The sequence below is a fragment of the Corynebacterium guaraldiae genome, from assembly GCF_053480195.1.
In genome coordinates this window covers 111,312-158,740 of sequence record NZ_JBRBAU010000007.1, presented here as the reverse complement: position 1 = coordinate 158,740, position 47,429 = coordinate 111,312, and the positions used below count along the sequence as shown (strand labels likewise).

Sequence of the window (47,429 nt, the reverse complement as noted above, 5' to 3'; positions counted from 1 at the left end):
GAACACTAAGCGGCTTCACGAAGCATTGGACTACGCCACCCCACAAGAAGTAGAAACCGAGTACTATCTCACCCAGCCCATCAACACAGGGCCGTAAAAGAAGCGGAACTAAACCCAGGACGCTTCAAACCGACTAGAAACCAGGTTGGCGCGACCAAGGGTAAGCAACACACGGCTTGCTGCAGTAAAGAACCCGTTAAGCCCAGTAAGGACTCCAGCGCTGACAGCAACGACCATGAGCACTAGGCCTGTCGGCCCCATTACGTCACTGATTGCTGCCACCGGCGGAACACCGACAGAATAGATGGGTTCAAGCTCCGGGCGCTCTGCGACGTAGTAGATCAACTTCGACGCGACGATGACCACCACCGTCACGATAATGAGCGCAACGGAACCCACGACATCAATTTCTTCTGGGACGGCCACCCTGAGTGCTCATTGTGGAGAACAAGCAAACCTTCCTGGCACTGCCTGCGCTTGCCGACGCCTCGCCAACCACCACCGCCATCCTTGTCTCTGGCACCGCCGCCCACCAACTTCACTCACTGGGCTGGCTGCAGCAAGCCAACATCACCCACTGGGGCAATTTTGATGCTGCCAGCCCTGCCATCCTCGCTGTCGAAAAGCAGCGCGCATTACGCTTCACTTCAACCAAGGTTGGCTAGGCATTGAACGAGAGCGGATTCTGTTTGTATACGCAAACGCGGAAATTAGAGAGCCAGAGATCTTCGACCCCCTACCCACAAAAAGACCCTCACCTGCCAGTAGCCACGATGAGGGTCGAGCAGCAAATTTTGCGTATGACTTAAGGCTACTCCGTTTACGGATTATTCCTAACCAACACAATGATAGTCAATTCATCAATCGGCAACCACGAAAAATCAAAATGAGATGGAGGTACCAAAAGAATCGTGGTGCGGTCGGCTTCTACTAGACTATGGCAAAAGTGTCCTCGGATCCTTCAGAAGTTTTCTGTGCACGGATCTGGTAACTTAAGCCCATATAGCGAACTTCACCCCCGTTGAGCAGAGGTCCTCTTCATGAGAAAACGTGCAAAGCAAACTGAGGAAATAACCAGCGATCTGACCTCGAGGCTAGCTACCGAGCTAGTAAAGGCATATTCTGATCTACTCTTTGAGATTGATCGCGATGAGAAGCTCTTAAAGGGCATCCAGCGTCGTGACGAGGAAATTCGGAGGTTAAAATCGCAAATCCGGAAGCTTGAAAGCACTAAGTCTCTACGCCTTCAACGCCGCTACTGGAACCTTCGGAAAAAGATTTTAGGAAACAACTAACCATGCAGGAATCAGCTATCAACAAGCAATTAAAACGGCTGCGCAGCCTCAAGAAACAAGTTAAGGCGGCCAAATTAAAAGCGGAGACATTCCTTAGTACTCATCCGACGGGAAGAAAAGCTGGATACCAAGCTCACTCAGGCGGGTTCGTTGAACCAATCAAGAACCGTGCGGAGTATATGAAACAGTACGCCCAATATCGTACAAACACTGAAGCTTGCATAGAAGAATTGCTTGCTGAAGCCGCTTCTCTGCCCGTAGCAACTGCTCAAAAGTGGGACAAACCGCGCGACGTCAAGATTGCAATTATCGCCGACGCCTTTCTCTTTGACTCCATAGAGGTTGCTGCCGATTTTGTACCTTTAACTCCCGAGAATTTTGAGGCTGTAGTACCCACAGTTGATATCCTTCTCGTAGTATCAGCTTGGCGCGGTCTCAACGACGAATGGTATGGCGCTGCGCAGAAAAACTCACCTAACCGTCGCCTAATCGAAGATGCGGTTATCCCTCTTGCAAAAGCCAACGAAATACCCGTTGTTTTCTATTCCAAGGAAGACCCGCCTAACTATAAGGCCTTTCTTAGCCTGGCAAAGCTTGCAGACTTTGTATTCACTTCAGCTGAGGAAATGATCCCCCAGTACAGGGAAGACATCGGACCAGACACTCCGATCAAGGCGCTCCGCTTTGGTGTTAACTACAAAAAGCACAATCCTTTAGGCTGTCAACGACACAAGGGGCGAGAGGTTGTATTCGCGGGCTCTTGGATGTCGCATAAGTACCCCGAGCGCGCAGGAGCTGCAGAAAAGATTTTCGATGGCGTCAATCAGTCAGACTCGGATCTTTTCATTATCGATCGGAATCTAGATCTTGATCCGAACAAGTTTAAAAACGTGGAGAGGTATCTTTACCCGTCCAAGTATCTCAAGAATCTTCATGGGCCACTTTCTCACGATCAGGTTTTACGACTACAGAAGCTGCTTCCGCTGGCGATAAACCTCAATTCAGTGGTTACAAGCCAAACAATGTTTGCAAACCGCGCCGTTGAACTCCAAGCAATGGGGACACTAGTGCTCTCCAATTACAGCGCTGGCCTAAATTCACGCTACCCACAAATAACCATGCTCGATTCTGAAGTAGATACCGAGCTATTCCTCGACACTCTGACCGACGAATACTTGAGCTACTGCCAGGTTGAAGGTATTCGCGAAGTGTTCCTCAACGACACCGCCTTCGAGCGAGTCGACGAAATACTCGAGGCGGTCGGAATAGAAGCAACCAAACCCGATCACATTGTCTATATCGTCAGTGATAGCAAACGACGCTTTGAGGAGTTTCGCGATTCACAAGCAACCGAATCAGAGCTGAAGTGGATAACACCGAATGACCTAGATCGGGTAGAAGGCTCCAAGAACGGCGATGTCCTGATTTTCATTGATCGGATCCCGTTCAATGGACCAGATCTCGTAGACGATGCAATAGCAGCCTTCCGCTACTCGGATGCAGATATTCTGAAGTTTGCAGCCTTCGACGACTACCAGATCGCGTATGAACCAACTTCAAATGACTTGAGCAAGGACAGCGGACACGTCTACTGGCTCACTGAAGGGCAAACGTTTCCCACCCTAGCCGTTGAGAAGGCGATGCTCATCAAAACAAGTGTGGCGACGCGACCCGTAAATATTGTCGGACGCAAGGAACCTGAGATATCGATCATCGTCCCCACATACAACAACGGACGACATCTCATCCACAAATGCTTCCAATCGCTCGTCAGAAGCAACATCTTCCCGAAGAGCGAAATCATTATTGTAGATGACGGCTCCACAGATCTTAAGACTCAGAAAACCGTAGATCTTATCGAACAGCTGTATCCAAACGTAAAGGTTTACCGTTACCCTGTCGGCGGCTCAGGAAGTGCATCTCGTCCGCGAAACAAAGGGCTTGAGTTAACTTCAACGCCTTACGTAACGTACCTAGATCCCGACAACGAGCAGCTAAATGATGCCTTCGACCAATTGCTAGATCTCGCCAAAAAGAACAATCGTAATTTTGCAATTGGAAACATGATCCGATTCAAGGGCCGGCGATCTACGGTTAATAACTCCCGCTTCCTAAAAAACGCCATGGCAAAGAGTCCAAGCCTGAACGGTGAGAATGCCGAGCTTTTGAAGCAACTAAACTATAAGCCCATGAGTATCCAGGCACTCGTTGCCGATACTCACTGGTTGAAGAGCTTAGGACTAATTCAGCCAGTGGGGGCTGTTGGGCAGGACTCATACTTCTTCCAGCAGATGCTCTTCTACGCTGATAGTGTTTCCGTCACAACTCTCCCCGTACACGTTTATTATGCTGAGGTTTCCAATTCGACGGTTAACTCAATTTCTCCAAAGTTCTATCGGAAGTATATCCCGTTGGAAGAATCAAGATCTTCATGGTTAGACTCAATCGGGCTTAAAGAGCACTATATAGAAACTCGCTTCCGAGACTTCTTGAAGCTTTGGTATATTGAGAAACTTAAGTATGTTTCAGCCGAAGATCGTCAGGAATGTGTGACAATTATCGAAGAGATCACTTCTCTATACGGTATTGATATCCAGAATGATCAGGAGATAAAGGGCCTACTAGATGACGCGCGGAGGGGAAAGTATGTCTACTAGCGCGTTGCCTCCAATTCTGTACCCCGGAGCGCGACTACCGAAACCTACAGATGGCGAAAGCATCCGCTTCAGTTTTCTATTTGGAGGATGCAAAATATCGGCGATCTATTATCATCGGCGCGAATATTGTGACCGGCTATTTGTGGGATTTAATGGCGCAGTAAAACGAGAAGCAGAAAAAGATCCAAGGGAAGTATTTCAGCGCAGGACATGGGCTGAATCCATCGAGGCATCCTGTCTGTTCATTTCAGATCCCACCCTCCATCAAGACAACGAAATCCAGATTGGTTGGGGTCAAGGATCTGCGTTCTCAAAACCTTTCACGACAATGGCACAATGCGTCGATTTCATACGCGAGAATTTAGAAATCGAATCCAACAGGCGCATACTGTTTTTCGGCAGTTCAGCGGGCGGCTTTCAAGCTGTACAAATGCACTCCCGTTTTCCAGGCTCAAGGTTTTTAGTGAATAATGCGCAATTCGATTGGTCAAAGTATCACAAAAAGTTTGTTGATACGATTATGCGGAATTCCCATCCCGGTATATCCCTCAATAAACTGCGCGAGCAAGATCCCTCTTCGATTAATGCATTGAATCAATTCCTAGAGTTAGACATACCTTTTTGTGGAGATTATTGGGTCAATACAGCAAGCAAAATCGATTACGCTGCACAACTCCCAGTCGTCAACGATTTTATTGCAAACCGAGCGAGACTTCAGAATTCCGAAAACCTAGATTTCGCCACTCATTACTATTTTGATACACGCAGCGGCCATACGCCCATGCCCAAAGACAAGACTCTGACCATCATCAACAACGCGCTGTCACGGATTTCCGGAGAAGACTAATGCCAAATGTGCCTATACCAGAGTTTCTAACTAAGCTTTCATCACTGAGTGCCAACGCTAGGAACGCACACGCAGACAAGACAGATCTATCCCGGAGAATCGCAGCGCTTGTTTACAGTGTTCCCCACGAGCCCTTGATGCTAGGTTCCCTGGTAAGTCTATGCCTATGGGATCAATCACCTAAACGCTGCCGCTTTACCTGTGACGCTTTTGCAAACTCAAGCTATCCCTGGGCGGGTAAAATCTACGCACAAAAGGGCATTACCGATCCCTCTGCCGCCTGGCAAATTAAGCGCCGAAATCAGCTCAGTAAGCTAAGCTTCGAAAGCCCCGCAGCAGTAACCGCCCCAATTCATCTCATTCTCCGAAAAGACGAGCTTCAAATCGCAAACCGAGTAATTACGTATGACGATCGAGCGGTTCTTGAAGTCCTGGAAGCTGCAACCAATCTCGTTAGCGGGTCAGATTTCACCTTCGAACAACATATTTTGTCCGTCGAGGCTACGGAACAGCTAAAACCACACCATGCTGAATTCCTAGCTAAGCTAGCTCAGCTATCTCGTTTTCTTCCCTTCACGATTATTTTCATCACGGATTCTGCTAAAACTTTTGAGCAAATCTTCGATGAACCCGATAAAGACTATGGCGAGATTTATTGGTTCATCAAAGATAGCAGCAACCTCTACTCGTTTCTCGGAACCGCAAATGCCGAATTCCCGAGCTTCATCCCTACACGATACTTATCCAACTTATCGTCCCAGGAGGTTATCACTGTTCCCGGAAGTATCCGATTTCACCGACTAGTAAAATCTTTCGGCTCTGCTGTCAATGTCGATGAAATGAAAGAGCAGTTTAATAAAGGCTTCTCAGAGACACTGAAAGACTCTTTGTGGTCGACCAGGGTCGATGCAATAGGCAACCACTTCTCCCAATAGGGACATTCAGCATAAAGGAGTAATATGTTTGAAAAATCCGCCGTAATGCCCCTCATCGGGGATTCGTCCTCCAAGCTCAACAAAGATGTTAAGCGGATTGCGACTAAAGCCCTCGACAATACTATCGAGCCTTTCCCTGGTTATCCCGATATTCAATTTGGACCATCCTTCGATTGGGAACATCTTGAACCGCAACTCGAGACTACCTATCAGCTCTACCTTCAGAACCTTAGAGTTGTAGGAACACTCCTAGCAGTATATGAAAACAGCGACGACCGTGCCCTCCTAGATAAGGCCTCTGAAATCGTCACTAGCTGGCTCGACTACGTTGAGGCTGGCGGCGAAACAGAAATGACTTGGTACGATCATGCTGTAGGCGCGCGCGTGCGAGTTCTAATGCAATATCTGTACCTTATGCAATCCGAAGGGCTCCCCTTCGAGAGCGCGCGTATCGAGCGTATTTTGAAGAAACACGCCGATGTATTGCTTGATGATAGTCACCATCGAATGAACAATCACGGCATTATGATGGACATGGCGTTAATGTCTTTAGGCATTGGTTTGGACGAACCTGCATACCTCTACCACGCCCTTGGCCGAGTCGAAAGCATCTTCTGGCAAACTTTTAGTGAAACCGGTATGCATCAAGAAAACTCTCCCGAGTATCACGGGATGGTTTATCGGATGTATCGTGAGATCGAGTCATATCTAAACGATAATGGATTCTCATTGGGCCAAGATATTCTAAGAAAGCTGGAAGTAGCAGCCGGTCACTTTAGCCGCATCGTTATGCCAAATGGCGAATTGCCAGGAATTGGCGATAGTTCGGCTCGCACAGTTTCCGCCAAACCAAATTGGGAATCTTTTCACGACTCAATGAGTGGCTTTACGGCCCTCAAGAGCGAATCGTCTCAAAGCTACATCGGTTTTGTATGCGGCTATTCTGCCACCGCACACAAACATTCTGACGATTTAAGCGTCGTCTTAAACTATCGAGGTAAGAACTTCTTTGTAGACGCAGGGAAGTACAACTATGGAAAGAACAAGTATCGGCGCTATGTAGTTTCTTACAGAGCGCATAACTCTTTCACGCCTAATACGCGCTACAACCGCCCACCCGACAACCGATACACCAAAGTGATTGCCACCGACAAGTATCTAGAGGCTAAAAACTATTCTCTAGCCTCAGGCTACAATCACGGGTTTCCCGGTGCGAAGCTACGCCGCACCGTAATCTCTGTCCCAAAGTTCAATATCATTCTATTAAACGATGTCGGCCACTCAACTGATAAGACGGGACAAGCTTGGACCGAGCGATTCATGCTCCCTCCTACTGCAAATGCAATCATTCGAGACGATAGTTCAGTACGAATTGAGAACCAGGGCGAAGTCATCTACCTCTCAATGACGGATCCAGAGGATACTGAAATTGAGGTCATTAAGGGAGATCGATCTGAGGATCCCGTAGAGGCAATAATCTCACCAGCAAGCAACAAAGCCATTGAAACATCGCAATTGGTATTTCGAGGTAAGGAAAGCCTCGATACGAACCGCCTCTTTGTCATTTCCCTCGGTACGCCTTTTACGGGTAGCATCTTCCAGTCGGAAGATAGTATCATCGTGTCTTCAAGTGGGTTCTTAACCGATCAATCTATTGTGATCCCCCGTTTTAGTTCGGCCGAAAGATAAACAGTTTTGTAGGTAGCCTTTGCAACGGCATCAATAACCGCATTCAGTGGGTCTCGACGATTCCTGCGATGATGACCAATGGAGGTTTCCCGTAAAGGACAGGCGATGAAAGACCATTTCATGGATTCAACCAAGATAATGGTAGACGACTCTGGGCTTCAGCCCGTCAACTCTGCTCCTAATATGAGAGAATACCTCGCTCGATTGCACAAGCGTCGCTACTTCATAAACGCCGATGCAAGGAGTCGAGCACTTAGCAATGGTCGCGGAATGTTTTTAGGCCGAGCTTGGCTCGTTCTTCAACCATTGCTAGAGATCCTCGTCTATGCACTTATCTTTGGAGTAATTCTTAAGGTATCCCGCGGCATTGAAAACTATGTGGGGTATTTGATTATTGGCGTTGTATTCTTTCGCTTCGTTTCGCGTGGTATCAATTCCGGATCTGGTTTGATTCAATCAAACCATTCATTAATATCCTCCTTCAATTTCCCACGAGCTGCAGTCGCCTGTTCAGCCATTAAGCGGCAACTATATGACAATATTATCCCTGCAATCGTTGCACTTGTAACCGCGTTTTCCCTACAGGATTCTTTAAAGATTTCTTGGACCCTTGTACTAATAATCCCGGTTTTCCTCTTCTTGCATGTCTTCTTACTTGGGATAATATTTATAATCGCAAGATTGACAGCATTCGTTCCCGATATTAAGTCGCTAGTTTCGCTCCTGAATCGAGCTCTATTCTTTACCTCGGGAATTTTCTATTCCCTAGAGAGATTTGAAGGGCATCCAGTGCTTCTGGAAGTAATGAAGTTTAATCCTGTATACCAATACCTCACTGCAGCGAGAGACGTTTCTATTTACGCCCGAGTTCCAGAGCTATACACAACGCTTAATATTGTTATTTCTACGGGGTTAGTCTTGTTGGTGGGGTTTGTATTCTTCTGGCGAGCCGAGGAAAGGTACACGGGTGTCAAGTAACACTACTGTCGCTATCAGGGACCTATCGAAGACTTATCGCATATCGAAGAATGGCTCCGGTAAAAGTCTATTCAGGCGGAATACCCAAGAAGTGCGGGCCCTGCACCCCATGTCATTGGTCGCAGAGGCTGGAGAGTCTATTGGCGTGCTAGGCAAAAACGGGTCAGGAAAATCCACCCTACTCAGACTTATCGCCGGCTCTGAGACTCCTACAACGGGTGAAGTTTTGGTTTCGGAAACCCCTACCCTATTAGGTGTTTCCGCCGCTCTGCAACGCCAGCTTTCTGGACGACAAAACATCCAATTAGGACTATATGCGATGGGACTCACCCCCAAGGAGGTCCAGCAACTTGAGCCTGGAATTATTGAATGGGCGGAACTTAAGGATGCCATCGACAGGCCCTTAAACACCTATTCTTCTGGTATGACAGCGAGACTAAAGTTTTCAATAGCAACCGCAGTCTCAGCCAAAATCCTATTAGTCGATGAAGCCCTATCCACTGGAGATTCTTCTTTCACCGATAAAGCCCAAAAGCGGATGCAGGAGTTTATCCAAAGCGCTGGTACCGTGTTCCTCGTTTCACACGGAGCGAAAGTGATTCAGGAGCACTGTTCGAGAGCCATTTGGATTCATGAAGGCCAGCTAATCGCTGACGGTTCCCCCAGCACTATCGTTAAGCTCTATCGCTCATGGAGTAGAAGTGTATCTAGCGGAAATAAAGAGCGAGCTCTAGAAGTCCTTCAATACACCGCGTCAAAGTTCTCACCAGTTGAAATCGTATTCGACAGTGAGATCATCAAACACCTCGACGGCGGAAGACATCGGCTTAGGTAAGCAAGCTTCTATAAAGCTCTTCAAGCCTAACGCAGTTCGACGGCCAAGTTCTCTCTTCGACCCACTCTTGCGGAGCTGTGAATTTGTCCGGCGCCGCCAAAACCCTATTGATCGATTCAGCCAAAGCGAGAGGGTTTTCTGGTTCACAGTAGCAAGCAAATCCCCCAGTAACTTCCCGTAATGCAGGTAAGTCTGACGCAACAACTGGTATCCCAAGCGCCATGGCGTTCATTGGCTTGATCGGAGTTACGTTTCGACAGACATCGCGGTCTTTTCTTGGAACCACGAACACATCAAGGCGTTTATACCACTCCAAGATTTCGTTCTCAGGCTTCCGCCCAGCAAAATGAAACCTCTTTTCCAAACCGCTTTCGTCGACTTTATGTTTCAACGACTCTTCTGAATCGCCAGATCCCACTATTAGAAAATGTATTGAATCGTCGACGTACTTCGCAGCCTCGACTAGGGTGTCTAACCCCTCATAGTCAACGATGCTGGTTACCGTACCCACCACAATTGGACGACGTTCTGATTGATTGAACAAGCTAACAGCTCTCGGTCGCTCTCTGCTGTCTGCGGAAACATCTACACTCGAGCAATTCGGCAAATTAAATATCTTCGAATCGTCGATCCCCAACTTGACTATTCGTCGTTTGGAAACGTCGCTCAAACAAATAACCGCAGATGCAGCTCTCATCGCCTGGACTTCTAGGTCTAGAAGGGCGCGATAGTGTCTGCTCTCTCGTGCTTTAGACTGTAGCGATTCAGGCACCTTAGATAGCCACGTGTTATAGGGCTCTCCCCTAACTTCGTATAACCAAGGTACTCCTATTTCCGCGGCCACATGAGAAGCAACCACAGCATTCCTGTACCCAGAAGTCGTATGAATAACGTGGACCGAGTTCTTGAGGCATTGCTTTTTTAGAAGCTCGATCTCTTTTTCAAATCTCGCCGTATGACCAAAGGGAAGAAACCTCGGCATAAGCTTTTGATAGCTCACGCCATTCACTTCTTCTGCCTCATGAACAGTGAGCTTTCCTACAACAGCTGGATAGCCTAGACGGGTGAAGGCAAAGACTTCGCCCCCCATACGCGCTAGGTTCGATAATATCTGCTGCGTCCGAACCGTGTACCCCGATCTAGTAAAGGGCAATGAGTTATTTAGAAGAAACGCTATCTTAAGCTTTTCTCCACTTACTCCATCGATAGATACTAAAGGTGAGCTTGTAATTCCAAGTTCAGTTGCAGCTTCAACCATCGGATCTGCCGATTTATTCGTTTCAGCTACGCTAACTCTTTCAGCCAGACGGACTAGTTTTGCGGGTAGTACTCGATTCAAAAGTCCAGTCTTGAGGCGTAAAACCACGTTTCTAAAGAACAATTTTGGATCTCTGATCAAGAAACTAGCGGATCCGCTTAGAAGGCAAGCAACGCTACGAAAGAAATACAAATAACTACCCAAGTTTTGAAATTGCTCGAAAGAATTCAGAGAAGACTCTCGGGGTTCGTATTGAACGTTCATTCTCAACCCATCGTTTGCCAGTATCGTCCACAGTCAACCGCCAGCGTTCTTGAGCAAGTTCAGTCCAAAGACACGCCAATGCTAGCGGGTCTTCTGGTGGAACAACGTCTCCTGACTTCAATTCAGTGATTAGATCGGCAGCTTCCCCAGACAAAACCCCTGAAATGTGAACACCGGCAGTCATTAGTTCATAAGTCTTCGACGGTATAGCTCTGTCAAGTGGTTCCCAATTAGTTAAGTGCACCAATGCAGTATCCGCCCACTGGTAGTCCAGGTGAAGTGACTCAGCATCCTTCTGATCACTAAATTCAATGTCAACTGGAGAAGCAGCAGCCAGCTCACCCAATGCCTGCCTGGCCGCCCCGTCTCCTACGAAACGCAAATGGATGCTAGTCCCCATCTCCCTGGCAATCTCAGCAGCGCGAATCGCATTTTCAAGGTTTTGTGCGCGTCCCAAGGTTCCAGCATAAAGCACGTTTAGACTATTGCCTTGACAGCTAGACGGCCGCCCCTTTTCGACAGAGGACTCGACAGGAAACACATTTCGAACAGTTTGAATCGTTCCCGATCTCGCCATTTCGGGATACGTTCGTTCAAGCTGTAGTTGAAGTCTATGCGAGGTCACTAATATACCTGCTGCATTCGACAATGCAATGTTTAGTGCTTTTTCTGTAATAAGTGAAACAACTCTAAAAGGTCCGTTAAACAGCATTGACTGAAGAAAACCGCTTCTATTGGTTCCACGATTCCACCTTGGAGCTTCTGCCAGTAAATCAGGCCACGCATCCCTTAAATCTATGACATACGGAACCTTAAATGTTTTTGCTGCAACGCAAACAACGATTGCCGTCGGAAGGGCCGGCACCGTACCAATAACTACATCGGGCCTCTCCCTTTTAACTATCATGAGGCTAACTACTTTTGTCAAAGAACACAGGGCAATTAATGCTTGGTTGAGTGCTCTTTGAGTCAATGAAGACCCGATAGGCAAGTACGGTGTCCTATATATCTGCTCTTCGGAATTTCCGGTTTCGGCACCTTTGCTTGGTCTATAGTGTCCGGCTTTCCACCAGTCACTAACGCCAACCTTCATTCGGTAGCTTGGCCAAGGAGCTACAACACTCACCTGAGCACCCGAATCTCTTAGAATCCTTGTTAGCCAAGTCCAGCGGCGCTGAGGCACCCCGTTTTCAGGAAACCAGTATTGAGATACTACTAGAACTCTCAAGGGTTTCCTCCTCAGTAATTCCCTCATGCTTTAGGCCTCGTAAAAGGTTTCAAAACACGCGTAGGACAATAGTCGAACGCGTAAACATGGAAGGTACGAAGGCTGGCAGAGGCCCACGCCTCCGCCAGCCATTCCGTCTGCTAGCGCCAAATTCCCTTAGTATCGATGACCGTCTTCCCCGTCAACTCGGAGCGGTCCAATGCGATGAATTCCTTATGGTTAACCAGTAGCAACACTACTTCCGCATCAGACAAAGCTTCGCCCAAGTCCTGCTTCCGAAGGTTTGGAACCGATGAAAGGGACGGCGGCAGCTCCTCAACATTGGGCTCAACAACACGGATGTCTAGCTGAGGATGCTCTTCTCCCAAGCGCTTCACGATATTCAAAGATGGAGACTCACGTAGATCATCGATATCGTTCTTGAAAGCAATTCCAAGAGCCGCGACCACTGGCGCCTTTTTACCTTCGATTGCCTTAGTCACTTGGTCAATAACCCACTGTGGCTTGCCGTCATTAATGTCTCGAGCCATCTTAATGATTCGAGCTTCCTCTGGTACAGACGAAACAATAAACCAGGGATCCACAGCAATGCAGTGGCCGCCTACACCAGGTCCTGGCTGCAGAATATTCACTCGTGGGTGGTGGTTGGCAAGATCGATCAGCTCCCATACGTCGATTCCTAAACGATCAGAAATCAACGACAACTCGTTGGCAAATGCAATATTGACATCCCTAAACGAGTTCTCAGTCAGTTTAGCCATTTCCGCAGTAGTTGCGTTGGTCTGCAAAAGCTCCGCCGTGCAGAAAGTGCTATACAAATCGGCAGCCATTTGCGTTCCACGTGGAGTTAAGCCACCAATAACTCGATCGTTGCTTTCCATTTCCTCCATGATTCGGCCGGGCAAAACGCGTTCCGGGCAATGCGCGACGAAAATGGCATTTTCCGCATCTTCATCGAGGGAAAGATCTGGCCGGAGTTCAACAATATGCTTTGCCATTGCCTCGGTGGTTCCTGGGGGAGAAGTGGACTCCAGAACGACCAAGGCACCAGGTCGAAGATGCGGGGCCATCTCCTCAACTGCGGCGTTGATGTACTTGGTGTCAACCTTGTAGTCATCAGCGAAAGGAGTGGGCACACACACAATATAAGCATCAGCTTCAATCTGCTTAGATTGCGCGACCAGCAATCCCTCGTCAACTACTTTTTTCAGCATGACATCGAAACCCGGCTCAACGAATGGCACCTCACCGCGGTTGATTGATTCCACAAACGCAGCATTTACATCGACGCCAGTTACCTTGATGCCTTTTGATGCTATGAACGCCGCCGTAGGAAGACCAATATAGCCAAGTCCAACTACGCAAACGCTCTCAAATTTTGCCGGGGATTCACTCACAGCATTCACTCCAAATAGCTTCTGGGGATATTCTCACAACTACCTTACACCTAACTTCGCGACACAACATAAGCCACCTTCCATTGTCAGCACTCCCTGATAGACAAGATTCTTTAAAAGGAAGGACCTAGGATGGCCGCCAATTCCTAGTCCCCAAGATCTTAAAAACGCCGCATTAGGTGGCGATTTGCAGGTTCATTGGTTCGTCTATATAGTTACTAAACGTCGCAGAGAGCAGATACCAATACTCTCCGTTACATTTATTCCTCCATAGCTCAGTTGGCAGAGCATTCGACTGTTAATCGAAGGGTCACTGGTTCGAGCCCAGTTGGAGGAGCCAATCAACACCCACCAATCGTCCATAGGCCGGTCGGTGGGTCTTTAGGTTTTATGCTTCAGTTTCGACATAAAAGCGCGGCCTTTGTCTCAAAGTGCTCATTGGTGTTTTATGGCTCTGCGAAACCAGCTTTCGCATCCCAAAAGTCCTCTATTCAGAAAACAATTGGTTTTTAACCCTTTTGTCGCAAACTATTCCACGACCTATATGGCGAACGCACTTTAAAAGAAATTCTCACAGCGGTTTCTGCGGTGCACCTAGGAAAATCCGTCCACGATATGTTTTGTGGCCGTTCCTGATGTCTCTGCCGGCAATTAGACCTATTTCCTTTACCTACGCAGCAGACCCGGAAGTACCGCTTAGACCCGCCAAGCTCCATGCACAGTTGGCCAAGCTCGGAATCACATAGTCGAGGTCACATCCAACACAACTAGAGGAACCTAGCCGCCCCAGAAAACAGTAAATCTAAAGACATGTGTTTCTACAGTATCTTTTTTCGTGGCACCGCTTGATCGGGCAGGCGCGCCAAACACTCACCCCTGCCCGCCAGCGCAGTTGAATTAAGCCTCAATGCCCGGATCGAAATCCGGCAGGCGCTCCCCTACTTCTAGAAGCTCAGCAATAGCTGCCACGGCACGCTCGGCAGCCTTGCCATCGCCATAGGGATTCACGGCGTTGGCCATGGAGTGGTACGCAGCGTCGTCATCAAGCAACAGCTTGGCCTCCGCCACGATGAGGCTGCGGTTGGTTCCTACAAGCTTCACGGTGCCGGCAACTACTGCCTCTGGACGCTCGGTGTTTTGGCGCATCACCAAGACTGGTTTGCCAAGTGCTGGGGCTTCCTCCTGAACTCCGCCGGAATCCGTCAGGATGATGGTTGCGCGGTCAAGCAGCTTAATGAACTGGTCGTACGGAAGCGGGTCCGTGATGAGAACGTTGGGCAAGGACTCGGCTTCCGGAAGCACAGCTTCACGAACCTTTGGGTTCAGGTGTAGCGGAAGGACAAAGTTAATGTCCGAGTAGCTCTCCGCAAGATCCTTGACCGCGCCGCCGATCTCCTTCATCGCTTCGAGGTTTTCACGGCGGTGGGTGGTGACCACAACGAGGCGCTTGCCAGATTCGGCTGCTTCCTGCAGCGCGGGATCCTCAAATTCGGTATCCCAGCTGGCGGCCTCCAGAAGAGCATCAATGACGGTATTACCGGTGACCGCGATGTCCTTGGACCGGACGTTCTCACGGCGCAGGTTTTCCATCGAGCCTGCAGTCGGTGCGAGGTGCAGCTCTGCCACCTGGCCAATGAGCTTTCGGTTGGCTTCCTCCGGGAACGGAGAGCGAATGTCACCGGTACGCAGACCAGCTTCGAGGTGCACGATCTTTACGCCTCGGTGGAAACCAGCCAGCGCTGCGGCCATCGCAGTCGAGGTATCTCCCTGGGAAATGATGACATCAGGCTGTTCGGTGTCAATGATCTCATCCAAGCCCATCAGCGCACGAGAAACAATCTCATTGAGACCTTGGCCTGGCTTCATAAGGTGAAGATCCAGCTTTGGCTCAATACCAAACATGGTATTGACCTGTTCCAACATTTCCTTGTGCTGGCCAGTGGAGACGGCGACAGATTCGAAACGATCGTCCTTCTCCAGAGCCTTGATGACCGGTGCCACCTTGATGGCTTCAGGGCGGGTACCGTACACGGTCATAATCTTTGGCTTAGACATAGACTTCCTTTGTTGACTACTGGGAGAGAATCTCCATAAGAGTCTACAATGCCCTTGCTTCGCGCACATGGCCCAGAGGTATCGAGGAGATGAACGTTAGTCCTCGCTCACGGTGACTTCGCGCGGCTCTTCAAGGCAATTGGTGCGGGGCTCAGCTGCCGCCACGCTGGCCGTTAGCAGCGCTGACATGGCCACGGCTGCCGATACCGCATGCGTACGCTTCGAAGTCTTCACAGGTATTAAGTTAACTGAAGCGAATGCAATATGGGAAGAGTTCCTGTCATATCTATTCGGCATCCCTGTTCGCTCCGCTGCCAGAAGGCCACCTGCCCCGGACTGGTTTGGCAGGTAGGCTATTCATGAGAATTGCACGTTACCCGTACGTTGTACGCAAACGCCGGCTATTGCGCTGGCTTGAAGTAAGGGGATGACTAGTTTCCAATGATCCAATTTGTTGTGGGTGCTGCCGCCGGATACGTCTTTGGAACCAAGGCGGGGCGCAAGCGCTATCACCAAATTAAGGGTGCCTACGAGAAGGCCGTCAACTCCCCCGCCACCAAGGCCGCGGTGCGCTCCGCACGAAAGGCCGTGGCTAACCGTCTAGACCCGGAACCGCGCATGCGTGAGCTTAAGGATTACAACAAGGGGCGCCGCGGCAAGCGCGGCACCGCGGATGGTGTGCAACCGGATCGGATTTACGAGCCGGACGAAGATTAGCGCGTACGCTACAACGCGTGCGCGCGGCGGCGGATTAGCGGGGGCGTCGGTTAGCGCACGCCGCGGAAAGCGCGGTCGTTGAGCTCGCGGCGGGCTTGCTCGAGGGCGACGAGGTCCGCGAAGAGCGAGTTGTAGGATTCCTCGTCGTCGGAGGGGCGCATGCGGCCCAGCTGCGCCTTGAGTTGGGCTACCTGGTCGCCCACGCGGGCTTCTTGGAGGCGGGAGAGCACGGAATCGGCGTAGGCCTCAAGGTCGGTATCGGGATTGCCGGTCTCCCCCAGCTTGATGGGCTCCACGGCGAGCTCAGAGACGAAGTTGCGGGCCATGAGGTCCGGCATCTCACCTGCCACGCCGGCCAGCCATTCCACGCCGGGCTGTTCGGCACCGGCGGTCACGCCGCCGAGGGTCGAGATGGCGCGGCGGATGGTGCGGTAGGCCTCGTTGGAGTAGGCATCCTCCGTAATCCCGTCGAAGTAGCTGCCGGCGATCTGCGGGAATTGCAGGGCCAGCTTGAGGGCCTCGCGCTGCGGCCATAGGTGCGGCTCGCGGGGGCCGGGAATGTGCATAACGGGGGCGTTGGTCTGCGCGGGCACAGACGATGTTTGCTCCAGTGAGGCAAAACGCGGGCGCTGCTCCTTCTTCGGCTTGCGCGCCTCTTGGCGTACCTGGTGGAGTACTTCCTCCGGATCAGGCCAGCCCACCCAGCCAGCCAGGCGGCGGGCGTACTCGCGCTGCAGAGGTTGGTCGCGGATCTGGGCCACCACGGGCACCGCACGCCGCAGGGCCTGGAGGCGACCCTCCGCGGTATCGATGCTGAAGTCTGAGATGACGGAGCGGATGACGAACTCGAACATGGGGATGCGGTCCGCCACCAAGTCACGCACCGCGGCATCACCGCGCGCGAGGCGCAGATCGCACGGGTCCATGCCATCGGGGGCTACGGAGACGAAGGACTGGCCGGTGAACTTCTGCTCGCCCTCGAAGGCGCGCATGGCGGCTTTCTGTCCGGCCTCGTCGCCGTCGAAGGTATAAATGAGCTCGCCGTGGAAATAGGAATCATCCAGCATCAAGCGGCGCAACACCTGCAGGTGATCCGCGCCGAAGGCGGTGCCACAGGAGGCCACGGCAGTCTTCACGCCCGCGGCATACATGGCCATGACATCCGTATAGCCCTCCACCACCACGGCCTGGTGTTGCTCCGCAATGTTGCGCTTGGCCAAATCCAGGCCGAAGAGCACCTTGGACTTGTGATAGAGCATGGTTTCGGAGGTGTTCATGTACTTGCCGAGCTTGTCATCGTCGAAAAGCTTGCGTGCGCCGAAGCCGATCACGTTGCTGGACAGGTCCTTGATGGGCCACAGCAGACGCCGGTGGAAGCGGTCGATGGGACCGCGCTTGCCCATCTTGGAGATGCCGGCGGCGTCGAGCTCCTCGAAGGAAAAGCCCATGCGCAGCAAGTGCTTGGTGGCGGTGTCCCAGCCCTCCGGGGCATAGCCGCATTCGAAGGCGTAGATGATTTCCTTGGAGAAGCCGCGGTCAAGGAGGAACTCACGAGCAGTGGCGGCTTGCGGGGTTTCCAGCTGCTGGCGGTAGAACTCGTGCGCGGCCTTGTTGGCGGCGATGAGGCGGCGGCGTGTGCCGGGCTTTTCATCGCGCGCACCGGTGGAGCCACCCTGGTAGTTGATGTGGTAGCCGATCTTCTGGGCTACTGCCTCAACGGCCTCCGGGAAGGAGACCTGCTCCATCTCCATGAGGAAGCTGAAGACGTCCCCGCCCTTGCCTGTGGAGAAGCAGTGATAATAGCCGCGCTGCGGGCGCACGTGGAAGGACGGAGTCTTTTCATCCTTGAAGGGGCTCAAGCCCTTCAGCGAGTCATAGCCAGCGGGTTTGAGCTGAACGTACTCGCCCACGATTTCATCAATAGGCGCGCGTTCACGGATAGCTTGGATATCGCTGTCCGGAATTCTGCCTCGTGCCATGCGTACAGACTACCCCGCCCGCCGGAGCTACAGGTACCCACGGCTGGGTGGATCCTTGATGCTTGTTCCCACATCCTCCAACAACCTGCGGTGGGGATTGGGAAAAGCCCTGGTCCGGATTTCTGGTTCAGGTCCTATACCTGCAATGATGGGGCCATGTCCCAATCCTCCCCCTCCAAAAAATCGCTGCCGGCCATCATCGGTGGCGCGGTTCTAGTCCTCGTCGCGGGCTACTTCGGCATTGACCTCGGTGGCTCCGGCGATGGCGCGGACCAGAAGGCAGCGCCCTCATCGGCAGCGTCTGCTTCGTCCGCTGCATCCGGCGCATCCGGTGGCGGCGATGGGAATAAGGGGGACGTCGCAAAGCAGGGCGAGTCAGACCTGCCCACCTGCGCCATGGATTCCCTGCCGCAGGAGGCGCACGAGACCGCCGAGGATATCCTGGCCGGTGGGCCCTATGACTATCCCGATAATGACAACGTGCGTTTCGGCAACTATGAAGGCGCGCTGCCGCAGCAGTCAAGGAATTACTACCGCGAATACACCGTGGAAACCCCGGGGATTGGGCACCGCGGGGCAAAGCGCATCGTCACCGGCGGCGGCAGCGAGACCGACCCGGATGTCTGGTATTACACCGATGACCACTACGACAGCTTCTGCAGTATCCCGGACGCGGAGGACTAAGGCATGCAACGCATTCTCATCACCGAACCCATCCGCACGCGCGAGGACTTCTATAGCGCGCTCGGCCGCCTGCGCGGCTGCCAGTCCGGTGCCCCGCGCAACCTCGACGCCCTGGCGGACTTCCTCCGCGAGCAACACATCGTGGCGATTATCGCCGCGGATTTCGACATGGTGGAGGAAGACCTGGCCCCCATCAGTATGGTGTTGGAGGACCAGGACGTAGCGCTGGTGCGCTAGCTGGGAGGTTGCCCGGCGGGTGGTTAGCCCGCCGGGGCCTTAGACCTTAGAGGCCGAGGGCGCGCTTGACGGTGTCGCGCACTTCCGGTGCGAGGTAGTTCAGCAGGCCGGCGATAACCGCGGTGGCGCCTGCGGCGCCGAAGAGGGCGCCGAGGATGGCGGGGAGGACGCTTCCACGGTTCGAGCTGTTGCTCGAGTGGTCGCTCGAGCCGCTGGATCCGCTTGAGCTTTTATCGCTACTGCTGTCACTGTCGCTGCTGGAGTCGCTGTTGTCGCCCTCGCTGCCGGCGGTGACTTCCACGACGCGGGAAGCAAGGGCCTGGTTACCGGCGGAGTCGGTCACGGCGTAGGTGACGGAGTAGACGCCCGGCTTGGCGGTGTCGATGTTGCCCACCACCTTCACCTTGTCGGTGAGGTCACCGTCCTTATCGTCCTTGGCGCTAACGCCCTCGAGGAGGTTGGCCTTTTCACCCTTGGTGATGGTGAGCTTGTCGCTCGGGACGGTGAGCTCAGGGGCTTCGTTATCCTTCTCCTGCTGCTCCTGCGCGGTAAAGACGCCGAACTGGCGCACGATGCCAGGCTTGGTGTCCTCCTTGGAGGAGGCGTCGGCAGAGGTGGCGTACCAGCCATAGGCCTGGCCGGCCTTGACGCCCTTGTACGTGACGCTGGCGGGCCAGCCGGACTTGGCGGTGTCTTTGCCGATCTCCTTGCCGGTATCGGTCAGGGCGAGCATGGAGTTCGTCGCAAAGCTGGTCTTGCGGGTCTGGAACTGGATCGGCACGCGGAACTCGTCCTCGTGGCCGTTGTAGCGGTGGCGGTCGTCGTACTCGGTGGCATTGTGGTCGTCGAGAAGCGGCGAATACGTATCCACGACCATCTCCGAGTTCTTCAGATCGAACTGCAGGAGGCGCAGGTAGCTGGAGCCAAAGCGCAGGCCGGTGTCGCCGTCATACTTGCCTAGCTCCGTCAGGCCCAGTTCATCGGAGCCGACCTCGTAGAACTGGTAGTCCGCGAGAAGCTCCACCACGTGGTTGTTGGTGTGGCCAACGTCCTTGCGGGTGACAATGGACACGCCGTGCTCGTGACCGGCCAGAACCAGGGCCACGTTGGGGTTCTTTTCAATGACGTTCTCGTAGACCATCACGCCATCGTGGGAGAAGTCCGAGCCGCGGCCATCCGGGTTGGCGGAAGGCTTGAGGTAGGCGTGGGTGAGCAGGATGGCGTTGCGGTCGGAGTACTGCTTGAGCACCTTATCGGCCCAGGCTGCTTCCTCCTCAGTGACGTCATAGCCCAGGTGCAGGGCGATGAAGTCCATGCCGTTGGTGGAGAACAGGTCATAGTGGTTGTCGTTATCGCCCTCAGCATAGGGGTGGTAGGAGGCGTCCTGCTCAGCCCACTTGCCCTTGCCCTGCTGCGCCTCGTAGCGCTCCGGGCCGAAGTACTCGTTGTAGAGGTTGTCGGCGCCGACATCCGCGCCGCTTTGGTTGTCGTGGTTGCCGGGCAGCACGCCGTTGACCACGCCGGCGTCCTCCAGAATCTTCTGGGCGTTGGAGGCTACCTCGAATTCCTTCTTGGCATTAGGGCGGTCGTTGTCCTTGCCAATCCAGTTCTCAATGATGTCGCCGGTGTGGGCGGAGTAGGCGATCTTGCGCTTCTCGGCGTTGTCCGCGATCCACTGGGTGGCGGCGGTGTAGCCGTCTTCCCACTTCTTGCGTTCCTCGGCGGTGGCCTTCTCTACTGCGCCTTCGGAGAGGTACTGGGTATCGGTGTGGTGGGCGATGGAAAAGTCATAGTCGCTGGTGTCGGCGAACTCTTCGTTAACGGGCTCGTTGAGGTCATCGGCAAAGACGTCATAGCCCACCAGCATGGTGTGGATGCTTCCGTTGTCGACGAAATCCTGGTTGACCTCCGCACTCAGACTGACTTCGGCGTCGGCCACGCCACGGGTTTCTGACAGCTTCTCCCAGCTATTGGTCTTGGTATTCCAGGCCATAAGCCGCACCGAGCGCTTGGGATCCACGGTGCCGGACCAGGCGAGGTCGTGGGCTTTCTTCTCTGCGTCCTTGACCTTCAGATCAAAGCGCTGGAAGGGCATGTCCTCCGTGGAGCCGGTTTCCTGCGCGTCCTCGTTATCCGGATTGAGGGACTTGTCAAAGTCCTCACCGTCTTCGTACTCAAAGTCCAGGGTCTCCGGGATTTCGGTGACAGTGCCCTGGAAGCCCTTCTCCGCTACCGCAACGTCTGCTTCGGTGAAGGTGGTCTCCACCTCCCCACCGCTCGGGTTATCCGCGCGAGCAGAGATGGTCACACCCTCGCCGCTCGGCGTGGAGTCGGTACCGGCAGCACCCGGGAGGTTGCCGGAGGTGAAGTCGATGGCCTGGGAGATGGGGTTGCCAAAGACATCGCGGCCCTCGACCTGGATGGAGTGGTTTCCTTCCTTGAGGCCGGCGCCGATCTCCTGCCCCAGCTCGATCTCCTCGCCATCCAGGGTGTAGGTGAGCTCGCGGGAGATGAGGGCGGCGTCGTTGAACTGGACGTCGAAAGTCACCGGGCCCGTCAGGTGCTGGCCGGCACTCGGGGTGGAGCCGGTGATCTCCGCCTTCTTGTCGGTGCTTAAGTTGGAGTCCTCATAAAGGGCAGAAATCTCCTCCTCCCCGAGCGGATCGGAGAAGATGCGGGCTTCGCTCACGACGGCATCGGAGTAGAACTGGGCGGCGTTATCCCGGCCGGAGTCCGCGCCGATCATCACGGCGGTGGAATTGGACTTGGGCTTGGTCACCTCACCGTTGATCTCGGTGTTCTCAGCCACCTTGACGCCGTTGACATAGAGCTCGCTCTTGGTGCCGTCGTAGACGCCCACCGCGTGGTACCACTGGCCCGGTTCCACTTGCTGCTGGGCCTTCTTGTAGCCATCTCTGCCGTTGACGGTGAAGGTCAGCTGGTCGCCGTAGATGACCATGGCCCAGCCGCCGGCTTCCTTGTTGGCGCAGAGGCTCTTTTCGTTGCCGTCGAACTCTCCGTCGTAGCGGAAGACGCACTCGACGGTGAAGCCGTCCTTGATCTGGTCAAACTTGTCTCCGATGTCGAAGCCGACGGCATCCTTGCGGCCGTCGAAGTGGGCCACGGGGCGCTCAAGCACGCTGTCTTGCTCCACGGTGGGCGCGCCGATGTTCAGCGGTGCGGCATCGGATGCGGAGTTGCTGATGGTCCCGTTCTCCAAGGACAAGTCCAGGATGTCTGCCTTGGGCAGGTTCTGGGCGGAGGCGAATGCGGGAGCAACAAGGCTGGAGCCAACGAGGCTGATGGAGGCGATCAGCGCGGCTTGATGCAGCTTTTTATGAGACTTCTTTTGAGACACAAAAATTCCTTGACAAATAGCAAAATGAAGAGACTTCCGCTTCTGAGGGCTCCACAGGAGCCGCACAGCTCACGGCCTGCCCGAGGCTAGGCCGCTCGTTTAACAACGAGTTGTCAGGTGCATGACGTCAAAGTAAACGGTGTTCAACTATCGAGTGACGGATATCTCCCGCTTCGCCCGGCCGTTGCGAACAGCACGGCCCTGCCCCGCCTTCTGCCCGTGGGCAGGGTGTCGCGCTGGTGCGCTAGCTCCGCCCTAGCTCAAGAAACCGAAGAGCTCGGCGCTGCGTTGCGCCAGGCGCTCGAGGCGGGATTCGGTCATGGAGGCGATCTGGTCGATGATGGCGCGGTCACGCTCCAGGTCGGTATCGGCTTGCTTCCACCACAGGGCGAAGGTGGCGTCCAGCGAGCCCGGCGCGCCGGCCACCAGGTAGTCGTAGACGCGGTAAATGCGCTCGCGCTGGCGGTCCTGGCGGGCCAGGTGGGCGGGTTCATCCATGACGTAGAGCACGGCGATGGTCTTGAGCAGCGTTACCTCCGCCACCGCGCCCGGCGGGACGGCGAGGTCACCGTTCATGCGGCCAAGCGGTTCGTCGTTAGCCGCGAGCGTGGCGGAAACGGTGGCGCCCACGTAGCGGCCGACGAGCTCCGAGGTCATCTTCTTCAAGTTGGCATAAGAGCGCAGGGAGTAGTCGAAGTTGCCGATGGCATTGATGACATCCAGCTGGCGCAGGCGGTCGGCGGCCTCGAGGAGCTCGTCGGCAGTACCGCCGAAGGCCTTGGCGCCTTTGTCCGCAAGGTTGGCCAGCTCCACCAGGTCCCACAGAACGTTCAAAGAGATGCGGCGGGAGATGATGCCGTCTTCGACGTCGTGGACGGAATAGGCGATGTCATCTGACCAGTCCATCACCTGCGCCTCCATGGACTTGCGCTTATCGCTATGCCCCTGGCGCAGCCACTCCAGAATGTCCACGTCCTCGTCATAGGCGCCGTATTTGCGGTTGGTCGTGCCATCCGGGTTGGTCTTGGTCCAGGGGTATTTGCAAGCCGCATCTAACGAGGCGCGGGTGAGGTTGAGGCCATAGCTGCGCGGGCCCGCCGGGGTATCCAGGACCACCTTGGGCTCCAGCTTGGCCAGGATGCGCAGGGTTTGTGCGTTGCCCTCGAAGCCGCCGAGGGCTACCTCGTTGAGAGCATTCTCGCCGTTGTGGCCGTAGGGCGGGTGGCCGATGTCATGGGTTAGCCCCGCCATATCGCACAGGTCCGGGTCCAGCCCTAAGCCAGCACCAATGCTGCGGGCGATCTGGCTGACCTCCAAGGAGTGTGTCAACCGGGTGCGCGGGGTATCGCCATCGCGCGGGCCCACCACTTGGGTCTTATCAGCCAGGCGGCGCAGGGCTGCAGAATGCAGGACGCGGGCGCGGTCCCGGGAGAAGGCGCCGCGGTGCTCCTCGGATTTGAGCAGGGCCGAGCCTTTGGGGGACTCGGAAGCGAGGCGGGCGACGTCTTCTGCGCGATAGGAATAGCTCACGGGTTTTAAGTTTAGGCGGAGTCCTGGCCTTCCTGGGTCTGCCTCGCGCCAATGACGCGGTGACGCAGGGCCTGGTTGGGGCGAATAATGCGTTCGATGCGGTAGAAGGCCGAGCGCACGCCTTCGGTGCGCTCCTCCCCCAGCAGGGTGCGCAGGCCCAGGTAGGCCAAGCCGCCGGACTCGTGGGCCAGGTAGCGCCACCAGGGGATGGAGAAACGCGGGGAAGGATAATAGGGCGTGCCCAGCACCGTGGCATCAATCCCCTCTTGGCGGGCGATGAGGAAAGTGCGCAGGCGGTGGAGCGGATCGGTGATGATGACGGCCTCGGTAACGCCCAGCTTCTCGCGCGCGGCAATCAGCTCGCTACGGGTGTCCAGGCCTTCCTCGAGGGCGGTGACGGTGAGGGGATCGTCGTCAAGCAAGGCCCGTGCCACCCCAGCTTCGGTGAACCTATCGCCGGGTAGCTTGCCGCCGACGGTGATGATGGGCAGGTCGTGCGCGGCGGCGTACTCGGCGGCGAAGCGCACGCGGCCGGACAGGATGCGGGAGGGGCGCCCGTCGTACTGTGCGGCGCCGAGGACAATAACGTGCTTCACTGCCTGACCACTTTAGCGCTGAGTGGGAAGGTATCGTGGTGCGCATGACTACTGCTGCTCGTTTTGGTCGCGCCGCCCTTGCTGCTCTCGTGTTGGGGTTGGCCACTGCTAGCCCCGCCGTGGCGGCGGACTATGTTCTTGCCGCGCCCGAGGCAGCCTCCATTAAGGACAAGGTGACGGATGAGGCGGGGGTGCTCTCGAGCTCGGAGAAGTCCGAGTTGGAGGACAAGATAGCCGCGCTGCAGCAGGAGAACCACGTGGTGATTTTCGTGGTCTTTGCCTCCTCGCTGCCGGAGGGCGCGGAAAGCTATGCGGGTGAGATTGTGCAGTCCAAGGGCCCGAACTCCGCGGCCTATGTGGTGGGCGTGGATGATTCCACCGTGGGCGTGCAGACGGGTAAAGACTGGCCGCGCGGGCGCCTGGATGCGATGTATGACGCGGCCTACGCCAAGCTTGCCGACGGTCACCAGTACGGCCCCTCCGCACTTGCGCTTGTCGACGCTGCCGCTTCCGGATCTGCGGGGTCTTCTTCTGGCGCTTCTGCTGCTTCTGATTCCGATGGCTCCGGAGGACTGTGGCTCGCTGGCGGCGCGGGCGCGCTGGCTTTGGCGGGTGGCGGAATCGCGGTGGCCAGCAGGCGCAAGACCAAGAAGGACTCGGCGGCCACTCTGGAATCCGCGCGCCAGATTGAGCCGGGGAATACCGCGCAGCTCGACCGTTTGGACATGGATACTTTGGAGAAGCTGGCGCAGGAGGAGCTGGTCTCCACGGATGAGTCGATCCGCCGCGGCAAGGAGGAGCTGGATATTGCGGTGGCCGAGTTCGGCCCCGAGCGCACCCGCCCGTTCACGCGCGCGATGAACCACTCCACGCTCACACTGCAGAAGGCGTTCCAGCTGCAGCAGAGGCTGCAGGACAACCTGCCGGAATCGACTTCGGAGCGCCGCCAGATGTTGGTGGAGATCATCTCCTCCTGCGGGCAGGCCGACGATGCCCTGGATGAGCAGGCGGCGGACTTTGCCAAGATGCGGGACTTGCTGATCAACGCCGGCTCCAAGCTGGATGAGCTAACCCAGCGCACCGTCGATCTGCGCGGGCGTCTGCCGCAGGCGCGCACGACATTATCCTCCCTCAGTGCTTCTCATTCCGCGGAGGCGTTGTCCTCGATTGCGGATAACCCGGAGATGGCGGAGGTCTCGCTCGACGAGGCTGAGAAGTTGCTGTCGCGCGGTCGCGAGCTGCAGTCCCAGCCCGCCGGGCAGCAGGGGCCGTTGGTGGGCTATATCCGCGATGCAGAGCATGCGCTGGAGGTCTCCGACCGTCTGCTCAGCGCCGTGGAGAACGCCGAGAACTCGATCACCGCGGCGCAGGATAACCTGCCGGCGCTCATCGATGAGGTCGAGGAAGAAATCGCCGAAGCCCAGCACCTCGAGCAACAAGGAAAGGCGCAGGGCTCCCCGGCTGATTGGTCCGCGTTGGAGTCGCTGCTCGCCCAGGCGCGGGAGGCGATCAGTGCGGCTCGCCAGCAGGGCAAGGCCGACCCGCTGGGCCAGTACACAGCGCTGACGGCGCTCGATAGCAAGCTGGACGAGCAGCTCGATACCGTCCGCGAAACCAACGCCACCCGCGAGCGCCAGATTGCGCTCTACCGCCAGCAGATTGCCGCGGCCGAGTCCGCCATCCAGGCGGCGGAAGACTTGCTGTCCTCGCGCGGCCGCGTGGTGGGCCCCGATGCGCGCGTCGCGCTTGCCGATGCTTCCCGCCTTTACGCCCAAGCCCAGAACTCCGCCTCCAAGGACCTGCGCGCGGCGCTCAACTATTCCCGCGATGCGGCTTCTGCTGCGCAGACTTCGCTCAACCGCGCGAAGGAAGACCTGGAGGCTTATCGCCGCCGCGAGCAGCGCCGCCAGGCCACCGATGCCGCGGGCAACATCCTCACCGGCATGGTCATTGGCCAGATTCTCGGCGGCGGCAGCTCCCGTGGTGGCGGTTTCGGCGGCGGCTTCTCCGGTGGTGGAGGCTTCGGCGGCGGTGGCTTCTCGGGCGGCGGAGGCGGAGGCGGCTTCCGCGGCGGCTCCTTCTAGCCGCCCCCTCCCTTGCTCCGATTCCTCGCCTTCTCCCCTTTTCCGCCGGCGGCTCCCCCAGCCGCCTTCATACTTCTCCCCTGCCCGGCGCCTAGGCCTCGAAGCCCGCGGCCCACACCCGGCATCTCATAACCGGGGCGGTCCCACATGGCATCTCGCAAAAGGTGCCTTGCACAAGGCATCTGTCAGATGCCTTCTGTCGGATGCCGTCCGCGAGATGCCTTCTGCCGATTTTCCTGTGCACGCATCCGGCGATTGGACCCCGGCTCGGTAGCCAGCCAATCAGTTCCTCGGATACGGGGTGGTGCACATACACGGTAGGTGGAACACGGTCATGCGCATGGTTCTCGTCAAAAGGCTTCTCTCACAAGGTTGCAGTCAAACGGTTTACTTGGGGGCAAGTAAACCTTCTGCACCGAGCTAGATGGTTCGTTTGGGGGCAAACAAACCTTATGACTGCAACCATCTAACTAGAACCCTCTACTGGCATACCAAGCCGAGCAAGGATGCTAGAAGAGCTCCCCTTTTAATGAAATCACCCAAGTTTCCACGCCGGTTCTGGTTATATCGCGGAAGGTAGGTTAGGTGCGAAGGGGGCGGGTGGAGCCGTCGAGAAGCAGGCAACAGTAGCTGGTGAAGGCGGCGTCCGTAAGGGGGAGCTCGCCCACCGCAACCTCGAGGTCGCGGCCCCGCGGGGCGGTGCGGGCGACCTCGATGGCATCTGAGAGAGCGAGGATGCGACGCTCGCGGCGGAAGGGGTTCGTGCGCTCGAGCAAGTACTCGCGGCCCTGACAGACCGCGCGCAGCTTTTTCACCGTGAAGCTGGTCTGCTCCGCCGAAAAGTCGGGCCCGCGCACAGTAAAGCTGCGAGCGCCCGGGATGTGCTCGAAGGCGATGGTGGCGCCCGTCCCGGGCAGCAGCAGGCCTGCCGGGGTCACGCGGGCGATGACCTCGCCGGTCTCGTCGAGAAGCGCATCGCCGTGCCACACCCAGCGCTGCATCAGAGCAGCACCACAACGACCGCAACGATGGTCAGCAGCACCAACGTCGCGATGATCGGGATAGCGGTGCTCTGCGTCCGCGCCTCCAGAATCACACGCGTAAACCAGCTCAGCGCCGCAATCTCCGAATGGTTGAGGTCATCGGAATCATCGCTCTTCTCGCCCTCAAACTCCAGGATGGCCTTACGTACACCCGAATTCTTCGAGGAGAACTGCGCGATTTTCAGCCCGTCGTGGTCCTCAACAATCCAGTCGCCGCCGGCCTCGTTGATGAAGGCAAACGTGCGCCCATCCAGGGACGCCTCCAGGCGCTTATCGCGCTTGGGGTTGCCCGCCAGGCGGTAGACGCGGTCATCCTCCAGCGTCACCGACGCGCCCAAATCATCGAGACCCAGGCGCCAGTGCTCGCCTTCCACGTCCGCCGAGCGCTCCTGGAACATGCCCAGCGACGCCGGCCCCTCCCCCACGAGGAGCACCGGGTTCTTGCGGTCGCTGCGGTCCCAGCTGGTGTAATGCATTAGCAGCCGATCAGTCGAGCGGCCAGGTAAGCCTCAAGCTCGTCGAGCTTGACGCGCTCCTGCTCCATGGAGTCACGCTCACGCACGGTGACCGCGTTGTCCTCGAGGGTGTCGAAGTCATAGGTTACGCAGAACGGCGTACCAATCTCGTCCTGGCGGCGGTAGCGGCGGCCGATGGCGCCAGAGACATCGAACTCCACGTTCCAGTTGGCGCGCAGCTTGTTGGCCAGCTCGCGGGCCGGGGTGGACAGCTCTTCCTTCTTCGACAGCGGCAGCACGGCCACCTTGACCGGCGCCAGACGGCGGTCCAGGCGCAGCACGACGCGCTTATCGGTACCGCCCTTGGCGTTCGGGGCCTCCTCTTCGTCGTAGGCATCGATGAGGAAGGCCATCATGGCGCGGCCCAGGCCGGCAGCCGGCTCGATGACGTACGGGGTCCAGCGCTCGCCGGACTCCTGGTCAAAGTAGGACAGGTCCTCGCCCGAACCCTTGGTGTGCACGGAAAGGTCGTAGTCCGTACGGTTAGCCACACCTTCCAGCTCGCCCCACTTGGAGCCCTTGAAGTTGTAGGCGTACTCCACGTCCACGGTGCGCTTGGAGTAGTGGGACAGCTTCTCCTGCGGGTGCTCATAAAGGCGCAGGTTCTCTTCCTTAATACCGAGATCGACATACCAGTTGAAGCGGTCATCGATCCAGTACTGGTGCCACTCTTCGTCCTCGCCCGGCTTGACGAAGAACTCCATCTCCATCTGCTCGAACTCGCGGGTGCGGAAGATGAAGTTACCCGGGGTGATTTCGTTACGGAAGGACTTACCAATGTTCGCGATGCCGAACGGCGGCTTCATGCGGGCCGAGGTCATCACGTTCTTGAAGTTCACGAAGATGCCCTGCGCGGTCTCCGGACGCAGGTAGTGCAAGCCCTGCTCATCATCGACTGGGCCGAGGAAGGTCTTGAGCAGGCCGGAGAAGGCCTTCGGCTCAGTCCAGTCACCCGGCTGGCCGGTCTCCGGATCGTTGATGTCAGCGAGGCCGTTGGCCGGCTCGTGGCCGTGCTTTTCCTCGTAGGCCTCGATGAGGTGATCCGCGCGGTAGCGCTTACCGGTGTGCTTGGATTCCACCAGCGGGTCGGTGAAGACCTCGACGTGCCCGGAGGACACCCACACCTGGCGCGGCTGGATCACGGACGTATCGACGCCCACGACATCGTCGCGGGACTGCACCATGTGGCGCCACCACTGGCGCTTGATGTTCTCCTTGAGCTCGACACCGAGCGGGCCGTAGTCCCACGCAGAGCGGGAACCGCCATAAATTTCACCTGCCTGGTAGACCAAGCCGCGGCGCTTACACAGGCTGACGACGGTATCAATGACGGATGCCATAGCTAATGGGACTCCTCTGGTAGGGGACAGTCTTTATACAATGCGGCCTAGTCTAGCGCGCCCCCTGACACCGCGTGCCCTCACCCCGAAACTGTGGTGCATTTTATACACTTTTTCGCATTCTTCAGCTATAGTACCTATATCTCTCTTTTTAACTCTCCCCCAATAGATATGGTTGAAGGTGAATGGTGTGACCAACACCCAGAAAGAAGCTCTCTCATTCGATCCTGCGGCAGCCGCCACCGTCATTAGCGCTTTGGATTCACCGTTGCGCATCGACATCATCCGGCGCCTAGCTGAGCGCGATCACTACGTCCACGAACTCGTGGCCGCCACCGGCAAATCCCAACCGCTTATTAGCCAACACCTGCGGGTTTTGAAGCGCGCGCACATCGTCGACAGCGAACGCATTGGCCGCGAAGTCCGCTACTTTTTGGCGGCTCAGAAGGTGCTGCCGCTGCTTCGCGACGCCTCACTGGCCACCGCTTAATGGAAGTGTATTGATAAGCTTTAGCCCCATGGCCATCCACGACAGTATTCCCAAGCTCGGCGCTCGCAATACCCGCCAGCGCACCGCCGTCGTCGAAGTCCTGCGTAGTCTCGACAAGTTCGCCTCTGCCAAGGACATACACCAGGCGCTTATCGACGGCAACCAGAAAGTCGGCCTCACCACCGTCTATCGCACGCTTCAATCACTTTCGGAGATTGAAGCCGTCGATGCGCTGCACATGCCCTCCGGCGAGACCCTCTACCGGCACTGCGACAGCGATGCGCACCACCACCACTTGGTATGCACCAAGTGCGGCCGCACCGAGGAAATCGACGGCGGGCCCATCGAAGAGTGGGCCTCCTCGGTAGCCAAGGAGCACGATTTCGAGCTCACCGGGCACGATGCCGAAATCTTCGGCATCTGTGCCAACTGCTCCGCGGCGTCTTAGATTGCGGGCTACTTGACGCCGCCGAAGCGGCGGTCACGCCGCGCGTACTCCTCCACCGCGGCGAACAAGTCTTCCGGTGTGAAATCCGGGAAGAGCTTGTCCTGATAGATCATCTCCGCATAGGCCGACTGCCACAGCAGGAAGTTCGAGGTGCGCTTCTCACCGGAGGGGCGCAAGAACAGATCCACGTCCGGCATATCGGGGTCATACATCACCGAGCTCACCGTCTTCTCGTTGATGGAGCGCGGATCGAGCTCGCCGCGGGAGACTTGCTCGGCGAGATTCCGGATGCCGTCGACAAGCTCGGCGCGCCCACCGTAATTCACGCACATCACCAGGGTCATCTTGGTGTTGTCCTTGGTGAGCTCCTCGGCGGCCTCGAGCTCCTTAATAACGGAGCGCCACAAGCGCGGACGGCGGCCGGCCCACACCACGCGTACTCCCCTATCGTTGAGCCAATGGCGCTGGCGGCGCAGGACGTCGCGGTTAAAGCCCATGAGGAAGCGGACTTCCTCCGCGCTGCGGCGCCAGTTCTCGGTGGAGAAGGCGTAGGCGGAAAGGTAAGGAACGCCGAGGGCGAGGCAGGCATCGACGACGTCGAGAAGCACTGCTTCCCCACGACGGTGGCCTTCGGTGCGCTTCATACCGCGCTCCTCTGCCCAGCGGCCGTTGCCGTCCATGACCAGCGCGATGTGGCGCGGCAGGAACTCCTGCGGGATAGCGGGCGGATGAAGGACTCGGTTCGGGTCAGGCGTAATCACGCATTACAGTCTACTGTTCCATGATCCCCAGCGCGCCAACGGAGCGCTCGAGGTGCCATTGCAGGTGGGCACGGGTCAGCCGGTGGGCCTCTTGGGCTTGGGTGTTCGTCGGCTGGCTGGGGTGGCCGTGGGCGATAAGCCACATGTGGTGCAGGGTTTCCGGGTCCACCTCCGCGGCCCCGGGCGGGCGGCATTGGTGGCAGGCAGCACCCCCGACGGCTGGGTGGAAGGCATGGTGGGGGCCGGGCCGTTGGCACTGGGCGCAATCGAAAAGGCTGGGAGCCCAGCCGGCGTGGGACATGGCTTGGAGGAGGAAGGCGTCGAGAAGCATGAGCGGATCGCCGTGCTGAAGGTTGTCGAGGACGTCGACGCAGGCATCGTAGAGATAGGGGTCCCCGGGGGCGTCGGCGGCGGCGAGGCGCTCGGCGGATTCGAGGGCGGCGCATGCGGCGGTGTAGCGCTCGTAGTCCTCGATGATGCGCGCGCCGAAGTAGTCCACGGTATCGGCCTGGGAAATGGTGTATAGGTTGCGGCCGGGATAAAGCTGCACGTCGAGGTTGACGAAGAGCTGCAGGCGCGAGCCGAAGCGCGATTTGGCGCGGCGAACGCCCTTGGCCACCCCGCGCACGAGGCCGTGGTGGCGGGTCAAGAGCACGATGATGCGATCCGCCTCGCCGAAATCATAGGAGCGGATGACGAGGGCGCGATCGCGGAAGTTCTCCCGCATGTAGAAGCACCCCCGCTTCTAGAAGCCCAGGCGGCCCAGCGCCTTCGGGTCCGACTGCCAGTTCTTCAGGACCTTAATGCGCAGGTCAAGGTAGACATTCTGGCCGAGCAGCTGGATGATTTCCTTGCGGGCGGTGCCCACGATGCGGCGGAAGCGGCGGCCGTCCTTGCCCTCGATGATGCGCTTCTGGCCGGGGCGCTCCAGGTAGAGGATGGCGTGGACGTTGAGGACGTCTGGGCGTTCCTGGCTGGGCAGGATCTCATCGACCTCGACGGCGACGGAGTGCGGGAGCTCGTACTTCAGGCCGGACAGCGCAGACTCGCGGATAAGCTCAGCGATGCGCTTGGCCTGATCCTCGTCGGTGATGTGGTCATCGGGATAGAACTTCGGTCCTTCGGGGAGGTGGTCCACAATGACCTGGGTCAGCTCATCCAGCTGCACGCGCTCGGTGGCGGAGACGGGGATGACCACGGCGTCTGGGTTCTCCTCGGAGAGGAGCTCGTGAAGGGCTACAAGCTGGGCGCCGACTTGGTCCTTGGAGGCCTTGTCCAGCTTGGTGACGATCCCGATGATGGGGGTTTTCGGGGCGACCTTGCGGACGTTCTCCAGAATCCAGCGATCGCCGGGGCCGATCTTCTCATCGGCGGGGATGGTCAGGCCGATGACGTCGACGTCTGCGTAGGTGTCCTTGACTACCTCGTTGAGGCGCTCGCCGAGCAAGGTGCGCGGGCGGTGCAGGCCGGGTGTGTCGACGAGGACGATTTGCGCATCTTCGCGGTGTACGAGGCCGCGGATGGGGTGGCGGGTGGTTTCCGGCTGGTCGGCGGTGATGGCGATCTTCTGCCCCACCAGGGCGTTGGTCAGGGTGGACTTGCCGGTGTTGGGGCGGCCGACGAAGGACACGAAGCCGGAGCGGAAGCCCTCGGGCGTGTCGGTGTATTGCGAATAGTCAGCGGCGTTGGCTTCGCCCTCAGCCGGCAGGTCCGCGAAGGCGGCATCGAAATCAGTGCTCATATCGCCTCATATCATAACGCACGAGCTGCCGAGTCCCGTTCTTGTTGTATGGCCCTGCTCTGGCTCTCGACGTGCGGCCCCGAGAGCCTCCTGCCGAGGGGCTTAAGAATGGTCCTTTCAGTTTGGTCCTTCTACTCTGGTCCCTTCTCTGTGCAAAGGGACCATCTGGTGGTGGTTTTCGCGTACTGAAAGGTCCCTTTAGTGTGCGAAGGGACCAGACTAGAGGGACCTTTTGTGCTCGCGCGAGGGTTATCCGCCCTGCAGATGGTTTGAGTCAGGCGGTTCTGGTCATAAGGTTTCTTTGCCCCCAAACGAACCATCTAGCGACCTCCAGAAGGTTTGTTTGCCCCCAAGAAAACCTTCTGACCCGAACCATCTGAGTAGAACCTTATGGCTGGAAACGACATCGTTGAAGGAGGGCCGCGAAACAGCGATGAGGTGCGGGTGAAAGTTGATGGCGCAAGCGTATCCGCCGCATGGTGACTGCGAAAAAGCTTGCGCCAAATGGCATCTTGCAAATGGTGTCTTCCGAAAGGCGTCTTTGACCGCAAAAACGCCATCTGGCCACCGCAAAAGGCGTTTTTAGGAGTGAAAACGCCTTTTGACAGATGCCTTCTGCGAGATGCCGTTTGCCGGACACCAAATGCCGGGCCAGGGCATGACGCCGGGTCAAGACATCCACGCCAGGCCGCGAACGCGCGCAGGGCGGTCACGGATTGACGGCTAGAGCTCCTCCACCCGGAACTGCAGCTGCGGATTAGCAAAGACATCCTGCGACTCGATGAGCAGCAGCTCCTGGGAATCCGCTTCGTAGGTGTTTTGGAGCAGGTCAAAGACGGAGGACGCTGTTCGCTTGAGGGCCAGCTTGGCGTCGTTGGTCTCCACGTAGTGCCCCGTAAAGAGCGAAGCCGTGACATCGCCCGAGCCGTTGCGCTTGAAAGGCAGCTTGGGGGTGGCCACCAAGAAGGCGCGCTCGCCATCAACGGCGAGCATCTCAATCTCGTCCTCGCTGGTCTCCGGGCGCTGCACCGAGGTCACCAACACGGTCTTCGGGCCGATCTCCTGCGCGCGCTTCACCGCAGCGAGGGTCTGCTCCAGGGTGCCCACCTCACAATCAGTCAGGTAGCCCAGCTCAAACTGATTCGGGGTGATGATATCCGCAATGGGCACCACCTTATCGCGCAGCAGCGGCGGGATTTCATCGGAGACGAAGCAGCCGGATTTGGCGTTGCCCATCACCGGGTCGCAGGCATACAGCGCATTCGGGTTGACCGCCTTGATGCGGTTCACGGCATCCACGATGGCGCCGGCAATATCCGGACCGCCCTGGTAGCCAGACAAGATTGCATCGATGCGTGGGAAGGCGCCGCGCTTCTCGATGCCATCCACAATCGCCGTGACCTCCTCCGCCGGGATCATCGGCCCGCCCCAGTCGCCATAACCGGTGTGGTTGGAGAAATTCACCGTGTGAATCGGCCATACCTCATGGCCAGCGCGCTGAAGTGGAAAGACTGCTGCGGAGTTGCCCACGTGACCAAAGGTGACGTGGGACTGAATGGAGAGGATGTTCATAGTCCTCCATTGTGCTACGCCCCACGTAGCACCTCAACGTTTGGGCCGTTTTAGATTCCGCCGCCGGGAACTTCCTCATCGAGCTTCGCGCGCTCGGCGGCATCCGGGAAGGCCTTCGGGCCCGAGGGCTTGGGCTGGTAGCTCACGCCACGCGCCGCCAGGTCCTCGTACCAGTCCGCCAGCAGCTCATTTTGCAGGCCGAACATTTCTTTCTCCTCCGCCGCGGTGGTGTGGTCATAGCCCAGCAGGTGCAGGCAACCATGCACGGTCAACAGAGCCAGCTCGTGGCCCAAAGAGTGGCCGGCCGCGGTGGCTTGGCGCTGCGCAAATTCCGGGCAGAGTACGATATCGCCCAGCATGGCCGGTCCGGCTTCGGCGGCGTCGGGGCGCCCGCCAGTAGCGCCCGGGGTGAGCTCATCCATGGGAAAGCTCATCACGTCGGTCGGGCCTTCCAGGTCCATCCAGCGCACGTGCAAGTCCGCGATGGTATCCAGATCCACGGCGGTAATCGTGCACTCGGCATCCGGGTTAACGTCGAGGCGGCCGAGGGCGTAGGAGCAGACGTCGATCAGCATCTCCTCGTTCACGCCGTCATAACCGGACTCGTTAATAAATTCGATGCTCATTTCTTCTCCTCCTGCTCAGCAAAGTTATCGTAAGCCTCCACGATGCGCCCGACCAGCTGGTGGCGCACCACGTCGGCCGCGCCCAGCTCCGCGAAGTGAATATCGGGCACGCCCTTGAGAATGCGGCGCACCAGACGCAGGCCGGAAACTTGCCCGCCCGGCAAGTCCACCTGGGAAATATCGCCGGTCACCACGATGGTGGAGCCAAAACCCAAGCGCGTCAGGAACATCTTCATCTGCGCCGGCGTGGTGTTCTGGGCCTCGTCGAGGATGACGAAGGCATCGTTGAGCGTGCGGCCACGCATATAAGCCAAGGGGGCGACCTCAATGATGCCGGCCTCCATGAGCTTCGGAATCATCTCCGGATCGATCATGTCCCGCAAAGCGTCGTACAGCGGGCGCAGGTAGGGGTCAATCTTGTCGTTGAGTGTGCCGGGCAGAAAGCCCAGCTTCTCCCCCGCCTCAACCGCCGGGCGGGTCAAAATAATGCGGCTGACCTGCTTGGCGCGCAGGGCCTGCACCGCCTTGGCCACCGCCAGGTAGGTCTTGCCGGTACCGGCCGGGCCGATGCCGAAGACAATCGTGTTTTCATCGATGGCCTGCACATAGCGCGACTGGCCCACCGTCTTCGGGCGCACGGCCTTGCCGCGGCGCGAAACGATATCCGCCGCGAGCGTCTCAGACACAGACGCCGGGGCATCCACCGTGACCAGGTCCAGGGTGTGCTTCACGGTATCGGTGCTCACCGGATGCCCACGGCGGGCAATCGCCTCGAGCTCTTCGAGGACTTTGTGCGCGCGGGCCACCTCATAATCGGGGCCGGCAGCCGTGACGGTGGTGCCGCGGGCGAAGAGGTCCACGCCCACAAGGTTTCCCAAAACGCGCAGGTTATCGTCCGCCGGGCCGAGCACCGTGGCCAGGTAGGCGGAATCGAGATCAAACTTGGTGGTGATAATAGGCACGCCCAAAAGGCTACCAGCGCGAGGTCAGGGTGCCGATGCTGGCCAACGCCACCATGCTTGCCGACGCCGTCCTCAACACCTCCGGCCCCAACTTGATCGCCGTCGCACCGGCGTCCTGCAAGCGAGCCAGTTCCTCCGCGCCGATGCCGCCCTCCGGGCCCACCAGAAGGTAGATGGTCTCGGCGGCGTCGAGGTCAGCAAGGTCCTTAAGCCGAACCTCGGCTTCCTCGTGAAGGACCAAGGCTCGTGCGCCCGCAATCTCCTGACACAGCTGGCGGGTGGTCAGCGGGCCGCGCACGACAGGCACACGCGCGCGGCGCGCTTGCTTGGCGGCCGCCACGGCCGCGGATTCCCACTTGCCCAGAGCCTTCGGGGCCTTCTTCGAATCCCACTTGGACACGCAGCGATCCGCCTGCCAGGCGATGATCTCATCCGCCCCTGCCTGAGTGGCCAGGTCGACGGCGAGTTCGGCGCGCTCCGATTTCGGGATGGCCTGGACCACGATGACGCGTGGGAAGGGTTCGGGGATGATCGCGAGGTCGTCGACAAGCGCGGCCAGCGTGTCCTTGCCCTGCGTATCAGTGATGGTGGCGGTGGCGCGGCGCCCGGACCCATCAATCAGGGCCAGGTGCTCCCCTGGGCCTATGCGCTTGACGGTGACCGCGTGGCGGCCCTCCGCGCCGTCGAGGCCCACGGGCTGGCCGACCTCGGCGAGGGACAGGTCCGGGTGGAGGAAGACGGGCAGAGACATTAGCGACGGAACTTGCCTCGGAGGCGGGTAAAGAGGGATTCGCCCTGATTGTCACCGGCGCGGTGCACCTCGGTGCCGCTGTGACCGGCGGCGCGGACCTTTTCGAGGGCCTCGCGGGTCTTCTTATCCAGGTCAGTCGGGATCACCACATCCACGTGGGCGTGGAGGTTGCCAAAGCCATCGGTGCGCAGGCGCGGCATGCCCTTGCCCTGGAGCGTGATGGACTCGCCCGGCTGGGTACCCGGCGCGATATCGATGGTGAGCTCCTCGCCGTCGAGCTGCTCGACGGTACAGGAAGAGCCCAGAGCCGCATCCACCATGGGCACACGAACGGTCAGGTGCAGGTCATCGGCATTGCGCTCGAAGACGGGGTGCGGCTCGGTGTGCACCTCCACGTACAGGTCACCGGCGGGGCCGCCGCCGTGGCCGACCTCGCCCTGGGAGGCCATGCGGATGCGCATGCCATCACCAATGCCGGCGGGGATGCTCACCGTAATATCACGACGCTTGCGCACGCGGCCATCGCCGCCACAGTGGCCACAGGGATCGGTGACCACTTCGCCGAAGCCATAGCACTTCGGGCAATCGCGGGTAGTCATCATGTTGCCCAGCATGCTGCGCTGGACTTCCTGAACCTGGCCCATGCCGCCGCAATGGTCACAGGTCACCGGCTTGGCCTTGGACTCGGAACCGGTTCCCTCACAGCGGTCACAGATCACGGCGGTGTCCACCTTGACCTGCTGCTTGACGCCGCTATAGGCCTCCTCGAGGGTAATGGTGGTGCGCAGGAGCGCATCATCGCCCGGCTGCACGCGGGAACGCGGGCCGCGGGAGGCCGCTCCCCCACCGAAGAACTCGGCGAAGATATCCCCGAGTCCGCCGCCGCCGAAACCGCCAAAGCCGCCGCCCTGGGCCGCGCGCTCCTCCATGGGGTCACCACCCATGTCCACAATCCGGCGCTTCTGCGGATCAAGCAGAACCTCCTGTGCAAGGGAAGCCTCGCGGAACTTCTCCGCGGCCTCGTCATCGCCCGGGTTGACGTCCGGGTGGTACTTGCGCGCCAGCTTGCGGTAGGCCTTCTTAATCTCGGCGTCGGACGCCGACTTTTCTACACCAAGAATGCCGTAGTAGTCACGAGCCACGTACTGTCATCCTTCTATTTCTCGTTGATACTAAATCTAATCCGACGGGCTAGCTTACTCGCCCGCCAGGATTTCACTCACATAGCGTGCAACGGCAGAGACCTTGGAAATTGTTCCCGAATAGTCCATATACGTCGGCCCCACGACGCCCAGCCCGCCGAGTGCCGCCGCATGCTCGCCGGTGCCAAAACCATAGCGCGTGGCCACGACAGAGGTTTGGCGCAGCTCGTCGGCTTCGTTCTCCTCGCCGATGGATACAGAAACATTGCCCAAATCCGGCACGCGCGCCAGCAGCTTGAGCACGACGACCTGCTCCTCGAGGGCCTCGATGATAGAGGGCAGGCCCTCGGTCAGGGCCACGCGGGTGAGGTTGGACGTACCCGCCATAATCAGGCGATCGGAGGGCTGTTCCACGAGGGTCTCAATCAGCGTCGTCGCGGCCTTGAGGAGGTGGGGGCGGATGTCGGCTGGGGAGTCGTCGACAAGCGCGGCCAGCTCCACCGAAGCATCGGTGAGCGTCTTGCCCTCCAGGGCGGTGTTGAGGATATCGCGCAGGCGGTGGGTCTGCTCGGGGTCGATCACGTCATCGAGCTCCACATTGCGCTGATCGACGCGCCCATTATCCGTGATGAGCACCAAGAGCAGGCGCACCGGTGAGAGTGCCACGACCTCGCAGTGTTTGACGCGGGAGACCTTGAGGTTCGGCATCTGCACGACGGCTGCTTGCTTGGTTACCTGGGCCAGCAGCTGAACGGAACGCCGCAGCACGTCTTCCAAATCCACCCCGCCTTCGAGGAAGGTGAGCATGGCGCGGCGCTCGGCCTTGGAGAGCGGCTTGACGTCGTGCAGCGTATCGACGAATTGGCGGTAGCCCTTCTGCGTGGGCACGCGTCCAGAGCTGGCATGTTCCTGGGCGATGAGCCCTTCGGCTTCGAGCACGGCCATGTCATTGCGAATCGTCGCCGAGGACACACCCAGCTGGTAGCGCTCGAGCAGGGCCTTGGAGCCGACGGGCGATTGCGAGGCGATATAGTCCGCGACGATGGCGCGCAGGACCTCTTGGCGGCGGGCATCGGTGGAGCTGGACATGTCTTTAAGGCTATCCGTTCTGGCGGGCGATGAAGTCGTCAAAATTTGGCACAGTGTAGCTCACCCTGCCGTGTTCTGGAGCATAGATCAATCCTTTACTAATGAGCTTGGCTCGCACAGGACCCAGTTTCTTCGTGTCTTTACCTAAGATGTCCGCGATGTCCTTGCTCGAGATTTCCTCTCCGCCAACCTTTGCCATCGCGGTCAAGTAGTCCCGCTCGGCTGGAGTAGCGCGATCCCACCTGGCTTGGAAAAACCCGCGGTCCAACTGCTCAATTCCAAGCCGCGCGGCGCGTCGAGCTGCATCGGAATCCATAGGTGAAGTTCGCGCAGTGCGCCACATTTGTGCACCAAATTCCTGGATGAAATACGGATACTGCCCCGATACATTAGCTAGATATTCAACTGCTTCATCGTCAAATTCCACATTCTGTGTCCGCGCAGGTTCACGGAAGGCGGCAACTGCGGCATACATTTCGAGCCTGCCAATTTGGTGCACCTCGAACATTCGCTCTGCATAAGAGCGGGACTCCGCCAGAATCCCTGGCAGACTCGGGAGCCCAGCGCCAATAATGTAAAAAGGCAAGCCCAGCTGCCCTGCTTCATGTTGTGCAGAAATGAGTGCTTCGAGCAGCTCTTCATCAAGGTCTTGCATTTCGTCGATGAAGATTCCTAAAGCTTTATCCTCCTTGAGGAGCGTCGTAGTGATGGCCTCGATCACATCGTGCAGATCAAGCTCGAGGTTTCCTGTTGCCGGAGGAATATCTCCTACTTCAACCCCAAGGTCAATAATGCTTTGTCCTACCGAGAGCGAAAAAGATTTTACGACCGCAGCAATAAAGTGAAAACCCTCAGATACCTTGGCTTTCGTCCGATAGCGCAAAGAGGCTTTGGCTAAACCTTGCGCTAGAGCACGGCGGGCTCCTTCTCGTCCACGTGCCCCCTGCGAAGCCTCAAACTTAATCGTTAGCCAGTCGGCTTGGTCAGCCTTCCTTTTTAATTGGTTGAGCAGCACGGTCTTACCCACTCCACGCAAGCCAACGAGCAGCATTGGACGGCCAAGCAATCCGTTCTGGACGCGTTTGACAAGATTGTCAAACGCATGAAGGTCTCTCTCGCGCCCAGTAAGAACTGTCGGCGCGATGCCCGAGCCAGGAGTATAGGGGTTTAAGGCGTCATCCATGCCACTAATACTAGCAATATCGAGAGCGACTAACAGGTTTCTCGACGTGGAGAGAGAAACTAACACCGCTATCAAACTTCCCGACGACAGGAGCAAAACTAACAAATTCCCGGCGGAGCTAACTTTAAGTCCCCATGTCTCCTCGACGTCGAAAGGCCAAGGCCTAGCCACTTCTTCGCAGCTTCGCGGTTGCATCACACAGCTGGTTCTACTCAGATGGTTCAGGTCATACGGTTTACTTGCCCCCAAACGAACCTTCTAGCAGCCTAAGGAAGGTTTGTTTGCCCCCAAACAAACCTTATGACTAGAACCTTTCCACTGGAACCATGTGCGGAAGGCTGAGGACAGGCCACGAGCAGGGTACGGCCGCTAATGAGCCAGCTGATGCGGATCCGGAGGTCGGCCCGCAGGCGGGGCAAGCCCCTAGCGAGCGGTGCCTTCGGCGGTATCTTCGGCGACAAGGAGGTCGGTGATGATCCCATCCGCGAGCAGGCGTCCCGCCTTGGTCACGCGGAGGTGGTCGCCGGCGCGCTCGAGCAGGCCGCGCTCGATGAAGCGCGCGGCGACGGGCTCGGCGGCCGGCGCGAGCCAGGACGCAGGGATGCCCTCGCGCAGGCGCAGTCCCAGCATGATGCGCTCGGTGTGGCGATCGGCGGCGCTGAGCTGCTCGCGCTCCTTGATGGGAAGCTCCCCCTCGCTGACAGCCTTGATATAGGTCCGCGGGTTCTTCACGTTGAAGAAGCGCTCGTTGCCTAGGTGCGAATGCGCGCCCGGGCCCGCGCCCCACCAATTGCCGTCCACCCAGTAGATGCGGTTGTGCTGGCACTCCCCGCCCGGCTTGGCCCAGTTGGAGACCTCGTACCACTCAAAGCCTTCGGCCTCGAGCGTGGAGGAGATCATCTCATAGCGCCGGGCCAGCACGTCCTCGTCCGGGGCCGGAAGCAGGCCCTTCGATACCTTGCGGGCCATGCGCGTGCCGTCCTCCACAATGAGCGAATACGCACTGATGTGGTCCACCCCGGTCTCCAGGGCGCGCTCCAAGGTCAGGGCAACGTCGGCGTCTTCTTCAGTCGGCGTGCCATAAATCATGTCCAGGTTGACGTGCTCGAAGCCCGCGGCGATGGCTTCGCGTGCCGCATCGAAGGCGCGGCCCGGGGTGTGGGCACGCTCGAGCACGGCGAGCACGCCCGGTGAGGCGGACTGCATGCCAAGGGAGAGGCGGGTGAAGCCGGCGTCGAGAAGCCCGGCAAAGTACTCCGGCGAGGTTGACTCCGGGTTGGATTCCGTGGTGACCTCCGCGCCCGGGGCCAGCCCGACGGTATCGCGCACCCGATTCAACACACGGCCCAACCCCTCGGCCCCCAGCAAGCTCGGCGTACCGCCGCCGATAAAAACCGTTTCGGCCTCACGGCCTACCTGGGCCGCCGCCATCTCCAGCTCCTTCTCCAGCGCATCCAGATAATCGCTGGTCAGATCCCCTCCCAGCTCACCCGGGGTATAGGTGTTGAAATCGCAGTAGCCGCAGCGCGAGGCACAGAAGGGAACGTGAATATAAAGACCGAAGGGATCCATGGGGAACAAAATAACCGACTACACCGTTGAAGCGGTAGTCTATAGTGCAGATTTGCAACCCCGATAGTTAAGAAAGGCCCCCTTTTTTCGTGGAACCTCCGAGTCGATGTCCCCGCCTCCTTAAGGCGGTGGGGTAAGCCGTGTTATCTGCCATCCTGATGATTGTGGCGGGTTTCGCCGTCATCGCTCTCATTATCGTGGCCAACGCGTACTTCGTCGCGCAAGAATTCGCCTTCATGTCCGTGGACCGCACGCAGCTGCGCCAGCGTGCCGCTGCGGGGGATAAACCAGCGGAGCGCGCGCTCAAGATCACGCAGAAAACCTCCTTCATGCTCTCCGGCGCACAGCTGGGCATCACGATTACGGGCCTGCTTATTGGTTATGTGGCCGAGCCCCTCGTGGGCCAAGGCCTGGGCCAGCTGCTCGGTGGCGTGGGCGTGCCCACGGGCGTGTCCGTTGCCGTGGGCACAGTGACGGCGCTGGCCGTGTCAACGGTTCTCACGATGCTCTTTGCCGAGCTCTTCCCCAAGAACTACACCATCGCCGCCCCCATGAAGTCAGCGCTGCGGCTGTCTGCGTCCACGATGTGGTACCTCAAGATCTTCGGCTGGCTGGTCCACTTCTTCGAGTATTCCTCCAACGCCATCCTCAAGGTCTTCGGCATCGAACCGGTGGAGGATGTCGATTCCTCTGCCACCACCGATGACCTGGAGTCCATCGTGGATGCCTCCCACGAGGCCGGCGACTTGGATGAGGACACCTACCTGGTGCTCGACCGCCTCCTCGACTTCCCCGAACACGACGTGGGACACGCCATGATTCCGCGCTCGCGCGTGGATGTCATCGAGCCGGAGACCACCATCGGTGAGGTCCGCGAGATGATGTCGGAGAACCACACCCGCTACCCCATCATCGACGATGAACATAATCCCATCGGCGTGGTGCACCTCTACGACGTGCTGGGCACCGAGCTGCCCGCGGCCACCCCGGCCCGCGAAATCATGAAGGAACCCGTGGTAGTGCCGGAGCTCATGCCGCTTCCCGACGTCGTCACGGAGCTTCGCGACGCCGACGAAAAACTCGCCTGCGTCATCGACGAATACGGCGGCTTCGTGGGCATCGTGACCATGGAGGACTTGGCCGAGGAGATCCTCGGCGATGTCACCGATGAGCACGACCTCGAAGAGACCGAGGAGATCACCGAGCAGGACGAGACGCACTGGATCGTCGACGGTGACACACCCATCGACGAGGTCGAGCGCGCCATCGGCCACGACCTGCCGGAGGGTGATTTCGAAACCGTCGCCGGCCTGCTCATCGCGCACTCCGGCACGTTGCCGGAGGAAGGCGAAGAGCTCGCCATCGAGCTGGAGGCAGAGCCTGAAGACTGGGTCGACGGCGATGAAGCCCCCACCCGCACGCTCAACGTGCGCGTCGAGGAAATCGACCGCCACGTGCCCTCCGTCCTAGCCCTAGAGCTGGTGGAGGAATTCCCGGAAGGAGACGATGACTAATGACTGATACTTGGTGGTTCAACCTCCTCATCACCATTCTCATCATTGCTGCTTCCGGCTTCTTCGTGGTCATCGAGTTCTCCCTCATGGGTGCGCGCCGCAACCGTCTGGAGGAAACCGCGGAATCCTCCGCTGCCTCGCGCGCGGGCCTTCGCTCGCTCAACGAGCTGACCATCATGTTGGCCGGCGCCCAGCTGGGCATTACCGCCGCAACCTTCGTCCTCGGTGCCGTGACCAAGCCGTGGGTCCATCACCTGCTCATGAGCCCGCTGGAGGCCCTCGGCTTGCCGCTGGGCGTTGCTGACGTCGTCTCCTTCCTCCTTGCACTTTTCGTCGTGACCTTCCTGCACCTGGTCATCGGTGAGATGGCGCCAAAGTCCTGGGCCATCGCCCACCCGGAGACGGCCCTGCAGCTCATTGCGGTTCCTGCCCGCGGTTTCATCTGGCTCTTCCGCCCGCTGCTGATCTGGATTAACAAGATGGCGAACAAGCTGGTGCTCATGACCGGCGAGGAACCCGTCGACCGCGCCGGTGCGGCCGGCTATGACGCGGAGACCCTGCGCCACCTCGTCGAACACTCGCGGCAGACGGGCACGCTTGACGACGACTCCGCGAACCAGATCACCGGCGTCATCGAACTGGAAGCTTCCACTGCCGCACAGTTGGCCCGCGAGCACGGCTCGGAAATCTTGCCGCTGTCTTCCGATGCCACGGTGGCTGAGCTGCATGACCTCGTCGTAAACAAGTCCATCATGCGCGTGCTGGTCTACCCGCGCGCCTCGCGCATTCCGCGCATCGTCCACGTCCGCGATACCCTGCTGGCGGATCCGGAAACCCCGGTGCTGGAGTTCTCCCGCCCCGCGTTGGCGGTGAGCTCCTCCTCCACCGTGCAGAAGACTCTGGATCAGATGCGCGCCCGCAACGAGCAGCTCGTCATGGTGGGCAAGCCCACCAAGGACAAGACCGTGTGGATCTTGACCTGGGATGACATCATGGGCCAGCTGTGGCCGCAGATTACGGAGCAGCTGGACCAGGCCGCGCCGGCCGCCAAGAACCCGGGGGTCTAGCGCTTGCGCGCTAGACGGGGCACACGAAGCTAAGCGTGGTGCACGAAGCTAGACGGTGGCACGCAAAGTTATTCGTGCCACGCTAACTACGAAAAGCGCCACCGAGAGAGGGAATCTCGGTGGCGCTTTCCTTTTGTCCTTGTGTGTTGGCAACAAGGAAGTCTGTGATGCGGCTCCTTAAGCGGTCGTGGCGGCCTGCTTCTGGCGCTTAGCCCGGACGCGGGCGACGACGGCGTCGATACGCGCGCGCTCCTCTAGGAAGGGCGGCGGATTGTGCCCGCGCATGGTGCGCACGAAGGCGGGGTGTGCCTCAACGACGGTGTGACGCCAGGCTTGCACGGCAATAAGGGAGGATTCTCCCGCGCGCTTGTACAAGTTCGGCAGGGAAACCACGTCGAGGTTGCGGGCCACGGCGTCGGTTTGCGCCAGCACGTACTCGACCAGCTCGCGCAGGTAGGCAGCCACCGCGGCGGTACGGCCGCGCAAGGTTTCTGCCAGCTCGGAGACCACGACGGGCGGGCCGGAGATAGGCAGGCCCTCAGCGAGTGCGCGGGCGGTGAGCTGCTTCGGTTCCTCGACGTCATTGTCGCCGGAGGAGGCAGCCGAGATAGTGCCGGACTTCAGGCCGGAGACCAGCGCCTGGCGCAGGCCGATGAGCTCGCCGACGCAGCGCCCGGAATCCACGCGGGCGTCTTCGACGATATCCCCCAGCTCGGCCAAGCAGTCGAGGGAGAGTTCATCGTCCCAGTCCTCGATGGCCTCGATGAGGTGCTCGATGTAGTCGACGACTTCATCGCCGATGTTATAGATTTCTTGGGTCAGCTCACGGTGGCGCAGCTCGGCTGCGATCTTGTGCATAGGCCGCCCTTCCCGTGAGAACCTCTAGTTGAGGTTTAGAGTTTTTCTGACCCCGCTGACTCTATTAGAGATCCTCGCATTCGGCTGCGCGACACTCCGAAGGAATTCACAGACTCCGTCCAGCCTTATTTCTTGCCGGCGTAGAGGCGCTCAATGTCAGCCGCATAGCGCTGGGCCACCACGTAACGCTTGACCTTCAGGGTTGGGGTGAGCTCGTTGCTTTCCTCGGTGAGGTCCTGATCCAGGATGACGAACTTCTTAATACCCTCCGCGTGGGAGACGGTGGCGTTGACCTGGTTGATGGCGTCCTGAATATCCGCGCGCAGCGCCGGATCCGCAGCTACCTCGCGCATGCCCTTGGTCGCGGCGATGTTGTGGTCCGCCTTCCAGCGCTTGAGCGCGTCCTCATCCAGGGTGAGCAGCACGCCGACGAAGGGCTTGCCGTCGCCAACCACCATGGCCTGGGAGATCAGCGGGTGGGAACGCAGGATATCTTCCATCGGGCCAGGCGAGACATTCTTGCCGCCCGCGGTGACGATGAGGTCCTTCTTGCGGCCGGTGATAACGAGCTTGCCTTCTTCGTTGATCTCACCGAGGTCGCCGGTGTTGTACCAGCCGTCCTGCAGCGCATTCTCGGTGGCTTCCGGGTTCTGCCAGTAGCCCTTGAAGACGATATCTCCCTTAATCAGGATCTCGCCGTCCTCGTTAATGCGCATCGTCGTTCCGCCCAGCGGCGGGCCGACGGTGCCGATGGACTGATCCACGAAGTCCACGGCGGCAGCCGCTGCGGTCTCCGTAAGTCCATAGCCCTCGTAGATGGTCACGCCGATGCCGCGGTACCAGTGCAGCAGATCCTGCGAGATGGCCGAGCCACCGGAGATGCAGTACTTGACCTCGCCGCCCATTGCCTGGCGGATGGCGGAATAGACCAGCTTGTCAAAGGCCTTGTGCTTGGCCTTGAGAACTCGGTTGGGGCCCTCCGGGGTATCCAGCGCCTTGGAGTATTCGATGGCGACTTTCTCCGCGCTGTCGAAGATCGCGCCCTTGAACGCGGAGGAACCATGCGCCTTGGCGGACGCACCGTTGCGTACCTTTTCAAACACGCGCGGCACGCCAAGAATCAGGTTCGGGCGGGAACGAGCGAACTCAACGGTGATGGTGCTGAAGTCCGCCCAGTGGTTCTGGGACGCACCACCGATGGTGACCGCCAGCGACACCGCACGGCTGAAGACGTGTGCCAGCGGCAGGAAGGTCAGGACGTGTGCGCCCGGCACGGCGATGGCACCAATGGGGTTGGTCAGCAACCCGCGGGCTTCCGCCAGCCAGTTGCGGTGGGTCAGCATGCAACCCTTGGGGCGCCCGGTAGTGCCGGAGGTGTACACCAGGGAGGCGACGTCGTCAGTGTGCGTAGCTTCGATGCGCTGGTTGACGGTGTCGTCGCTGATGTCGCGTCCCTCAAACTTCAGCGTATCGATGGCCGAAGAGTTAATTTCTAAGACACGGCGCAGCTGGGAGGGGGAACCGTGCAGCTGCGGGGTGCCGTCCTCCTGCAGCTTCAGGTGCTTGACCAGCTCGGAGTGCTCGCGGGTTTCCGTGATGGCGAGGATTGCGCCGGAGTCCTCGATGATCCACTGAACCTGGGACATCGACGACGAGGGGTACACCGGAACGGAAACCGCACCGGCGGCCCAGATGGCGTAGTCCAGCAAGGACCACTCATAGCGGGTGGTGGAAATGAGCGCCACGCGGTCACCCTGCTCCACGCCGAAGGCGATGAGCCCCTTGGCCACCGCGTAGACTTCCTCGACGAATTCCTTGGCGGTGACGTTGACCCACTCGTAATTCGCCGGACGGGTAAACAGCACGCCATGTGGGCGGGCGTGCGCCGTAGCCATCATGGCGGTAAGGCACGTTTCGCCGTCCTTGATCTCGAATTCCGCTTTGGTGTGCGCTTCATTCAAAGTCACAGTTGTGTCCTTTCCCACAAAAACTAAATTCCAGCCCACTCTACCAACCTGATTTATTACGCGCGTGGGGAGGGCGTGGCACAATTGGGGGATGTGACTACCCGTGATCTGCTTCAAGAACTTGCCCAACGCCACGGTGTGGCCTGCGAGTACACCGCCCAGAAC

The 47,429-nt window shown here is 58.3% G+C and carries 42 protein-coding genes and 1 tRNA gene (1 of these 43 only partly in view); 17 read left to right on the top strand and 26 right to left on the bottom strand.

Features of this window, described 5'->3' with window-relative positions; genetic code table 11:
- Nucleotides 1–108: 108 nt before the first annotated feature.
- The gene (locus ACUY3D_RS07435; RefSeq protein ID WP_448240757.1) at nt 109–426 is read right to left on the bottom strand and encodes a hypothetical protein; all 318 of its coding nucleotides are present in this window, start codon (nt 424–426) and stop codon (nt 109–111) included.
- A gap of 14 nt (nt 427–440) precedes the next feature.
- Here ACUY3D_RS07435 and ACUY3D_RS07430 point away from each other — a divergent pair, with 14 nt between their 5' ends.
- The 7 genes from ACUY3D_RS07430 (at nt 441) to ACUY3D_RS07400 (ending at nt 9,236) form a co-directional block, all read left to right on the top strand.
- The gene (locus tag ACUY3D_RS07430) at nt 441–665 is read left to right on the top strand and encodes a Wadjet anti-phage system protein JetD domain-containing protein (protein ID WP_448240755.1); all 225 of its coding nucleotides are present in this window, start codon (nt 441–443) and stop codon (nt 663–665) included.
- 632 nt (nt 666–1,297) lie between these two features.
- Nucleotides 1,298–3,952: a glycosyltransferase gene (locus ACUY3D_RS07425; protein WP_448240753.1), complete on the top strand. Its 2,655-nt coding sequence runs from the start codon at nt 1,298–1,300 to the stop codon at nt 3,950–3,952.
- Nucleotides 3,942–4,799 (top strand): hypothetical protein, encoded by an 858-nt coding sequence (locus ACUY3D_RS07420; RefSeq protein ID WP_141752596.1) that lies wholly within the window; start codon nt 3,942–3,944, stop codon nt 4,797–4,799. Before ACUY3D_RS07425 ends, ACUY3D_RS07420 begins: the two co-directional genes overlap by 11 nt.
- Entirely contained in the window at nt 4,799–5,734 is a 936-nt protein-coding gene (locus ACUY3D_RS07415; RefSeq protein ID WP_448240751.1) for a hypothetical protein, read from the top strand. The genes ACUY3D_RS07420 and ACUY3D_RS07415 overlap by 1 nt, the downstream gene beginning before the upstream one ends.
- 24 nt (nt 5,735–5,758) lie before the next feature.
- Nucleotides 5,759–7,423: a heparinase II/III domain-containing protein gene (locus ACUY3D_RS07410; protein WP_448240750.1), complete on the top strand. Its 1,665-nt coding sequence runs from the start codon at nt 5,759–5,761 to the stop codon at nt 7,421–7,423.
- 120 nt (nt 7,424–7,543) lie between these two features.
- The gene (locus ACUY3D_RS07405; protein ID WP_448240748.1) at nt 7,544–8,401 is read left to right on the top strand and encodes an ABC transporter permease; all 858 of its coding nucleotides are present in this window, start codon (nt 7,544–7,546) and stop codon (nt 8,399–8,401) included.
- Between the two features lie 109 nt (nt 8,402–8,510).
- Entirely contained in the window at nt 8,511–9,236 is a 726-nt protein-coding gene (locus ACUY3D_RS07400; RefSeq protein ID WP_144676886.1) for an ABC transporter ATP-binding protein, read from the top strand.
- Here ACUY3D_RS07400 and ACUY3D_RS07395 read toward each other — a convergent pair.
- The 3 genes from ACUY3D_RS07395 to wecC form a co-directional block, all read right to left on the bottom strand.
- Complete coding sequence (locus ACUY3D_RS07395; RefSeq protein ID WP_448240746.1) at nt 9,229–10,494, bottom strand: glycosyltransferase family 4 protein; 1,266 nt, start codon at nt 10,492–10,494, stop codon at nt 9,229–9,231. The two genes, ACUY3D_RS07400 and ACUY3D_RS07395, sit on opposite strands and share 8 nt — an antisense overlap.
- Before the next feature lie 196 nt (nt 10,495–10,690).
- A complete protein-coding gene (locus ACUY3D_RS07390) occupies nt 10,691–12,013 on the bottom strand; it encodes a glycosyltransferase family 4 protein (RefSeq protein WP_448240744.1) in 1,323 nt (440 codons plus the stop codon).
- Nucleotides 12,014–12,126: 113 nt separating this feature from the next.
- The gene (wecC, locus tag ACUY3D_RS07385) at nt 12,127–13,383 is read right to left on the bottom strand and encodes a UDP-N-acetyl-D-mannosamine dehydrogenase (protein ID WP_210386967.1); all 1,257 of its coding nucleotides are present in this window, start codon (nt 13,381–13,383) and stop codon (nt 12,127–12,129) included.
- Nucleotides 13,384–13,647: 264 nt separating this feature from the next.
- On the opposite strand from wecC, the gene ACUY3D_RS07380 reads away from it, so the two are divergent.
- Nucleotides 13,648–13,723, top strand: a tRNA-Asn gene (locus ACUY3D_RS07380).
- 557 nt (nt 13,724–14,280) lie between these two features.
- Here ACUY3D_RS07380 and wecB read toward each other — a convergent pair.
- Nucleotides 14,281–15,438, bottom strand: a complete 1,158-nt coding sequence (gene wecB / locus ACUY3D_RS07375; RefSeq protein ID WP_448240742.1) for a non-hydrolyzing UDP-N-acetylglucosamine 2-epimerase — start codon at nt 15,436–15,438, stop codon at nt 14,281–14,283.
- A 96-nt stretch (nt 15,439–15,534) separates the two neighbouring features.
- A complete protein-coding gene (locus ACUY3D_RS07370) occupies nt 15,535–15,672 on the bottom strand; it encodes a hypothetical protein (RefSeq protein WP_154736808.1) in 138 nt (45 codons plus the stop codon).
- Between the two features lie 207 nt (nt 15,673–15,879).
- Between ACUY3D_RS07370 and ACUY3D_RS07365 the strand changes: the two genes are divergently transcribed.
- Nucleotides 15,880–16,155, top strand: coding sequence for a hypothetical protein (locus ACUY3D_RS07365; protein ID WP_070519625.1), 276 nt, complete (start codon nt 15,880–15,882; stop codon nt 16,153–16,155).
- A 50-nt stretch (nt 16,156–16,205) separates the two neighbouring features.
- Here the strand turns inward: ACUY3D_RS07365 and dnaG are convergent, their stop codons facing one another.
- Complete coding sequence (dnaG, locus tag ACUY3D_RS07360) at nt 16,206–18,134, bottom strand: DNA primase (RefSeq protein ID WP_448240740.1); 1,929 nt, start codon at nt 18,132–18,134, stop codon at nt 16,206–16,208.
- Nucleotides 18,135–18,290: 156 nt separating this feature from the next.
- On the opposite strand from dnaG, the gene ACUY3D_RS07355 reads away from it, so the two are divergent.
- Entirely contained in the window at nt 18,291–18,818 is a 528-nt protein-coding gene (locus ACUY3D_RS07355; RefSeq protein WP_448240739.1) for a guanyl-specific ribonuclease, read from the top strand.
- Between the two features lie 3 nt (nt 18,819–18,821).
- Entirely contained in the window at nt 18,822–19,055 is a 234-nt protein-coding gene (locus ACUY3D_RS07350) for a barstar family protein (protein ID WP_448240737.1), read from the top strand.
- Nucleotides 19,056–19,101: 46 nt separating this feature from the next.
- Here the strand turns inward: ACUY3D_RS07350 and ACUY3D_RS07345 are convergent, their stop codons facing one another.
- From ACUY3D_RS07345 to ACUY3D_RS07335, 3 genes are all read right to left on the bottom strand, one after another.
- A complete protein-coding gene (locus ACUY3D_RS07345; RefSeq protein ID WP_448240736.1) occupies nt 19,102–22,413 on the bottom strand; it encodes a LamG-like jellyroll fold domain-containing protein in 3,312 nt (1,103 codons plus the stop codon).
- Between the two features lie 255 nt (nt 22,414–22,668).
- Nucleotides 22,669–23,943 carry a deoxyguanosinetriphosphate triphosphohydrolase gene (locus ACUY3D_RS07340; protein ID WP_144268649.1) on the bottom strand — a complete coding sequence of 425 codons (1,275 nt, stop codon included), beginning with the start codon at nt 23,941–23,943 and terminating at the stop codon, nt 22,669–22,671.
- A gap of 11 nt (nt 23,944–23,954) precedes the next feature.
- Nucleotides 23,955–24,539: a YdcF family protein gene (locus ACUY3D_RS07335; protein WP_269948599.1), complete on the bottom strand. Its 585-nt coding sequence runs from the start codon at nt 24,537–24,539 to the stop codon at nt 23,955–23,957.
- Nucleotides 24,540–24,583: 44 nt separating this feature from the next.
- On the opposite strand from ACUY3D_RS07335, the gene ACUY3D_RS07330 reads away from it, so the two are divergent.
- Nucleotides 24,584–26,623 carry a TPM domain-containing protein gene (locus ACUY3D_RS07330; protein WP_448240735.1) on the top strand — a complete coding sequence of 680 codons (2,040 nt, stop codon included), beginning with the start codon at nt 24,584–24,586 and terminating at the stop codon, nt 26,621–26,623.
- A 581-nt stretch (nt 26,624–27,204) separates the two neighbouring features.
- On the opposite strand, the gene ACUY3D_RS07325 is transcribed toward ACUY3D_RS07330, so the two are convergent.
- From ACUY3D_RS07325 to ACUY3D_RS07315, 3 genes are read right to left on the bottom strand one after another with little or no spacing between them, the layout of a single operon-like run.
- Nucleotides 27,205–27,624, bottom strand: a complete 420-nt coding sequence (locus ACUY3D_RS07325; RefSeq protein WP_448240734.1) for a hypothetical protein — start codon at nt 27,622–27,624, stop codon at nt 27,205–27,207.
- Nucleotides 27,624–28,142 carry a hypothetical protein gene (locus ACUY3D_RS07320; RefSeq protein ID WP_070530243.1) on the bottom strand — a complete coding sequence of 173 codons (519 nt, stop codon included), beginning with the start codon at nt 28,140–28,142 and terminating at the stop codon, nt 27,624–27,626. Before ACUY3D_RS07320 ends, ACUY3D_RS07325 begins: the two co-directional genes overlap by 1 nt.
- The gene (locus ACUY3D_RS07315) at nt 28,142–29,521 is read right to left on the bottom strand and encodes a glycine--tRNA ligase (RefSeq protein ID WP_448240732.1); all 1,380 of its coding nucleotides are present in this window, start codon (nt 29,519–29,521) and stop codon (nt 28,142–28,144) included. The genes ACUY3D_RS07320 and ACUY3D_RS07315 overlap by 1 nt, the downstream gene beginning before the upstream one ends.
- A 190-nt stretch (nt 29,522–29,711) precedes the next feature.
- Between ACUY3D_RS07315 and ACUY3D_RS07310 the strand changes: the two genes are divergently transcribed.
- Together ACUY3D_RS07310 and ACUY3D_RS07305 are read left to right on the top strand one after the other, a co-directional pair.
- A complete protein-coding gene (locus tag ACUY3D_RS07310; RefSeq protein WP_448240731.1) occupies nt 29,712–30,011 on the top strand; it encodes an ArsR/SmtB family transcription factor in 300 nt (99 codons plus the stop codon).
- Between the two features lie 28 nt (nt 30,012–30,039).
- Nucleotides 30,040–30,459 carry a Fur family transcriptional regulator gene (locus ACUY3D_RS07305; RefSeq protein ID WP_448240730.1) on the top strand — a complete coding sequence of 140 codons (420 nt, stop codon included), beginning with the start codon at nt 30,040–30,042 and terminating at the stop codon, nt 30,457–30,459.
- A gap of 8 nt (nt 30,460–30,467) precedes the next feature.
- On the opposite strand, the gene ACUY3D_RS07300 is transcribed toward ACUY3D_RS07305, so the two are convergent.
- The 11 genes from ACUY3D_RS07300 to hemW form a co-directional block, all read right to left on the bottom strand.
- Nucleotides 30,468–31,220, bottom strand: coding sequence for an isoprenyl transferase (locus ACUY3D_RS07300; RefSeq protein ID WP_101735513.1), 753 nt, complete (start codon nt 31,218–31,220; stop codon nt 30,468–30,470).
- 10 nt (nt 31,221–31,230) lie between these two features.
- The gene (gene recO / locus ACUY3D_RS07295) at nt 31,231–31,947 is read right to left on the bottom strand and encodes a DNA repair protein RecO (protein ID WP_167595629.1); all 717 of its coding nucleotides are present in this window, start codon (nt 31,945–31,947) and stop codon (nt 31,231–31,233) included.
- Nucleotides 31,948–31,965: 18 nt separating this feature from the next.
- The gene (gene era, locus ACUY3D_RS07290) at nt 31,966–32,961 is read right to left on the bottom strand and encodes a GTPase Era (RefSeq protein ID WP_070530228.1); all 996 of its coding nucleotides are present in this window, start codon (nt 32,959–32,961) and stop codon (nt 31,966–31,968) included.
- A gap of 723 nt (nt 32,962–33,684) precedes the next feature.
- Nucleotides 33,685–34,533, bottom strand: a complete 849-nt coding sequence (gene pdxY, locus ACUY3D_RS07285) for a pyridoxal kinase PdxY (protein ID WP_448240728.1) — start codon at nt 34,531–34,533, stop codon at nt 33,685–33,687.
- Nucleotides 34,534–34,583: 50 nt separating this feature from the next.
- Nucleotides 34,584–35,159 carry an rRNA maturation RNase YbeY gene (ybeY, locus tag ACUY3D_RS07280; protein WP_070530222.1) on the bottom strand — a complete coding sequence of 192 codons (576 nt, stop codon included), beginning with the start codon at nt 35,157–35,159 and terminating at the stop codon, nt 34,584–34,586.
- Nucleotides 35,156–36,121 carry a PhoH family protein gene (locus ACUY3D_RS07275; protein WP_070530219.1) on the bottom strand — a complete coding sequence of 322 codons (966 nt, stop codon included), beginning with the start codon at nt 36,119–36,121 and terminating at the stop codon, nt 35,156–35,158. Before ACUY3D_RS07275 ends, ybeY begins: the two co-directional genes overlap by 4 nt.
- Before the next feature lie 10 nt (nt 36,122–36,131).
- Nucleotides 36,132–36,872, bottom strand: a complete 741-nt coding sequence (locus ACUY3D_RS07270; protein WP_448240726.1) for a 16S rRNA (uracil(1498)-N(3))-methyltransferase — start codon at nt 36,870–36,872, stop codon at nt 36,132–36,134.
- Nucleotides 36,872–38,014, bottom strand: coding sequence for a molecular chaperone DnaJ (dnaJ, locus tag ACUY3D_RS07265; protein WP_143334694.1), 1,143 nt, complete (start codon nt 38,012–38,014; stop codon nt 36,872–36,874). The genes ACUY3D_RS07270 and dnaJ overlap by 1 nt, the downstream gene beginning before the upstream one ends.
- Nucleotides 38,015–38,068: 54 nt before the next feature.
- The gene (gene hrcA, locus ACUY3D_RS07260) at nt 38,069–39,103 is read right to left on the bottom strand and encodes a heat-inducible transcriptional repressor HrcA (protein WP_070530209.1); all 1,035 of its coding nucleotides are present in this window, start codon (nt 39,101–39,103) and stop codon (nt 38,069–38,071) included.
- Nucleotides 39,104–39,113: 10 nt separating this feature from the next.
- Nucleotides 39,114–40,286, bottom strand: coding sequence for an ATP-binding protein (locus tag ACUY3D_RS07255; RefSeq protein WP_070682975.1), 1,173 nt, complete (start codon nt 40,284–40,286; stop codon nt 39,114–39,116).
- A gap of 423 nt (nt 40,287–40,709) precedes the next feature.
- Nucleotides 40,710–41,858: a radical SAM family heme chaperone HemW gene (hemW, locus tag ACUY3D_RS07250; RefSeq protein WP_448240724.1), complete on the bottom strand. Its 1,149-nt coding sequence runs from the start codon at nt 41,856–41,858 to the stop codon at nt 40,710–40,712.
- A gap of 140 nt (nt 41,859–41,998) precedes the next feature.
- On the opposite strand from hemW, the gene ACUY3D_RS07245 reads away from it, so the two are divergent.
- Both ACUY3D_RS07245 and ACUY3D_RS07240 read left to right on the top strand, forming a co-directional pair.
- Nucleotides 41,999–43,372, top strand: coding sequence for a hemolysin family protein (locus ACUY3D_RS07245; RefSeq protein WP_448240723.1), 1,374 nt, complete (start codon nt 41,999–42,001; stop codon nt 43,370–43,372).
- Nucleotides 43,372–44,439, top strand: coding sequence for a CNNM domain-containing protein (locus ACUY3D_RS07240; RefSeq protein ID WP_070530201.1), 1,068 nt, complete (start codon nt 43,372–43,374; stop codon nt 44,437–44,439). The genes ACUY3D_RS07245 and ACUY3D_RS07240 overlap by 1 nt, the downstream gene beginning before the upstream one ends.
- Before the next feature lie 177 nt (nt 44,440–44,616).
- On the opposite strand, the gene ACUY3D_RS07235 is transcribed toward ACUY3D_RS07240, so the two are convergent.
- The gene (locus tag ACUY3D_RS07235; protein ID WP_070519581.1) at nt 44,617–45,297 is read right to left on the bottom strand and encodes a hypothetical protein; all 681 of its coding nucleotides are present in this window, start codon (nt 45,295–45,297) and stop codon (nt 44,617–44,619) included.
- A 125-nt stretch (nt 45,298–45,422) separates the two neighbouring features.
- Nucleotides 45,423–47,264 carry an AMP-dependent synthetase/ligase gene (locus ACUY3D_RS07230; protein WP_070530199.1) on the bottom strand — a complete coding sequence of 614 codons (1,842 nt, stop codon included), beginning with the start codon at nt 47,262–47,264 and terminating at the stop codon, nt 45,423–45,425.
- A 93-nt stretch (nt 47,265–47,357) separates the two neighbouring features.
- On the opposite strand from ACUY3D_RS07230, the gene malQ reads away from it, so the two are divergent.
- A protein-coding gene (gene malQ / locus ACUY3D_RS07225) for a 4-alpha-glucanotransferase (protein ID WP_448240721.1) crosses the window boundary here: on the top strand, nt 47,358–47,429 show its start. It continues 2,028 nt past the right edge of the window; 72 of the gene's 2,100 nt are visible here — the first part of the coding sequence; the start codon lies at nt 47,358–47,360; its stop codon lies off the right edge, out of view.

Bases quoted from the DNA above. Each gene is read 5' to 3' on its own strand.
- ACUY3D_RS07425 (WP_448240753.1), top strand. From the start codon at position 1,298: ATGCAGGAATCAGCTATCAACAAGCAATTAAAACGGCTGCGCAGCCTC.
- ACUY3D_RS07420 (WP_141752596.1), top strand. From the start codon at position 3,942: ATGTCTACTAGCGCGTTGCCTCCAATTCTGTACCCCGGAGCGCGACTA.
- ACUY3D_RS07415 (WP_448240751.1), top strand. From the start codon at position 4,799: ATGCCAAATGTGCCTATACCAGAGTTTCTAACTAAGCTTTCATCACTG.
- ACUY3D_RS07410 (WP_448240750.1), top strand. From the start codon at position 5,759: ATGTTTGAAAAATCCGCCGTAATGCCCCTCATCGGGGATTCGTCCTCC.
- ACUY3D_RS07405 (WP_448240748.1), top strand. From the start codon at position 7,544: ATGGATTCAACCAAGATAATGGTAGACGACTCTGGGCTTCAGCCCGTC.
- ACUY3D_RS07400 (WP_144676886.1), top strand. From the start codon at position 8,511: ATGTCATTGGTCGCAGAGGCTGGAGAGTCTATTGGCGTGCTAGGCAAA.
- ACUY3D_RS07395 (WP_448240746.1), bottom strand. From the start codon at position 10,494: ATGGTTGAAGCTGCAACTGAACTTGGAATTACAAGCTCACCTTTAGTA.
- ACUY3D_RS07390 (WP_448240744.1), bottom strand. From the start codon at position 12,013: ATGAGGGAATTACTGAGGAGGAAACCCTTGAGAGTTCTAGTAGTATCT.
- wecB (WP_448240742.1), bottom strand. From the start codon at position 15,438: ATGTCTAAGCCAAAGATTATGACCGTGTACGGTACCCGCCCTGAAGCC.
- ACUY3D_RS07365 (WP_070519625.1), top strand. From the start codon at position 15,880: ATGATCCAATTTGTTGTGGGTGCTGCCGCCGGATACGTCTTTGGAACC.
- dnaG (WP_448240740.1), bottom strand. From the start codon at position 18,134: ATGGCACGAGGCAGAATTCCGGACAGCGATATCCAAGCTATCCGTGAA.
- ACUY3D_RS07355 (WP_448240739.1), top strand. From the start codon at position 18,291: ATGTCCCAATCCTCCCCCTCCAAAAAATCGCTGCCGGCCATCATCGGT.
- ACUY3D_RS07350 (WP_448240737.1), top strand. From the start codon at position 18,822: ATGCAACGCATTCTCATCACCGAACCCATCCGCACGCGCGAGGACTTC.
- ACUY3D_RS07330 (WP_448240735.1), top strand. From the start codon at position 24,584: ATGACTACTGCTGCTCGTTTTGGTCGCGCCGCCCTTGCTGCTCTCGTG.
- ACUY3D_RS07325 (WP_448240734.1), bottom strand. From the start codon at position 27,624: ATGCAGCGCTGGGTGTGGCACGGCGATGCGCTTCTCGACGAGACCGGC.
- ACUY3D_RS07320 (WP_070530243.1), bottom strand. From the start codon at position 28,142: ATGCATTACACCAGCTGGGACCGCAGCGACCGCAAGAACCCGGTGCTC.
- ACUY3D_RS07315 (WP_448240732.1), bottom strand. From the start codon at position 29,521: ATGGCATCCGTCATTGATACCGTCGTCAGCCTGTGTAAGCGCCGCGGC.
- ACUY3D_RS07305 (WP_448240730.1), top strand. From the start codon at position 30,040: ATGGCCATCCACGACAGTATTCCCAAGCTCGGCGCTCGCAATACCCGC.
- recO (WP_167595629.1), bottom strand. From the start codon at position 31,947: ATGCGGGAGAACTTCCGCGATCGCGCCCTCGTCATCCGCTCCTATGAT.
- era (WP_070530228.1), bottom strand. From the start codon at position 32,961: ATGAGCACTGATTTCGATGCCGCCTTCGCGGACCTGCCGGCTGAGGGC.
- pdxY (WP_448240728.1), bottom strand. From the start codon at position 34,533: ATGAACATCCTCTCCATTCAGTCCCACGTCACCTTTGGTCACGTGGGC.
- ybeY (WP_070530222.1), bottom strand. From the start codon at position 35,159: ATGAGCATCGAATTTATTAACGAGTCCGGTTATGACGGCGTGAACGAG.
- ACUY3D_RS07270 (WP_448240726.1), bottom strand. From the start codon at position 36,872: ATGTCTCTGCCCGTCTTCCTCCACCCGGACCTGTCCCTCGCCGAGGTC.
- hrcA (WP_070530209.1), bottom strand. From the start codon at position 39,103: ATGTCCAGCTCCACCGATGCCCGCCGCCAAGAGGTCCTGCGCGCCATC.
- ACUY3D_RS07255 (WP_070682975.1), bottom strand. From the start codon at position 40,286: ATGGATGACGCCTTAAACCCCTATACTCCTGGCTCGGGCATCGCGCCG.
- hemW (WP_448240724.1), bottom strand. From the start codon at position 41,858: ATGGATCCCTTCGGTCTTTATATTCACGTTCCCTTCTGTGCCTCGCGC.
- ACUY3D_RS07240 (WP_070530201.1), top strand. From the start codon at position 43,372: ATGACTGATACTTGGTGGTTCAACCTCCTCATCACCATTCTCATCATT.
- ACUY3D_RS07235 (WP_070519581.1), bottom strand. From the start codon at position 45,297: ATGCACAAGATCGCAGCCGAGCTGCGCCACCGTGAGCTGACCCAAGAA.